Annotated in this window: 49 protein-coding genes and 1 pseudogene (2 of these 50 running past the window's edge); 24 read left to right on the forward strand and 26 right to left on the reverse strand. The window is 44.2% G+C overall.

Annotation, left to right across the window (positions count from 1 at the left end):
- The 3 genes from ACYX4W_RS18120 to ACYX4W_RS18130 form a co-directional block, all read right to left on the reverse strand.
- Nucleotides 1-143, reverse strand: the 5' portion of a protein-coding gene (locus ACYX4W_RS18120) for a hypothetical protein (RefSeq protein WP_476075497.1). It extends 328 nt beyond the left edge of the window; the window shows 143 of its 471 coding nt (coding positions 1-143); the start codon lies at nucleotides 141-143; its stop codon lies off the left edge, out of view.
- A 188-nt stretch (nucleotides 144-331) separates the two neighbouring features.
- The gene (locus ACYX4W_RS18125; RefSeq protein ID WP_476074122.1) at nucleotides 332-1,420 is read right to left on the reverse strand and encodes an alpha/beta hydrolase; all 1,089 of its coding nucleotides are present in this window, start codon (nucleotides 1,418-1,420) and stop codon (nucleotides 332-334) included.
- 84 nt (nucleotides 1,421-1,504) lie between these two features.
- Nucleotides 1,505-2,245, reverse strand: a complete 741-nt coding sequence (locus ACYX4W_RS18130) for a glutathione peroxidase (RefSeq protein ID WP_474805338.1) — start codon at nucleotides 2,243-2,245, stop codon at nucleotides 1,505-1,507.
- 236 nt (nucleotides 2,246-2,481) lie between these two features.
- Here ACYX4W_RS18130 and ACYX4W_RS18135 point away from each other — a divergent pair, with 236 nt between their 5' ends.
- The 4 genes from ACYX4W_RS18135 (at nucleotide 2,482) to ACYX4W_RS18150 (ending at nucleotide 6,058) form a co-directional block, all read left to right on the forward strand.
- Nucleotides 2,482-3,177 carry an AAA family ATPase gene (locus tag ACYX4W_RS18135; RefSeq protein WP_476074123.1) on the forward strand — a complete coding sequence of 232 codons (696 nt, stop codon included), beginning with the start codon at nucleotides 2,482-2,484 and terminating at the stop codon, nucleotides 3,175-3,177.
- Nucleotides 3,137-3,460: a replication protein RepA gene (locus ACYX4W_RS18140; RefSeq protein ID WP_476074124.1), complete on the forward strand. Its 324-nt coding sequence runs from the start codon at nucleotides 3,137-3,139 to the stop codon at nucleotides 3,458-3,460. Before ACYX4W_RS18135 ends, ACYX4W_RS18140 begins: the two co-directional genes overlap by 41 nt.
- Nucleotides 3,461-3,589: 129 nt before the next feature.
- A complete protein-coding gene (locus tag ACYX4W_RS18145) occupies nucleotides 3,590-5,722 on the forward strand; it encodes a tetratricopeptide repeat-containing diguanylate cyclase (RefSeq protein WP_476074125.1) in 2,133 nt (710 codons plus the stop codon).
- 18 nt (nucleotides 5,723-5,740) lie between these two features.
- Entirely contained in the window at nucleotides 5,741-6,058 is a 318-nt protein-coding gene (locus ACYX4W_RS18150) for a GFA family protein (RefSeq protein ID WP_476074126.1), read from the forward strand.
- A gap of 157 nt (nucleotides 6,059-6,215) precedes the next feature.
- Here the strand turns inward: ACYX4W_RS18150 and prsR are convergent, their stop codons facing one another.
- From prsR to ACYX4W_RS18165, 3 genes are all read right to left on the reverse strand, one after another.
- Nucleotides 6,216-7,577, reverse strand: coding sequence for a PEP-CTERM-box response regulator transcription factor (gene prsR, locus ACYX4W_RS18155; RefSeq protein ID WP_474805335.1), 1,362 nt, complete (start codon nucleotides 7,575-7,577; stop codon nucleotides 6,216-6,218).
- Nucleotides 7,578-7,658: 81 nt separating this feature from the next.
- Nucleotides 7,659-9,704 (reverse strand): XrtA/PEP-CTERM system histidine kinase PrsK, encoded by a 2,046-nt coding sequence (gene prsK, locus ACYX4W_RS18160; RefSeq protein ID WP_476074127.1) that lies wholly within the window; start codon nucleotides 9,702-9,704, stop codon nucleotides 7,659-7,661.
- A 297-nt stretch (nucleotides 9,705-10,001) separates the two neighbouring features.
- Nucleotides 10,002-11,126, reverse strand: a complete 1,125-nt coding sequence (locus ACYX4W_RS18165) for a beta-ketoacyl-ACP synthase III (RefSeq protein ID WP_476074128.1) — start codon at nucleotides 11,124-11,126, stop codon at nucleotides 10,002-10,004.
- Between the two features lie 625 nt (nucleotides 11,127-11,751).
- On the opposite strand from ACYX4W_RS18165, the gene ACYX4W_RS18170 reads away from it, so the two are divergent.
- The 4 genes from ACYX4W_RS18170 to ACYX4W_RS18185 all read left to right on the forward strand — a co-directional run bounded on the left by ACYX4W_RS18170 (nucleotide 11,752) and on the right by ACYX4W_RS18185 (nucleotide 20,178).
- A complete protein-coding gene (locus ACYX4W_RS18170) occupies nucleotides 11,752-12,630 on the forward strand; it encodes an NAD(P)-dependent oxidoreductase (RefSeq protein ID WP_476055997.1) in 879 nt (292 codons plus the stop codon).
- A gap of 51 nt (nucleotides 12,631-12,681) precedes the next feature.
- Nucleotides 12,682-13,995, forward strand: coding sequence for an MFS transporter (locus ACYX4W_RS18175; protein ID WP_179984293.1), 1,314 nt, complete (start codon nucleotides 12,682-12,684; stop codon nucleotides 13,993-13,995).
- A 357-nt stretch (nucleotides 13,996-14,352) separates the two neighbouring features.
- On the forward strand, nucleotides 14,353-17,067 hold the full coding sequence (locus tag ACYX4W_RS18180) for a poly(beta-D-mannuronate) lyase (protein ID WP_476074129.1): 2,715 nt from the start codon (nucleotides 14,353-14,355) through the stop codon (nucleotides 17,065-17,067).
- 84 nt (nucleotides 17,068-17,151) lie between these two features.
- Nucleotides 17,152-20,178: a TonB-dependent receptor gene (locus ACYX4W_RS18185; protein WP_476074130.1), complete on the forward strand. Its 3,027-nt coding sequence runs from the start codon at nucleotides 17,152-17,154 to the stop codon at nucleotides 20,176-20,178.
- A gap of 147 nt (nucleotides 20,179-20,325) precedes the next feature.
- On the opposite strand, the gene ACYX4W_RS18190 is transcribed toward ACYX4W_RS18185, so the two are convergent.
- On the reverse strand, nucleotides 20,326-22,128 hold the full coding sequence (locus tag ACYX4W_RS18190; RefSeq protein WP_474805328.1) for a choice-of-anchor I family protein: 1,803 nt from the start codon (nucleotides 22,126-22,128) through the stop codon (nucleotides 20,326-20,328).
- A 408-nt stretch (nucleotides 22,129-22,536) separates the two neighbouring features.
- Between ACYX4W_RS18190 and ACYX4W_RS18195 the strand changes: the two genes are divergently transcribed.
- Nucleotides 22,537-23,334 (forward strand): M48 family metallopeptidase, encoded by a 798-nt coding sequence (locus tag ACYX4W_RS18195; RefSeq protein WP_476074131.1) that lies wholly within the window; start codon nucleotides 22,537-22,539, stop codon nucleotides 23,332-23,334.
- A gap of 82 nt (nucleotides 23,335-23,416) precedes the next feature.
- Here ACYX4W_RS18195 and ACYX4W_RS18200 read toward each other — a convergent pair whose 3' ends face one another.
- Nucleotides 23,417-24,259, reverse strand: coding sequence for a mechanosensitive ion channel family protein (locus ACYX4W_RS18200; RefSeq protein WP_476074132.1), 843 nt, complete (start codon nucleotides 24,257-24,259; stop codon nucleotides 23,417-23,419).
- Between the two features lie 791 nt (nucleotides 24,260-25,050).
- Between ACYX4W_RS18200 and ACYX4W_RS18205 the strand changes: the two genes are divergently transcribed.
- The 4 genes from ACYX4W_RS18205 (at nucleotide 25,051) to ruvX (ending at nucleotide 28,001) form a co-directional block, all read left to right on the forward strand.
- Nucleotides 25,051-25,779 carry a 16S rRNA (uracil(1498)-N(3))-methyltransferase gene (locus tag ACYX4W_RS18205; RefSeq protein WP_474854958.1) on the forward strand — a complete coding sequence of 243 codons (729 nt, stop codon included), beginning with the start codon at nucleotides 25,051-25,053 and terminating at the stop codon, nucleotides 25,777-25,779.
- Between the two features lie 138 nt (nucleotides 25,780-25,917).
- Nucleotides 25,918-26,871 (forward strand): glutathione synthase, encoded by a 954-nt coding sequence (gene gshB / locus ACYX4W_RS18210; protein WP_476075498.1) that lies wholly within the window; start codon nucleotides 25,918-25,920, stop codon nucleotides 26,869-26,871.
- 139 nt (nucleotides 26,872-27,010) lie between these two features.
- The gene (locus ACYX4W_RS18215) at nucleotides 27,011-27,577 is read left to right on the forward strand and encodes a YqgE/AlgH family protein (protein ID WP_476074133.1); all 567 of its coding nucleotides are present in this window, start codon (nucleotides 27,011-27,013) and stop codon (nucleotides 27,575-27,577) included.
- On the forward strand, nucleotides 27,570-28,001 hold the full coding sequence (ruvX, locus tag ACYX4W_RS18220) for a Holliday junction resolvase RuvX (protein WP_476074134.1): 432 nt from the start codon (nucleotides 27,570-27,572) through the stop codon (nucleotides 27,999-28,001). The genes ACYX4W_RS18215 and ruvX overlap by 8 nt, the downstream gene beginning before the upstream one ends.
- 46 nt (nucleotides 28,002-28,047) lie before the next feature.
- Here the strand turns inward: ruvX and ACYX4W_RS18225 are convergent, their stop codons facing one another.
- From ACYX4W_RS18225 to ACYX4W_RS18235, 3 genes are all read right to left on the reverse strand, one after another.
- The gene (locus ACYX4W_RS18225; RefSeq protein ID WP_476074135.1) at nucleotides 28,048-28,365 is read right to left on the reverse strand and encodes a putative signal transducing protein; all 318 of its coding nucleotides are present in this window, start codon (nucleotides 28,363-28,365) and stop codon (nucleotides 28,048-28,050) included.
- A 159-nt stretch (nucleotides 28,366-28,524) separates the two neighbouring features.
- Entirely contained in the window at nucleotides 28,525-29,637 is a 1,113-nt protein-coding gene (locus ACYX4W_RS18230; RefSeq protein WP_474805322.1) for a PilT/PilU family type 4a pilus ATPase, read from the reverse strand.
- A gap of 8 nt (nucleotides 29,638-29,645) precedes the next feature.
- Nucleotides 29,646-30,689: a type IV pilus twitching motility protein PilT gene (locus ACYX4W_RS18235; RefSeq protein ID WP_179984303.1), complete on the reverse strand. Its 1,044-nt coding sequence runs from the start codon at nucleotides 30,687-30,689 to the stop codon at nucleotides 29,646-29,648.
- Between the two features lie 27 nt (nucleotides 30,690-30,716).
- On the opposite strand from ACYX4W_RS18235, the gene ACYX4W_RS18240 reads away from it, so the two are divergent.
- From ACYX4W_RS18240 to ACYX4W_RS18260, 5 genes are all read left to right on the forward strand, one after another.
- The gene (locus tag ACYX4W_RS18240; RefSeq protein WP_476074136.1) at nucleotides 30,717-31,403 is read left to right on the forward strand and encodes a YggS family pyridoxal phosphate-dependent enzyme; all 687 of its coding nucleotides are present in this window, start codon (nucleotides 30,717-30,719) and stop codon (nucleotides 31,401-31,403) included.
- A gap of 76 nt (nucleotides 31,404-31,479) precedes the next feature.
- Nucleotides 31,480-32,301 carry a pyrroline-5-carboxylate reductase gene (gene proC, locus ACYX4W_RS18245; RefSeq protein WP_476074137.1) on the forward strand — a complete coding sequence of 274 codons (822 nt, stop codon included), beginning with the start codon at nucleotides 31,480-31,482 and terminating at the stop codon, nucleotides 32,299-32,301.
- A gap of 20 nt (nucleotides 32,302-32,321) precedes the next feature.
- On the forward strand, nucleotides 32,322-32,858 hold the full coding sequence (locus ACYX4W_RS18250) for a YggT family protein (protein ID WP_474854951.1): 537 nt from the start codon (nucleotides 32,322-32,324) through the stop codon (nucleotides 32,856-32,858).
- Between the two features lie 111 nt (nucleotides 32,859-32,969).
- On the forward strand, nucleotides 32,970-33,419 hold the full coding sequence (locus ACYX4W_RS18255) for a DUF4426 domain-containing protein (protein ID WP_474854949.1): 450 nt from the start codon (nucleotides 32,970-32,972) through the stop codon (nucleotides 33,417-33,419).
- 343 nt (nucleotides 33,420-33,762) lie between these two features.
- A complete protein-coding gene (locus tag ACYX4W_RS18260) occupies nucleotides 33,763-35,853 on the forward strand; it encodes an oxidoreductase (RefSeq protein WP_474854947.1) in 2,091 nt (696 codons plus the stop codon).
- A 42-nt stretch (nucleotides 35,854-35,895) separates the two neighbouring features.
- Here ACYX4W_RS18260 and ACYX4W_RS18265 read toward each other — a convergent pair whose 3' ends face one another.
- From ACYX4W_RS18265 to ACYX4W_RS18280, 4 genes are all read right to left on the reverse strand, one after another.
- The gene (locus ACYX4W_RS18265; protein ID WP_474854945.1) at nucleotides 35,896-37,053 is read right to left on the reverse strand and encodes a tetratricopeptide repeat protein; all 1,158 of its coding nucleotides are present in this window, start codon (nucleotides 37,051-37,053) and stop codon (nucleotides 35,896-35,898) included.
- A 91-nt stretch (nucleotides 37,054-37,144) separates the two neighbouring features.
- Nucleotides 37,145-37,480 (reverse strand): VOC family protein, encoded by a 336-nt coding sequence (locus tag ACYX4W_RS18270; protein WP_474854943.1) that lies wholly within the window; start codon nucleotides 37,478-37,480, stop codon nucleotides 37,145-37,147.
- 161 nt (nucleotides 37,481-37,641) lie between these two features.
- Complete coding sequence (locus tag ACYX4W_RS18275; protein ID WP_476074138.1) at nucleotides 37,642-39,486, reverse strand: DUF885 domain-containing protein; 1,845 nt, start codon at nucleotides 39,484-39,486, stop codon at nucleotides 37,642-37,644.
- An 88-nt stretch (nucleotides 39,487-39,574) separates the two neighbouring features.
- Nucleotides 39,575-40,216, reverse strand: coding sequence for a glutathione S-transferase family protein (locus tag ACYX4W_RS18280; protein WP_476074139.1), 642 nt, complete (start codon nucleotides 40,214-40,216; stop codon nucleotides 39,575-39,577).
- Between the two features lie 354 nt (nucleotides 40,217-40,570).
- Between ACYX4W_RS18280 and sodC the strand changes: the two genes are divergently transcribed.
- Nucleotides 40,571-41,113 carry a superoxide dismutase [Cu-Zn] SodC gene (sodC, locus tag ACYX4W_RS18285; RefSeq protein WP_476074140.1) on the forward strand — a complete coding sequence of 181 codons (543 nt, stop codon included), beginning with the start codon at nucleotides 40,571-40,573 and terminating at the stop codon, nucleotides 41,111-41,113.
- A 118-nt stretch (nucleotides 41,114-41,231) separates the two neighbouring features.
- On the opposite strand, the gene ACYX4W_RS18290 is transcribed toward sodC, so the two are convergent.
- Nucleotides 41,232-41,666, reverse strand: a complete 435-nt coding sequence (locus ACYX4W_RS18290; RefSeq protein WP_118492719.1) for an OsmC family protein — start codon at nucleotides 41,664-41,666, stop codon at nucleotides 41,232-41,234.
- 572 nt (nucleotides 41,667-42,238) lie between these two features.
- Between ACYX4W_RS18290 and msrA the strand changes: the two genes are divergently transcribed.
- Nucleotides 42,239-42,841, forward strand: a complete 603-nt coding sequence (gene msrA, locus ACYX4W_RS18295) for a peptide-methionine (S)-S-oxide reductase MsrA (protein ID WP_476074141.1) — start codon at nucleotides 42,239-42,241, stop codon at nucleotides 42,839-42,841.
- Nucleotides 42,842-42,877: 36 nt separating this feature from the next.
- On the opposite strand, the gene ACYX4W_RS18300 is transcribed toward msrA, so the two are convergent.
- The 3 genes from ACYX4W_RS18300 to ACYX4W_RS18310 are packed head-to-tail and all read right to left on the reverse strand — an operon-like array spanning nucleotide 42,878 to nucleotide 44,461.
- Nucleotides 42,878-43,225 carry an AzlD domain-containing protein gene (locus tag ACYX4W_RS18300; RefSeq protein WP_476074142.1) on the reverse strand — a complete coding sequence of 116 codons (348 nt, stop codon included), beginning with the start codon at nucleotides 43,223-43,225 and terminating at the stop codon, nucleotides 42,878-42,880.
- On the reverse strand, nucleotides 43,215-43,937 hold the full coding sequence (locus ACYX4W_RS18305) for an AzlC family ABC transporter permease (RefSeq protein ID WP_476055978.1): 723 nt from the start codon (nucleotides 43,935-43,937) through the stop codon (nucleotides 43,215-43,217). Before ACYX4W_RS18305 ends, ACYX4W_RS18300 begins: the two co-directional genes overlap by 11 nt.
- Nucleotides 43,934-44,461: a helix-turn-helix domain-containing protein gene (locus ACYX4W_RS18310; RefSeq protein WP_476055977.1), complete on the reverse strand. Its 528-nt coding sequence runs from the start codon at nucleotides 44,459-44,461 to the stop codon at nucleotides 43,934-43,936. Before ACYX4W_RS18310 ends, ACYX4W_RS18305 begins: the two co-directional genes overlap by 4 nt.
- Nucleotides 44,462-45,001: 540 nt before the next feature.
- Here ACYX4W_RS18310 and ACYX4W_RS18315 point away from each other — a divergent pair.
- The gene (locus ACYX4W_RS18315; RefSeq protein WP_476074143.1) at nucleotides 45,002-46,261 is read left to right on the forward strand and encodes an MFS transporter; all 1,260 of its coding nucleotides are present in this window, start codon (nucleotides 45,002-45,004) and stop codon (nucleotides 46,259-46,261) included.
- Between the two features lie 103 nt (nucleotides 46,262-46,364).
- Here the strand turns inward: ACYX4W_RS18315 and ACYX4W_RS18320 are convergent, their stop codons facing one another.
- Entirely contained in the window at nucleotides 46,365-46,715 is a 351-nt protein-coding gene (locus ACYX4W_RS18320; protein ID WP_474805305.1) for an RNA recognition motif domain-containing protein, read from the reverse strand.
- Nucleotides 46,716-46,993: 278 nt separating this feature from the next.
- Complete coding sequence (gene yaaA, locus ACYX4W_RS18325; protein ID WP_474805304.1) at nucleotides 46,994-47,770, reverse strand: peroxide stress protein YaaA; 777 nt, start codon at nucleotides 47,768-47,770, stop codon at nucleotides 46,994-46,996.
- A 386-nt stretch (nucleotides 47,771-48,156) separates the two neighbouring features.
- On the opposite strand from yaaA, the gene tal reads away from it, so the two are divergent.
- From tal to ACYX4W_RS18340, 3 genes are all read left to right on the forward strand, one after another.
- Nucleotides 48,157-49,116 (forward strand): transaldolase, encoded by a 960-nt coding sequence (gene tal / locus ACYX4W_RS18330; protein WP_179984321.1) that lies wholly within the window; start codon nucleotides 48,157-48,159, stop codon nucleotides 49,114-49,116.
- A gap of 15 nt (nucleotides 49,117-49,131) precedes the next feature.
- Entirely contained in the window at nucleotides 49,132-50,781 is a 1,650-nt protein-coding gene (gene pgi, locus ACYX4W_RS18335) for a glucose-6-phosphate isomerase (protein WP_474805303.1), read from the forward strand.
- Nucleotides 50,782-51,143: 362 nt separating this feature from the next.
- Nucleotides 51,144-51,320, forward strand: a complete 177-nt coding sequence (locus ACYX4W_RS18340) for a DUF3545 family protein (RefSeq protein ID WP_081765847.1) — start codon at nucleotides 51,144-51,146, stop codon at nucleotides 51,318-51,320.
- A gap of 76 nt (nucleotides 51,321-51,396) precedes the next feature.
- Here the strand turns inward: ACYX4W_RS18340 and ung are convergent, their stop codons facing one another.
- From ung to ACYX4W_RS18365, 5 genes and pseudogenes are all read right to left on the reverse strand, one after another.
- Nucleotides 51,397-52,068 carry a uracil-DNA glycosylase gene (gene ung, locus ACYX4W_RS18345; protein WP_474805302.1) on the reverse strand — a complete coding sequence of 224 codons (672 nt, stop codon included), beginning with the start codon at nucleotides 52,066-52,068 and terminating at the stop codon, nucleotides 51,397-51,399.
- Nucleotides 52,068-53,352: pseudogene (gene thrC, locus ACYX4W_RS18350) on the reverse strand (threonine synthase). The gene ung and the pseudogene thrC overlap by 1 nt, the downstream one beginning before the upstream one ends.
- Nucleotides 53,353-53,473: 121 nt before the next feature.
- Nucleotides 53,474-54,418, reverse strand: coding sequence for a homoserine kinase (gene thrB, locus ACYX4W_RS18355; protein WP_474805300.1), 945 nt, complete (start codon nucleotides 54,416-54,418; stop codon nucleotides 53,474-53,476).
- A gap of 121 nt (nucleotides 54,419-54,539) precedes the next feature.
- Nucleotides 54,540-57,005: a bifunctional aspartate kinase/homoserine dehydrogenase I gene (gene thrA / locus ACYX4W_RS18360; protein WP_474805299.1), complete on the reverse strand. Its 2,466-nt coding sequence runs from the start codon at nucleotides 57,003-57,005 to the stop codon at nucleotides 54,540-54,542.
- A gap of 378 nt (nucleotides 57,006-57,383) precedes the next feature.
- Nucleotides 57,384-57,671, reverse strand: partial view of an excinuclease ABC subunit UvrA gene (locus ACYX4W_RS18365; RefSeq protein ID WP_476074144.1) — the end only. 2,292 nt of this gene lie beyond the right edge of the window; 288 of the gene's 2,580 nt are visible here — the last part of the coding sequence; its start codon lies off the right edge, out of view; it ends in the stop codon at nucleotides 57,384-57,386.

Genomic DNA, 57,671 nt, shown 5'->3' on the forward strand with positions numbered 1-57,671 from the left:
CAGTGTGTATTAGCAGACTCAGGTGATTGAACTTGATGCTTAGCATGAGGTGAATCAAATTGCGGCGTCATCGCCGACTCTGAATGGGCATGTTCATATGAATGTTCAATAGATACAGCGCTACCTGAAGACACAAGGGCCATCATTAAAAACAGTATAATAAACCACGAACTTGCATTCGCCGATTTATACCGATTAAGCGTTAAACCAATCCGAAACGTTTTCAAATACTGTACTCAGAACACTGCTGTATCGACTTAAAATTCACTCAAATAATAGCGTGATGTCACTGACCAGTAAAGGCAAGGGAGTGTTTCATCACGCTTCAAATTTACTTAAATTGCGACAAATAATCTTTCAACATCAAGCCCATTGTCGAGAACAGTGGGTTTGCTTTAGGTACCGCACATTCTTCCTGCTGATTCACCATGTTTGCGTTGAAATTCATTTTATTGAGCAAGCTTGTATTCACGACTAAATCGGCGTGGCACAACCCGTAGGATTCATCGATAACGAAAAAAGTGTTCGGACCTTTACTTGCTTCCATTAACTGCTCTATGCCGTGAATTGGCGTAGTGACATCCGCTTGAGAATGAGCGGCAAATAATGGCACTTCAATTTGCTGCCCTTCCTCGACTTTGTCGCGAATGGTGTTGATTAAGTCCATCAATTCCAACCCAGCTAAACCCGCCACGTTAGGATATTTGTAAGGGTTAGGCCCATGGGTTTGATAACTACCATCAATCACTCGCGCTAAAAGCTTAATTCCCCATATTCGAGACATGCTTTCCGCGTTATCAGACAGGGCTAGCGCACCAGAAAACAACATTAAACCGTCGATGTCGTTTACATCATTACTAGCTTCATCAAGATAGTGCTCAACCGCTAATGCCCCACCTGTAGAAAAGCCACCAACAAGCAAGGTATCGCCCATATTATCGGCCAAACTGACAACTTCATCTACATGTGACTGCCAGCGTTCAGCTAAATCCCAATCAGACATGTCATCTTCGGCGTCGCGTTTACCATGCCCAGGTAGAAGCGGCACGACTACGGTAAAACCCTGTTCAAATAATAGATTGGCAATTTCACGCATGAAGAAAGGCGAATCACTTAGGCCGTGGATAAGCACTGCCACCTTGCTGCTTGATTTGTTAGTCAGCATGAAAGGGGCATTGCCTTCATTACGCAATACGTTGCTGCAAACAGAAAAGCGATTGAGTGCTGTTTCTCTACACGGCTGGGTTTGACCCCACTCTTTTTCATAAAATGCTTTGAACTGATTTTGCAGATCTGAAAAACCTCTGCTTTTCATTTCGCTAGTATCGGGTATAGACACATTTGCAGCTATGGCCAGATTCGCGCCTAAAAGCGCAACAATACCTACAAGCATTTTTACAAAAAACTTCGATGACACCATTATTCTCCGCTACGGATAATTAATAAAAAACGGGAGCAGTTTACCATGCTCCCGTTTTTTGTACCGATTAAAACCTACAAGGTATTAACTAAAGTACGCTTCTAAATCGTCAGAACCACCGATGTGCTTACCGCCAATGAAAACTTGCGGCACGGTTTCGCGACCACTAATCGCCGTTAAGCTTGTTAAAGAGGCATCTTTGCCCAACACAACTTCTTCGTATTCATAACCCTTTTCATCTAGCAACTGTTTAGCTTTAGCGCAGAAAGGGCAGCCTGGTTTTGTGATAATAGACACAGGAGCATTAGTTTGCTCTTCTGGCGCAATGTAAGCCAACATAGTATCTGCATCTGACACTTCAAAGGGGTCTCCAGGAACATCTGGCTCAATAAACATCTTGTCCACAACGCCATCTTTCACAAGCATAGAGTAACGCCAGCTTCTTTTTCCAAAGCCTAGCTCCGCTTTATCTACTAACATGCCCATGCCGTGAGTAAATTCACCATTGCCATCTGGGATCACCGTTATGTTTGCGGCTTCTTGGTCAGCTGCCCATGCATTCATAACGAAAGTGTCGTTTACTGAGATACACACTATGTTGTCGATACCGTGCTTCGCAAACTTCTTTGCTAATGCGTTATAACGAGGTAGATGCGTGGACGAGCAAGTTGGTGTAAAAGCACCTGGAAGTGAGAACACCACGACATTTTTGCCAGAAAATAATTCATCGGTCGTTTTTGTTACCCATGCATCCCCTTCTCGACATGGAAACGACACGCTTGGTACTTTTTGGCCTTCTTTGGAAGTGAAGCGACTTTCTGACATAACAACCTCTTATCGGTAATTTCTACTGTAAATATTCATTTAAGAGTAGAAGACTAGAATGAGTCCAGTCACAAATCAATAGGTATTATCTTACATTCGTTAATATCGATTTTGATGCTGAAGCTCGCTTCTAGCCTGCCTATGCTTTTAGTCGAGGTTGGGGAGAGTCATGTTATCTATGAAGGTTCCCGCAACGCTCAACATTTTAACGTAAGCGATATTCGAGGGTTATCACCATGATTATTTTAGTTGGTGGAGAAAAAGGCGGTAGCGGAAAAAGCTGCTTGGCACAGAACATTGCAGTGTATCTTCGCACTGAAAAAGGTGCCAAGGTATTGATGGTGGATTGTGACCCGCAGCGAACGACCTCAGACTGGATCCAAGAGCGTAAAGCAAACCCTCGTTTGGCTGAAATTAACTGTGTTCAATTATATGGCAAAATACGTAACGAATTGCTCAGTCTGCGACAGTATTACGATTACGTAGTGATCGACTGTGGTGGACAAGACAATCTAGCCTTGCGCTCATCAATGGCGGTGGCTGACCATATACTGATTCCACTTAGACCTAAGCGTCGTGACCTCAAAACCGTGCCTCACATGGAAGATATTTTGTCGACTTGTAAAATGGTCAACCCGAAAATGAACGCAGCTTTTGTGATTACACAATGTCCTTCGCTTCCTAGTCTCGCTAACCGCATTTTAGAGGCAAAAGAAGTGTGTCGTTCATTCGGCATCCCTGTTTTAAACTCTGTCACCTTTAGTAGAAATATGTATGACGATTCTGAAGAATCAGGGCAATCGGTGATTGAGAGTGAGCCTGAGGGCAAAGCCGCTACGGAAATAAGAGCGCTGTTTGAAGAGCTATTAGCTGGCAAATTGGAGGATGCTTATGAGTTTGCTCAACCTCAAAAAGTCGAAGCCGTTAGCTAAGCCCAATCTTCGTTCGATAGAAGATTTTATTGATGATGCGTTGCTTTATGCGCAAGGCAAACTTAATAAACAAGAAGAACAAGGAAGAAAAGGTTGCGTTAAAACCGTAAACAGCCAGAGCGTTGCACCAATAAGAAAACCGGCCAAGACGGAAGGTATGCGTCACGCTACCTTTACCTTAACGCCGCAGTGTATTGAAAAGCTTGCAGATATTGCTCATAGAACAGGAAAAGCAAAGTCAGCGCTTATTCGCGAGTGGATTGAAGAAAATAGCAAAATTTAAACTAAAGTATAAATCCAAATACGTATAAGATTCGTTTTATCCTTCAAAATAATAAAGTTGCTAGGCCGAAGGCCTATTGAGATACTTAGTATTTAGCGTATTCTGACAGCGTATAGGAGATACAATAGAATGGGCCGTGGAGGATTAAGCACAGCGCGCGTGCTGGTTTGTGCCCTGATGATTGCTGTATATCTAACATCAAGCAAGTCAGTAAAAGCGTTCGAACTGTTTCATACAGAAGTCAGGCAGATTGAAAACCTGCTTAACACTAAAAAATATGCCGAAGCGGACAGCACAGCGCTCTTGCTATTAGAACAAGCGTTGCAACAACAGGAAATGCCCGCAGATACCTTTTCATCACTGGGTCAGCTACTGCAAAATGCTTCTCGCTTTGAAGTAGCAAAAGCCATTTTTAATGCTGCGTTAGAGCGTTATACCCTCGAAGGTCGCCTCAATCAAATGGGAGCAACGCTCCTACAACTCGCCACCTCCGAGCGACACCTGTCTAATTATACGAATGCCGTAACCTATGTCAGGCGCGCAATGTCTATCGCTCAAATTGAGCGCGATGATCTTTTAAAAGCCCGTTTAAATCTCGAGCTAGGTATAATCCAACAAGAACAAGGCGAAATAGAAGCGGCGTTAGAGCCACTGAAAAACGCGCTACGTTACTTTCGGGAAAATAACATGGCTAACGAAATGAGCCTTTCCCTTCTTCGCATTGGCGAAATTTATAGTTTACTTAATCAGTCCACGTTAGCCCACACCTACTACCAAGATGCATTCGATAGCATTCAAAGCACAGGGACGCCTAAACTTCTCGGTTCAATTAAAACACGAATGGGCGAGCTGTCATTAAAGTCTGGCGCCATCAAGCAAGCTATACAAACCATAAATGAGGGCCTCACTCTTCTGCTCTCTACTAACGACGTTGGTGCCATCGCACAAGCAAAGATGCTAATGGGTAAAGCGTTCGTTGAAGGTGGCGAGGTTGCTAAAGGTAGAACACTTCTGCAAGAAGCTATGCAGTTTGCAAGTTCATCGGGGCAGACAAAATTAATGAAAGAGGGACGACTCGCTCTTGCTCAAGCCTATATGAAAGAACAAAATTTCGAACTGGCACTTACAGAAGCGAGAACAGGTACTATCGATGCGCGTACAAACAGAGATATTCGTGGGCAGTTGAGCTTCCTTTCATTGCAGCTTAGTGCTTTTGTATCTTTAGGTGAATTTAAGAAAGCCTTGGATGTTCAATCTGTCATTCAACAATTACGCGAAGTTTTGCTCGACTCAGAAAACAAGTCAGCCATTGAGGGGCTTCAGGCTGAAATTGAGCTTGTGCGTCAGTCCCGTACACTAGAAAAACTGGAAGAGTCGAAGCAACTTGTACTTGCCCAAGCTGAGCGTGAAAACTTACAAACCACCTTGTTTTGGAGTGTATCGTTAGCTGCACTTCTGCTCACATTTTTAGTTTGGAGTCGTTACAAACAGCGTCAACAAACTATTATTCTACGTCGCGAAGTTAGACAGCAAACGCTAACGCTACAAGAGAAAAACCAAGAACTAGAACGCGCTTACAAAACCCTAGAGGAAGTAAGCTTACGCGACCCTTTAACCGGCTTGTACAACAGGCATTATCTGGAGTCACAGCTTCCGGGCGAAATTAGACGCAGTCAATTTTCAGCAAGACAAAACCCAAATGCCAATAAGTCTAAACAAGACTTACTCTGCCTTCTTATTGACATTGATCACTTCAAGCGGATCAACGACGACTATGGGCATATAGCAGGAGACAAGGTGTTGTCAGCATTTGCCGGCGTCCTAAAAGAGGTATTCCGGCAAACCGATCTCATTATTCGATGGGGCGGCGAAGAATTCTTAGTAGTGTGTCGACAATCAAACAGAGAAGAATTGCCAGAGCTGGCTGAACGTTGTCGGGAAATGGTGGCTCGTACCTCTTTTGATATCGGTTTAGAAGAGCCTATCTACATTACCTGTAGCATTGGCTTCTCTCTTCTTCCTCCAGATAAAGAAGATGACTTTGATACCGCATGGAAGCGCACGTTTGCCGTTGTAGATTATGCGCTGTACGCAACTAAGCTGTCCGGTAGAAACGGCTGGGTGGGTGTTATAGAAACTCTTGAAACACCGAGAGCGCACCCAACTTTGTTAGATACTAAGTTCAACTTTCCTGGTTCTAGAATTGCCACGTCTTTTAATAACGTAGCCAGTATTCAATGGCCAGATACCCTCGATAAATAGCAGTAGAGGAAATGAGATATGTATAGAGGAAGTTGCAGTTGCCAAGCCATTCAATATGAAATTGAACATATTGATGAGTTCGAAGCCGACGATGAAACACTCATTCAGACAGATATCAGTAAACTGCGTATGGCCGTTGAAAAAGAAAGGCTTGTGATTGACTGCGCGCCTTCCGCGCTAGCCGAACTACATCAAGCAAACGGTGAAACGCACCATGTATGTAACGTGTGTGGAAGTGTAATATGCATAGAGGTGAGCCCAAATAAAGTGCTAATTGACGTCGCGTTTAGCGGTCACGACGCTTTAGCTGAGCCTCACCGCCAATTTATCTTATAAAGCAGTTCTAGTCGGTTTAGCTCAGTTCAGTTCAGCTCAGTTAAATAAGAACAAGCGATATACAACAAAGCCTATTGACTGTTTAATAACGCGGATGAAAAGGGTGGGATGCACTCACCCTTTTCCCGTTAGCACCTAAAGCTATGATGACAAACGCTTAGTCACTGCTTTTAATGTCTTCCATGTGATACTTATCAATTAACGAATAAAGTGTAGGTCGGGTAACGCCAAGCAGCTCGGCAGTTTTCGACATGTTTTTGTCCGCTTTTTGATATGCCCTTCGTATGGCGCGACTTTCAGCTATTTCTCTCACTTCACGCAAGTTTAATGTTTCAGGCTCATCGTGGGCGTCAACTGGCATTAGCCCTAGGTCATCAGGCTGTATTACCGTCCCTTCAGCCATGATCACTGCTGACTTAAGCTTGTTTTGCATCTCACGAATGTTGCCCGGCCATTTATGGGCTAACATGGCATTGACTGCCGTTTCTGAAAAACTCTTGGCTTTGGCTTTAAACTCTTCGCGGTAAATGTTCAAGAAGGTACGAGCAAGCAGAATAATGTCTTGATCCCTCTCCCGTAGCGGCGGGATCATAATGGGCATTTCGCCCACTCGATAATATAAATCTTCTCTAAAGGTTTCTTGCGCGACCATGGCTTGCAAATCTCGGTGAGTCGCACAAATCACGCGTATATCAACGGGAATTTCATTGCGCCCACCAACCCGTTCGATCACTCTCTCTTGCAAGAAACGCAGCATCTTAGCTTGTAAACCAATAGGCATATCGCCAATTTCATCTAAAAATAGCGTACCGCCCTGTGCCGTTTCAATCTTACCTACTGTGGTTTTATTAGCGCCTGTAAATGCCCCTTTTTCATACCCAAACAACTCACTTTCAAGCAGGTTTTCGGGTATTGATGCACAGTTTATCGCCACAAAAGGTTTATCTTTTCTTGGGCTATGTTCATGAATGCTGCGTGCAAACACTTCTTTACCGGTACCACTTTCACCAAGTAGAAGCGTGCTGATATCGGTGTTGGCAATTTTCTCGGCGCGGCGAACCACTTTTTGAATAGCTTCACTATTGCCAACTATCCTCGACATACCTGAACGAGTCCGCGCTAAAATGCTGTTCTCATGTTCTAATTTCGACAGGTTTAACGCGCGATTGACCAATAATTTAATAGTGTCTGAGTCGATAGGCTTTTGATAAAAATCGTACGCCCCGAAATCAATGGCTTTAAGCGCATTTTGCTTATCGCTGTTACCTGTGACCACTATGACTTTTGTTCTTGGCGCCAGCTTAATGATGTCGTGAAGGATTCGTAAGCCCTCAGAAGCGTTGGCAGGGTCTGGTGGAAGCCCTAAATCTAGCGTAACCACTTTAGGTTCAAAACGACGCAGCTGCGCAATAGCAGAAGTATGATCGTCAGCAAAAACAACATTGTAATCCGTAAGGCTCCATTTAAGCTGTTTTTGAATGCCTAAATCATCATCTACTACCAAAATGGTATCGGTCATTTCATCATCCTATTAATCTACTTCATCCATCCGAGGAATGTGGATTTTTGTCGCGTACGGATCCACTTTCTAATTATTTGTCTATCCTATCGGAAAATGCAGCGTAAAACAGCTACCGCGTCCGGGTTCACTTTGGACCGTTAGTTTACCACCGATAGACTCGATATAGGTTTTCGCATCGTAAGCGCCTATTCCCATACCTGCATTCCCTTTTGTGGTATCAAAGGGTTTAAATAAACGTTCTTCAATAAAGCTTTTTTCCATCCCCACGCCAGTATCTTCTATCATGACAAGCTGGATATTGCTGTCGGAATTGGCAGTTATCACTACATCAACTTCACCGTCATCACCTGTTGCTTGTTGCGCGTTACTGATTAAATGGTAAAAGACATTGGCTACTTTTTCTTTATCAACCATAACAGCCGTTTCTTTAAGCACATGCACTTTCGGTATAGGGTTTAAACCTGAGCAACGACTACTTACCACATCCTTGGCAACTTCCGAGAGTAAAAGCTCAGCGTCAACCCCTTCCTGTACCGCCTTTTTGTCAGTGAGTTGCTTTAACATTTTCTCCATTCTAGCTTTAGTATGCTCTAAGGTTTCGAATGTATCGTCGATAAACTCGGGATTGTGCTTATGTTGTTGCGCGTTTGCCAAAATAAGGTCAACTTGAGCAAGCACGTTTTTTAGATCGTGTAGTACAAAGGCAGACATTCTGTTAAACGCAGCAAACTGTGCATTTTCAGCAACTACTTGTGCCGCCTCATGATGCTGCATATAGGTACCTACCTGCTCAGAGACCGCAGTAAGATAGTCTTTAACTTCCCAATTGAGACTAATTTTTTCTTTGTCTCCAGGCGCAAGTAAGGCAAATCCCCATAACCCTCCGTCTTTCAAGAAAGGTACAAAAAGCTGGTAGCCCCACTCTTTTAAAGCATTGCGGTCTAGTTTTAACCCTTCGTAATCAAAAGGCTTCACCAGATAAGCATCTGTATCAATAATCCAACCATTTTTATCACTATATTGCGCTAACGTTTCTAACATAGTGTAGGTGGCACTGCCTTTCGTTTCACTGGCTATATCTGTAATAGGCGATGCTTCGGCCACACGTTCATAACCATTTGCATTCACCCTATAGAGCAGGCCCGATTCATACTGAATAGCGTTCAGCATGCCCGTTAGCCCAGCGTGATAAACATCTGATGACGAATCACCGGCCCTAGTTAGCCACTGGGTTAACTTCACCCATTCGACGCGATAGTCGAACTGATTGGCAAAGAAATGCTTCGTTATAAAAACTTTGATTTTTGTGCGAAAGGCATTCGATAAAAATACTGTGGCTAACAACGCGAATGACATCACCACCAGGATAATTTGTACGGTAGCGCCCCAGCTCCCCCCGACATAGTTGATGGCATAGCCAACCACAGCCATGACAAATAGGTAACCACCCGCCACAAGCAATAATGAGCTATGTAAAACCACATCGCGGGATATAAATATATCTATCCCCCAGTGATGAATACGGCGAATTGATATTACGAGTAAAGGCATGAGCAAGAAGTAGATATAACCCCGTGCAGCGATATAACCAATTTCCACTTGGTTAACCATGGTCGCGTTAGCGTAGGTTACAAATTCGAACAAATTTGTTGCGCCAAGATAGATAATAAGCGGTTTGAAGGCCCACTGCTCTCTTCCTGCTTGCCGATAGACAACCTCTAAAAGTACAAGGACTTCTAAAGAAAGTACGATTAAAACGAGAAAGCTCCACGCAGGGTTAATTGCCAATAAATAGGGTGCAAGAAGCGCGATAAGCGCTGGGGCGACAATAATCAGCGTAATGGGGCGTTTTAATACAGCAGCTATATTACTGAAGTTAGTTTGAATACAAGCAGACAAAAACAGAAGCCAAGCCAATTGCTTTACAACGTCAACGCTTAACAGCCAGCTAAGGGAAATGGGGCCGAACAGCGAGGTAATTAAACTTGTCGACCATAAAAAAGTGGCAGCGGTCGCAACGACAAGCAGGTGCTTGGCAACGCCTGGCTTTCTTACTGTTAGCAATAACAATAAAAGGGCTAGGTGCGCGAGACTATTTAGCCCGTAGCCTACATCTGAAATCATCCTTTTATCTCACCTTTATTATCATTATTAGGAGGCATAGATCTGCGTGCTAGCAGATCATTACATTGGTAACACTCGATATATACCGACCATGTTAGATGCTGCAAAACTCCATCTCGTTTTTTGTATAACTCCTAAGTAGCAGCAAGAACTGCACTTATGCTGTGCATCTTGTCCTATTGCCGTATTAGATAGAGCAACGAGTTGGTAAAACGGGCTCACAAAATAAATAGTTAACTTACGTCCTTCGTGATGCGCAGGCCAAGCCTGCGCTCTGAGCTTTTACCGATTAAACCTTTACCGTTTTTGAATTACCAAGGAACCAATTGAATAGCCCGCGCCAAAAGAGCAAAGCACTCCGATATCGCCAGAGACTAAGTCTTCATGATTCAAACCAAAAGCAATAACAGAACCCGCAGAAGCAGTGTTTGCGTATTCATCGAGTACGATGGGCGCTTCTGTTCTGTCTGCATCGCGCCCCAATAAGCGCTTACAAATTAAGGTATTCATATTAATATTAGCTTGGTGCAGCCACCAACGCTTCACGCCTTCTGGTGTGATGTCATGGCTTGCTAGGTGCGCTTCAATATGAGCCGCAGCCATCGGGCAAACCTCTTTAAATACTTTGCGCCCAGCCTGGTGGAAAAGCTTGTCAGGACCGTAAGGATCGACATCTTCAGCACGGGTCATATAACCAAAATTCGAACGAATATTATTTGAATACTTCGTCAGTGCCTTAGTGCTAAGCACGTCGTAGACGTGTTCACTTTTAGCCGTTTCAGCGAGTTCTAACACAGTCGCTGTTGCTACGTCACCAAAGATAAAGTGGCTGTCTCGGTCTGCGTAGTTAATTTGAGGAGAAACTAACTCAGGGTTGATAACAAGTACGCGAGTAGCATTTCTAGCGCTTAGCATCTCATAAGCGCGATGCATGCCGAAGGTTGCTGCTGAGCAGGCGACTAGCATATCAAAGCCAAAGCCCTCAATGTTCAGTGCTTCTTGCACTTCAATAGCGATAGCGGGATAGGCACGTTGTGTGTAGGCACACGATACAATAACGGCATCAATCTCATCCGAACTCACATTCGCTGAAGCCATAGCTAACTTAGCGGCTTCAACGGCAATTTCCGCCTGATGAGAAAGTTCATCATCTGCTCGCGGCGCAATTTTTGGTTTCATGCGAGTGATGTCTAGCGCGCCCTCTTTTTGATAAATATAGCGACTTTTAATTCCCGACGCCTTTTCAATAAACTCTGCACTTGAGTAAGGCACGGCGGCTAGCTCACCTGCTTCAATTTTAGTTTTGTTTTCAGCGTTAAACGCGTCGGCGTATGCGTTATAACTTTCTACTAGTTCTTCATTGGTAATACTGTCTTTTGGGTGCCAAACACCCACACCGCTAATCACTATTTGTTGAGACATAAGCATTCTCTATTATCTGTTAACACTTCTGGCTTTTAAAACGTCGCGTTACTTCGTGTCCTTCACGCTACGGTGCCAGTGCAATTAAGCCTAATCGTACCTTTTGTTAGCAATACGACTGCGTTTTATGAGCTATAGCTTACCTTAATCCGTGGTCACTGTAACTATGGTGAAAGCCACCGTTCCCACTCAAACACCTAAATCGCTGCTGAAATAGAATTGACTTGACCAATAAAACAGCATCCATTGAGCCACTCCAAAAAGAATTGTTTATTCAAAGAAACAAAATCAACTTCTTTCCCTTTCACATCCACAGCTTAAGTAAGCAAACAAAAACCTCAAAATATTAGAGAGTTAGAGATTTAAAACGAACGTAAATTAAAGTGACTAGCAAATAGACGCCCTCGCACCTCTACAATTTATTTACAAAATAATGACCTTCAACGCGATATTGGTTGACAAATTGGCAAGATAGAAATAGGGTTTAAACATTAAATTGGTAATAACAATAGTCTCTCGATTATTCAGTGCCGTCTTTTCGGCAATAATCTGTTTAAGACTAGGTGATACCAAAGGTGACGAGGTTGTATCTAACCTTCGAAATTTTACTTATGAGGAAAAGATAATGTCTAAACCATCAATTGGTTTCATCGGACTTGGTCTAATGGGCGGCAACATGGTTGAAAACCTTTTAAACAAAGGTTTTCCAACCACAGTTATGGACTTAAACCCTGATGCAGTGGCTAAGTGCACCGAACGCGGCGCAAAGGTTGCAAAAACAGGTAAGGAATTAGCTGAAACCGCGGATATCGTCATGCTTTGCTTAACGACATCGAATATTGTCGAATCAGTAATGTATGCTGAAGACGGCATTATGGCGGGGCTAAAAGAAGGTGCCGTGGTTATTGATTTTGGAACTTCTATTCCTTCTTCAACAAGAAAAATTGGCGCAGACTTAGCAGCCAAAGGCGTAGGTATGGTAGATGCACCACTAGGTCGAACTCCTGCACATGCGAAAGATGGCCTACTTAATATTATGGCGTCTGGCGACAAAGAAACGTTTGAAAAAGTGAAACCAGTTCTTGATGAACAAGGTGAAAATGTCTTTTACCTCGGTCAGCTTGGTGCAGGTCACACTACAAAACTGATTAATAACTTCATGGGTATGACCACCGTATGTGCAATGTCACAAGCTTTTGCTGTAGCAGAGCGCGCTGGCGTTGACCGCCAACAGCTTTTCGACATCATGTCTGCAGGTCCATCTAACTCGCCATTTATGCAATTCTGCAAAAACTATGCAGTGGATAATAATAGTGACTTAGGCTTTTCTATTGCTAATGCCAACAAGGATTTAGGCTATTTCTTGAAGATGGTAGAAGACTTAGGTACTGAGTCGAAAATTGCTGAAGGTTCATCAGCTAATTTACAAGCAGCCTTTGACGCCGGCTTGGGTAACGGCAACGTTCCTGAAATCTACGACTATTTTGTCAAATTAGATAAGTAGTAAACGAACGCTCTGGCGAAACTATACACAACCTAAAAGAGAAGTGATGCCGTGAAAATTCAAGGTCTACGTTGGTGGGTAATTACACTTATTGCTCTCGCAACAATTATAAATTACATCGATAGACAAGCTTTAAGCGTATTATGGCCTGCTATTGTAGAAGACTTGTTTCCAGATGAATCAGCGTTAGAAAGGAAACAGATTTACGCTAATATCTCCATCGTGTTTGTTTTCTCTTACGCGTTTGGTCAGGCGATTTTCGGTAAGATTTTCGACTGGATTGGAACGCGAATTGGCTTCGTTCTTTCTATCGGTGTTTGGTCACTCGCCACTATTGCTCATGCATTTGCGCAAGGCATGTTGAGCTTCAGTATCTTTAGATCGATTTTAGGTATTGCCGAAGCTGGTAACTGGCCTGGTGCAACCAAAGGTAACGCCGAATGGTTTCCTACGAAAGAGCGTGCGCTAGCCCAAGGCATCTTTAACTCTGGTGCGGCTATTGGTGGCATCATAGCCTTTCCAATTATTGGCTTTTTAACTCTGCATTTTAGCTGGCAGGCGGTATTTATTATCGTAGGTGCCATCGGTCTTTTATGGCTATTGCCTTGGGTTATTATAGTTAAAGCTCCACCAGCGATGCACGCTTGGATTACCGAGGAAGAAAAGCACTATATTCTTTCTGGTCAGCGCACCATGAGCGAAGATAAAGATGAAAATGGTAATGCCAAGGAAATGGAGGAATACAGCCCTTCAACAGGTGAACTGCTTTCTCGCAAAGAAAGCTGGGGCGTAATTATCGCTTCGGCGGCAATCGACCCTATTTGGTGGTTATTTGTATTCTGGATCCCTATCTACCTTAACGAAGTGTATGGCATGAACGTTACCGAGATAGGTATATACGGCTGGGTGCCCTATGTGGGCGCAATGCTTGGCGCATGGTTTGGCGGTTTGTTGGCGCAAAATCGTATAGCGGCTGGCTGGACGCCGAACAAGACAAGGAAGCTAGTTATCACCTTGGGTTGTCTAATAATGCTTCCTGCTCTTATCGCAATGTCAGATCCTGGCGCGCCAACGGTAGCGGTGCTTATTATGGCGGTTATCCTGTTCGGCTTCCAAACAGCAATAGGTAACGTTCAAACCCTTCCGAGTGATTTGTTTGGTAAAAAAGCCGTGGGTACGCTATCTGGTTTTTCAGGTATGGCGGCGAAGCTGGGTGCGGTGGGCTTAACATCGTTGGTTCCATGGCTTACTGCAGATGGTAATTATACGCCAGCCTTCGTCATAGGAGCGTCGTTAGCTATCATTGCAATTGCAGCCATTTGGCTTCTTATCCCAAAAATAGAAATGCTTAAGCCTAAGCGTTAGTAAATTGATGCGCTATCAGAATTATTAGGTGTCTGGTAGCGCATTTTTTACCCATAACGTAAACCCAACTAACAGGTGTCTATAACCTGCCCCCTAACCTAAAACTTATCTTGCTGTCACAGTGAAAAGTACTCTGACCCCAGACCTATCTGACCAATTCCGCTAATCCCTTTTATCAAGCTCATTTTAAACGTCTTAATTTTTAAGAAATTTAGTAAATTTGCTAGCAAATGTTAATAAATTGTGTTTTTATTAGCCTTATTACCAATTTGGTAAAAACAAATACACATATTGGTAACACCAAAACACAATAAAAACTTTACCACCCTATACTTTAACTTGGAGCACGATGCCATCATGAAGATTAAAGCATTTGCACTTTGCGCCATAGCCGCAGCCATTACGGGATGTGATGTAGATTCTGATAACAACCCTAATACCCTAGGTAGTATCACGCTATCTGGTACGCCAACTTCTGGCGAAACGCTAACTGCCTCAGTCAGCGACCCAGATGGTATTTCATCAGACGTAAACTACTTTTGGTACGCTGACAATCAACTTATTGCTGACGCAAGCGGTGCAAGTTTTACTCTTACTGACGATCAAATTGGTTCGGCTATTACGGTGCAAGGCTCTTATACTGACGATGGTGGTATTAACGAATCTCACGTGAGTGAACCAACAAGTGATGTAATGGCAATAGCGTTTGAGTCAAGTATTGCCATCTCTGGCGATGTTGTAGTAGGCGGTATGCTTACTGCCACAGTTTCAGATGAAAACGGTGTAGAACCAGAAAGCATTGTTTATACGTGGTATGCAGATGATGTTGCTATTGAGAATGAAGTTACATCTACAATCACGCTTACAGAAAATGAGTTTGGTAAGGTTATTACCGTATCAGCGGCTTTTACTGATAACCGCGGCTTCGATGAAGCCCCTATGTCTGAACCAACAGACCCTGTAGGTCGCGTAAATTCAGAAGGTGCAATCGTTATTGTAGGCACGCCTACTGTTGGCAACACCCTTTCTACAGAAATTAGCGATGAAGATGGCGCTACCGGTGAAGTGACATACCAATGGTATGGCGATGACGTTGCCATCTCAGGTGCTACTCAAAGCAGTTACGTCGTTGACGCAAGCCTTGTAGGCCAGGTCATTACGGTAGAAGCGTCTTATACTGATGATAATGGTTTTGAAGAAGTTATTACCTCAGAACCTACCATTCCTGTTAATGAGCAAGCTGTTGACGAGGCTGGCTCAATTGAAATAACGGGAACCGTCCCTTATTTGGTAGACGGTGTATTAACGGCAACACTGACAGACAATAATGGGTTTGACGAAGCAAGCGTTGAATACACATGGTTTGCTGATGGCGTAGCGATTGCTGATAGCAACAGCAGCACTTTCACACCAAGTGCTAACGCTGGCGCAATCATTTCTGTAGAAGCCTCTTACACCGATAATGACGGTTTTGAAGGTTCAGCATCAGATGCTGTTGATACCATTGTTTATACTACTGTAGTTAACGATAAAGCCGGTCTTGAAAGTGCACTTAATAGCGGCCTTGCCGACGGCGATGTCTTAGGTCTAAACACCAACGTTTATGCTGACCTAGCACCAATTTTATTAACCAGTGCTGTAACCATGACTGCAGTAGAAGGCGAAACGCCGGTCATATCTGGTGAAGCATGTATAAATGTTGCTAGTACTGTAGACGGTGCAGCAATAAAGGGCATGCGTTTTGAAAGCATTGATACGGCATTAGATTCTTACTGTGAAAGCGAAGCAGCCGCAGTTATTTATTCAGAAGGCGATAACTTCACTTTTGCTGAAAATACAATGGACGGCGACCAGACCACATTGAATGAAGAAACTCATCATTGGCTTGTTGTTAATGGTGAAGGCGCCATGATTGAGCGTAATACCTTCCGCAATAGAAACAACGCGGTTAAAGGCTCGGTAATCAAGCTCTCTTCTTCGGGCCTAAACCATACAATCCAGTACAATTTGTTTGAAAATGCGGTTAACCCGAACTTCAACCAATCAAGCCTACTGCTTCTTAACATCGGAAGCACTACGGGTGCAGATGCGGCAGAAGACGCTAACTTTGTTGTTCAGTACAACCGTATTGATAACTTCACTTCAGGCCGTCGCCTAATGCGTGTTCAAACGTCTGGCGCTACTATTCAAGGTAACACGATTATTGACCCGAAAGGCGGTATTTCCTTAGAAGACGGTGGGTTTAACACCGTTGCTGACAATATCATTATTCGGACCACTGATATTTCTGGTTCAGACGAACGCCCAAGTGGTGTATTGATGACACCGCTCGGTCATACGGTAACGAATAACTACATTGCAGGTATTCGTTCAGGCAATAAAGAAGCTGGCGGCTTAGTGTTCACGGCTAACCCATTTTCTCAAGCTGACGGCGGTGTACCTAACGCAGGTAACCAAGCTGTGCTTGACGGCAGCGGTGACCTAACGCTAACTGTTACCAAGAATACCGTACTAAACTCACTTCAACCCATTGTGTTCAGCACCGAGATTGGCAGCAGAGCACCTGTGGGTGACTGTGACGAACTAACTGCAGATAACGCGCCAGTTCTTTATGGTCTTACCAAAAACTTCTTTGTAATCGACTTCGATGCTAATGCAATTGCAAATGGCTTTAACGAAGCAGATAAAGAAAGCACGCTTGGGCTTGCATTTGATTCTGAAGCGATTAGTAGTGACCACGCTTTTGAATACGACTGTGATCTAATTAACCACGAAGAATCACTACTTTCTAACAACTTCGGCTTTACCGATAGCTATGCATCGGGCGATGTTGAAGATGAGTCTTGGGTAGACATTCGCAACCTTAACGGCAACGGCGAATTTGATACCGACGGCGCTATCGACCAAAACCCCGCAGACAATGGCAAGGAAGTGCCAGAGTTTGTTACCGCTCCCAACGGTCTAATTGAAACCGACCCGAACGGTGCACAAGCAGTCGCTGGAGCTAAAGGGCTTTACTACATTCAGTCTACTGATGTAGGTGCTGGCTCTACATGGACGGCAGATAATTAATACATAAAACACAAATACCCTACACATTAAGTCACTGCGCCCTTCGGGGCGTTAGTGCATCGATAACACAACGGAGAAATTGTAATGTCGTTGAAAAGAAGCACACCCTTTACCCTAAACCCAACTGCGCGTTGGGTAAGAGCCGCATTCATTGCTGGTGTAGCCAGCACTGCCGCTTTTTCGGTACAAGCGCAAGAAACGCAAGAGCAGACCGCAGCGGAGGACGTAGAAGTTATCGACGTTGTTGGCTCACGTCGTACTATACAAGACCAAATTTCAATCAAGCGCGAATCTACTACTGTTGTTGACGGCTTATCGGCCGAAGACATTGGTGATCTACCTGCGCTTTCTATTGGTGAAGCACTAGAATCAATTACGGGCGCAGCGTCACACCGTGAAAATGGTGGTGCTACAGAAATTACTATTCGTGGTCTAGGTCCGTTCTTAAGTGCGACGCACATTAACGGCCGTGAAGCGACTAATGGTAGCGGTGACCGTTCGGTTAACTTCTCACAGTTCCCAAGCGAACTGGTTAAGAAAATTGCTATCTATAAAACCCAAGACGCCTCTATGATTGAAGGTGGTGTGGCTGGTGTTATCGCCTTAGAAACTGTTGCACCTCTTGATTACGGCAAACAGCGTATTCAGGGTGAAGTTAAAGGCAACTATAACCCTGACGAAGGCAATGTAGATAACTCACTGCATAGTGACTTAGGCTATCGTGGAACGATAAGCTATGTTGACCAGTTTGAGTTCAATAACGGCTCTGCGTTAGGTATCTCTATCGGTGCCCAGCGCCAGGATATAACTCAACCTGAGGCCGAGTACAGAAGCTCTAGCCCAACGGGCTCTTCACTATGGGCGTGTTTGAACGATCCTACCAACACTAATGAAGGTTTTTTCCGCAGCAGCGCTGGCGACTGTGAAGACCAGGTTAGCGGTAGCTCAAACCAAGGCTACAACACAGAAATCGACCCAGAAACTGGTGAGGCAATCAGTGCAGGTTCACCTTATGCGTGGACAGGTAGTTCTCGTAGCTATCGTCAAAACGAAACATCTGATGAGCGAGATGCATTCTTCTTAGCACTACAGTTTCAGCCTAATGACGCCTGGGATATTAACACTGACTTCCAGTACTCGAATCGCTTGCAACAAGAAGCAAGACACGACTTAATCTTCCTACAAAAGCGTGCGATACCTGGTTTGACTGGCCCTACGTTGGTGACCAATGATGTGGGCGGCATTCTACACTGGGAAGGCCAAGATCGTATCGAAAGCTCTGGTGAACAGTTCTCGCGTGACGAGACTTACCACGGTTTTGGTATCAATGTTGAGCACTTCGCTACTGATGCATTAACGTTAAGTTTCGACCTTTCCTACTCAAAAACCGAGCGTGAAGAGCTACAAATTTCAAACCGTGCCCGCACCGAAGACAGACAATTCTTCTCGTGGGATATGGGTGATGATATTCCTCATTTCACGGTACAGAACTTTGACGTGACTGATATCACTAACTTCTACGATAGCTTACGTACCCGTGCAGACAGAGAAAATACGCGCGAAAACGAAGTTAAGTCGGCTAGAGTAGATTTTAGCTATATTCTTGACCACAACGTTTTTGTAAGCATCGAAGGTGGCTTACGTGCCTCTGAAATGACATTCGTTCAGCTAGGCGGTTCTCAAGGTAACGGTTCTAGAACTGAATGGACCTTCTCTCCGACTGAAGGCTCATCTGACGAAGAAGAGATCGCCCAAGCAATTGCACTTATGCAAGGCTGTCAAATTGACTTCCCAGAAAGTGACTTCTTATCTTCTGTTTCAGACGGTGACATTATTACTCACGTTGATGGAGACGGAAATACCGTAGATAGCGGCACTGGTTCTTCGTGGGCAACCTATGACAACAACTGCTTCGCCCGTGCCGTAGCTGCATCTAACGGCGATGATTTCGCTTACCCTGAGTTGGAATATGAGAACTCGGGAACAATAGATGTCACTGAGCGCACTTATGCCGGTTATTTGATGGCGAACTACGACACAGAAATGTGGGGTAAATTCATTCGCGGTAACTTTGGTGTTCGTGTTGTAAACACTGAAGTTACTTCAATTGGCTTCAGAAATTCATTTGAAGTTATTGAAGGTGAACTGGGTACACTGACACTTGTTGAAGATGACTCAGTGGTTGAGCGTATCGAAGGTGGTGGTAGCTACACTGAAGTGCTGCCTAGCGCTAACTTCGTAATGGATTATAGCGACGATATTTTGCTACGTGCTGGTATTTATCGCGGTATGTCTCGCGCAGACCCATCAGACCTAGGCTTTAGCCGTACGTTCCAAACTGATGATGAAGTGGCTCCTACGACTATTTCAGACTTAATTGTTGGCGTAAACGGTTCTGGTAACCCGAGTACTAAGCCACTTATGTCTTGGAACTATGACGTTGCCATTGAATGGTATCCGAATGAAGACTCAATTTTTGCTTTCGGTGTTTACTACAAGCAGTTTAACGGTGGCTTCCAACAGCAAACGGTGCTAGAAACGTTTGAAATTGAAGGTGACGATTATGACTTGCCTATTACTAACTCTGTAACAACAGACGAAAGCAGCAGCATCATTGGTATCGAAACCTCAATCGCTTATCGTTGGGATAGTGGTATTGGTGTTAAGTTTGGTTATAACTATGCTGACACAGATTACGAGTTTGAGGATAGTAATTACGGTGATACATTTATTACCGACCTTGACGGTAATACTACTCAGTTAACCCAAGGTATCATTCCTCCGGGCGCTGTACCTGGATTCTCTGAGCATGTGTTTAGCGGTCAGGTTTATTACCAGATTGGAGACCTAGATACAGCGCTTATCTATAAGTACAGAAGCGAATATTTCCAACCTTACACCAGCAACGGGACGCGCTTGCGTTACGTAGACGAGGTAGGTGTGTGGGAAGCACGCGCATCGTACAAGGTTAATGACCACGTACGTGTTAAGGTTGAAGCAATTAACCTATTCAGCGCACCTAAGTCTCAAGACTACTACGTTCAAGGTAACCTTGGCGAAGTTAACGACTATGGTCCTCGCTTGTTTGCAGGTGTTACGGTTAAGTACTAAGCACTTCCAATCGCAACAGATAATGCCTTAGCAAACGCAAGGGATTACGCGACTCTGAAAGGCCCAAGTTCAAGCTCGGGCTTTTTTATTAGATAATAAAAAACCCGCTTAATTAAGCGGGTTTTTGTTTAACTATTTAGTGTTAAATTACAGCTGGTTAATTTGCCATACCGATACTGTACCGCTAACTTCATTGCCTACAACAAGAAGAGGCACACCACTTGGGCTGTCGTCAGCGCTAACAAATACCAAACTTTCTGGCGCAAGGTCACCAATAACATCATCGCTGGTTAAACCTTCGGTAAGATTGCGGTTGATCACATACTCAGCAAATTGAACATCGTAAGGGTTCGTTACATCGTAAACAAAAATACCACCCATGCGCTCTGTACCGATAAATGCATAAGTACGGTCGCCAACTTGACCCACGGTCAATGCCTCTGGCTCTGGTCCTTTGTTCTCAGAACGTGAATCGCTAGCGTTTTCGTCGTCACCGTTATTGAACTGTGCGCCGTGAACTGAAGCGGTAATGCGTTCAAAATCGTCGCCAGAGTCATAAACCACTAAGCCGTTTTGATCCCAAATGGTAAATGAGCGCGCACCGTAAGCGTATGCTGCCTCGTACTCACCGTCTCCATCAGCATCACCCATAGCTGAAGTTACACGTAAATCATCAGCCTCACCTGTTGCTTGTAGCATGGCCAATTCAGAGTTTGCAGCAGCCGTTAGGTCTTCTACTTTCACTTCATCTGTGTAGGCAAGGCAACCATCATCTTCGTCGAAATCAACACCACCAGCGGCAGTACATGCAGCTTCATCAGCAGCTTCAAAGAAGTACTCACGGGCGTCACCTTCGTTCGCAGTCACGATGAAAGTTGCGTCTTTCCACGTAAAATTAGCGATAGTATCTGGCTGATATACACCATACAGGCCAGTATATTGGCCAAAGCTAACCGCATCATCCTCTTGGATATCTATGTTAAGGCCAGCCCAAGACTTAGTCCCTAAACCAACAACATCCACGGTTAACTCTTCTAAATCTAATATCGCCAGGCCATTGTTTTCCTGAAGACTTACATAGGCAACATCGTTAGTCGCCGTAATATATTCAGGCTCTAGGTCTTTCGCTACAGTCGAGGTGATAGCTGTTCCATTAATTGTGCGTCCTGCTGGATTTGGGAACATCATTCCTTGTGCTATAAGCTCAGCTTCACTGCCGTTAAATGCGCTAAAGCCTACGGTAGTGCCTGTTTCTTCAGGCTCACCACTGGCAAGAATGTTGATAACCGTGATAGAACCTTCAGGATCAACAGTATAGTCATCAGACGGTTCGCCTTCGTTGGCTACTAACACTTTACCGCCATCAGGGGTGAAAGTGACCATATCAGGTAGTGCGCCTACCTCTACCGAGTCTAAAAATGCGGGAGCAGAGCTATCAAGTCCGTTGTAAAACAACACGTAACCATTATCAGTTTTAACATCCGCAGGTACTGCAACGGCCATAAGGTCACCGCTTATTGCAATGCTTGTTAAACTGCCTAGTGCGACACCGTTAATGTCAGCAGGTAATGCTATCGTAGTCGGTGTTAGCGTGGTCGTATTGATTGGATCTGACATTGTTGCCGTACTAACGCCTGAGGCATCAATAACTGCAATTGTATTTGTTTCGCCGTTAGTGGCGTAAATAGTGCTGGAATCAGAATGATATTGAACGATTTCAGCTGCCGTTTGATTGCCTAAGAAGGCACGACCAACGATATCCATTGCAATACCGATAGAAGCATCGGTGCCGTCGCTGCCATCAGTACCTGGATCACCCTGTTCGCCCTGTGGCCCTTGTGCTCCTGTTTCACCCTGAGCACCATCGTCACCATCAAGGCCGCATCCTGTGAGCGCAGCTGAAACTAAAAATGCAATTAATCCGTATTTAAACTTGTTACGCACTGCCATTTGATTTCCTTTTTAATTGTTTTTTGTCGTACGTTGCGAGGTCCGAGAAATCTGGGATTTCTGCTCCTAGTACACCAGAAAATTTATTCAACTTCTATGTATAAATTAAAATCAGTTTATGACACAAATATTAAGAAGGCAAAAGCGTGTCATTTTTCTATAAAAAGTACACACCTAGCCGACTTTGCGCCAATTGTAAGTGCATATTTCAACATCTTTTATTACTTATTGAATCCAATAGAAACGCCCGTGAGCACAAAGCAGTATCTTTAGCGCGAATGTCTAGTTTTATTTACTCTCGCTATCTGATACTAATACGGTCAAACAGATGTATAAACTGAATGGAATATCATTTTTTGTGACAGCGTCACTAAAAATGAGTGTATTCAGCAATCAAAAGGATTAACTATGAAATTGAAATTCACTGCCTCAGCGGTTATTGCTGCTGCGCTCACATTAACCGCATGTGCAACATCTCCTACCGGCAGAAATCAAGTATTACTTTATTCAGAAGCCCAGCTCGCACAAATGGGCGATCAAGCTTTTTCAGGTATGAAAGAAGAGCTAAAAATATCGAGTAAAGCAGTACAAAATACCTATGTGGAATGCGTTGCAAACGCCATTACTGCCCAAGTTCCGACAAGCGTTTTTAGTGGTCAATGGGAAGTAGTAGTGTTTGACGATGAACAGGTTAATGCGTTCGCACTGCCCGGCGGAAAAATAGGTGTTTATACAGGCTTGTTAAATGTAGCGGAAAACCAGCACCAGCTTGCTGCGGTAATTGGTCACGAAGTAGGACACGTTATAGCAGAGCATGGTAACGAGCGTATGTCTCAGTCAACGTTGATTAATGTAGGTAGTCAAGCAGTAGGTCAAATATTGGCAGCGAACGAAGTCCCTCAATCAGGTCCGATTATGGCGGCTATTGGTTTAGGCGTGCAAGTAGGTGTTCAGTTACCTTTTAGCAGAACCCATGAATCGGAAGCCGATGTTATCGGTCTTCAATTGATGGCAAAATCCGGGTTTGATCCAAGGCAGTCTGTAAACTTATGGCAAAATATGGATGCGGCGAGCGGCGGAGAACGCCCAATGGAACTATTATCAACTCACCCTGCACCTCAAACAAGAATTGATAACCTACAGGCAAATATGCCCGCTGCCTATGCTGACTACCAGGCCACGGCGTATCGACCTAACTGTAAATAAAAGCACAGCCTTATAGGGCTATACTTTTTTTAGGCAAAAAAAACGCTGCATCAAGCAGCGTTTTTCGTTTTCAAGATAACGATTACTCGCCGTTTTGTTTGTGTAGGTGCACATCCATTTGTGGGAATGGAATTGATATACCTTCTTTATCAAAGCGAAGTTTAACTTGCTCTGTAAAATCGAACTTAACTGCCCAGAAATCTGCAGCATTTACCCAAGGGCGTACTACAAAGTTAACGCTGCTATCAGCAAGTTCAGAAACCGCTACAGTTGGAGCAGGTTCAGCTAAAATTCTGTCGTCTGCTGCAACCATTTCTTGCAATACTTGCTTAGCTTTCAGTAAATCGGCGTCATAACCAATACCAACAACCATATCTACACGGCGAGTATCTTTAGCAGAGTAGTTAGTGATGTTACCGCTATAGATATTACCGTTTGGAACGATAATTTCTTTGTTATCAGGCGTATTCATTGTAGTTGTGAAAATACCAATCTTTTTGATTGATCCAGCAGTACCCGCAGCTTCAACAAAATCACCTGCTTTGAACGGCTTAAATACTAATAGCATTACGCCTGCTGCAAAGTTTTTAAGTGAGTCTTGAAGTGACAGACCAATGGCTAAACCAGCCGCACCTAAAATAGCAACAAGAGAAGTAGTATCCACACCTAGTTGATTCAGTGACGCTACTATAACGAATAACATCAAAATAGCGCTGATTATCGCCTCTAGGAAATCTACTAACATGTCATCATATTTAGACTTAGCCATCAGGCGTCTAAATAAAGACAAAATAAATCCAACTACGATTTTACCGACTACATAAATCGCTATTGCCATTAAAATGTTGATACCCCACGGAATGGCGTAGTCGTTTATGTACCTTTCAACATCACTTGCTGAAAAAAGTGAGAGTTTTTCTTCCATAATATGGTCCTTGTCATGGTTAGTTGTAATTAGCACGTATACGGTAGCAGCTATTCGTATTATCACCAATACACAATAGGTCCAAACAGCATAAATTCGCCCTAAAGTCTAAGCCCTATAGGCCTTTGATAGTGTTAGCATTATCCAAAAGTAGCGATACATAACGCTAATCTTGGGTACAACGTATACCAAAGTTTAAGTATTTTTTTGAATAATTGTCACACACATGTCACTCAACAAATGCACTATTTTACACCGAAGCTTGAATGCGCTTTGTTGTCTTTTTAACTTTGTCGGAAGTTACCGAGTTTTAAGACTTTTTTTTTGATGATTTTTTAGCCTTAAAGTTTTAGACTAAAGTCTCATAAGAACTAAACCAAATTATCGTTTTCGATGTGTTTGTTTTAGTTCTCATGAACGAGCTTTAGCAAACTATGTCACTTAAAGGATTAACGCATGTTGCTTCTCATAACCCTATTTTCGGTTGTTTTGTGTTTATTTTTGTATTCACTTCGCACCGATAAAGGAAAACACACTAAGTATGCAAGAGCGGAATACCGCCCAGCACAAAAATCGAAGCCATCTTCCACAGTGTTGGAAAACTCTTCGAGCAACTCTTCGCCCTCTGCGGCATAGAGTAAACCTACGAGTCAGGTGATTATTAAAGATAGGTCGCGTGTTGCCGTTTGTGTAAGTTTTTCTCCAATTATTTACATGATGCCGTCGACAGCATTGCAACCTGCATATACTGACACGTATCATACGCATCAAAACCAAACACCTGATTCCTTATGCGTATACCAAGAGTTTATTACCCCAACCCCATTCCTTTAGAACAAGAATTTGAATTAACCGAAGATGCGGGTCATCACATCGCTACTGTGCTGCGCATAAAACCCAATCGCCCTATCGTGCTATTTAATGGCGATGGCAACGAATACAGTGCACAAGTCATAAGTGTTCAAAGGAAGAAAGTAACGGTTGAAGCCGATGCATGCCTTTCCTTAGCAAAAGAGTCCCCCCTCCACCTTCACTTAGGTCAAGGTGTTTCTAAGGGCGATAGAATGGACACTGTGTTACAAAAAAGTGTAGAGCTTGGCGTAACAGAAATAACGCCTGTTATTACTGAACGATGCACAGTAAAGCTTGACGAGTCGCGTTGGGAAAAGAAAATTCAGCAGTGGCAGAAAATTATCATTGGAGCCTGTGAACAAAGTGGTCGCAATATTATTCCTGTGCTTAACGCCCCGGTAAATTTAAGTCAGTGGCTGTCCTCATCGACCAATACTACGCGGTTGGTATTAGCACCCGGTGCAGAACAAAGCTTAGTGAGGCAACCCTATAATACGCAAGGCTTTCGACTACTAATAGGTCCAGAAGGCGGGTTATCAGACACAGAAATTCACCAAGCTAACGAAAACGGTTATCAATCGGTAAGTTTAGGCCCACGTATTTTACGTACCGAAACGGCGGCAATTACCAGTTTAAGTATTCTCCAGGCACAACACGGCGACTTTTGAGGATATAGTCTAAACCCTTTTTTTTACAGGCCTATGCTATACCCATAACTTGAAGTATTAGGGTGTGACCCAATATACAAAGATTATCAGCAGGGCTATATGAGCCGGCATTTTATAAACATTCAAGGTGAGAACATTATGCAATATACCGTTGGCGTAATTATGGACCCCATCGCAAGCGTTAAGCCACATAAAGACACAAGCTTTGCGATGATGCTTGAAGCTCAGCGCCGCGGTGCAAAGGTTGTTTATTTCGAACTAAAAGACCTGTATTTAGACAATGGTAAGCCTATGGGGTTGGGCAAAACCGTGTCGGTTAAAGACCAAGCGACAGATTTCTATGCGATTGAAGACGAAGCGACCCTGCATTTAGGGGATATTGATGTTTTACTTATGCGTAAAGACCCGCCTTTTGACAGCGAATTTCTGTACGCTACCCAGATATTGTCGCTAGCGCAAGACGCTGGAGCACTGGTTGTAAATAATCCTCAGGCCCTACGTGACTACAACGAAAAATTGTTTACGTCGTATTTCCCAGAGCATATCCCGAATACTCTAGTTTCGAACAATCAGGCGCTTATTCGTGAGTTTCATGCCAAGCATCAGGATATTATTTGTAAGCCTCTGGATGGCATGGGTGGGGCCTCTATATTTAGAGTAAAACCTGACGGTAATAATTTAGGTGTAATTATTGAAACGCTGACTCATCTAGGCACCCGCTATATGATGGTACAAGAGTACCTTCCAGAGATTAAAGACGGTGACAAGCGTGTATTAATAGTAGATGGTGAAGTGATGCCATACTGCTTAGCGCGACTGCCAACCAAAGGGGAAACAAGAGGCAACTTGGCCGCCGGTGGCACTGGCCGCCCTCAGCCTATTTCTGATTCAGACCGCGCATTGGCTGAAGCCATTGCCCCGACGCTTAAAGAAAATAATATTTTGTTTGTAGGGCTTGATGTCATTGGCAATAAAATTACAGAAATAAACATTACTAGCCCAACGTGCGTAAGAGAAATAGAAGCCGCGTACGACGTAGACATTATGGGCGCACTGTTTGACGCAATTGAAAAGCGCTTAGCCAACAGATAAAACGTGCTTTGCACTAGTCGCTGGCGCGAGAAGCTCAGATAAAGCTCAACATGGGTGAATGCAGGGCCTTTTATACTTAATATTAAAAGGCCCTCTAAAGTAAAAGACGTTAGTAAAATATAGTAGTAAAAAGCAAACTATGACGGAATTAAAAAGCCTACAAAATCACTTTTTGGTCGCAATGCCTAGCTTAGACGATCCCTACTTTTCACGTTCACTCATTTATGTTTGTGAGCACAATGCTGAGGGTGCTATGGGTATTGTGGTAAATCAGCCCTCTACTATGAACGTCAAACAACTTCTTGAACAAACTGATAAAGAGTTAACAGTTTCTGAAGACAAGGCAGAACAAATCGTACTTGCGGGCGGACCGGTCAACCAAGAACGTGGCTTTGTGTTGCATTCGTCGCAAAAGTCTTGGGCTTCGAGTCTTAAACTCGCGCCAGGAATCATGGTTACTACATCAAAGGACATTTTGACAGCTATCGCCAATGATGAGGGCCCAGAAGACGTGCTCATTGCTTTAGGTTACGCCGGGTGGACACCCGGTCAGCTTGAAAAGGAAATGCAGGAAAATGCCTGGCTAACCATAGAAGCGGACGAAGAAATTTTGTTTAACACACCTATGCATAAAAAATGGCAAGCAACCGTAAATAAACTCGGTGTTGATGTATGGCAGCTAGCGCCAGGAGTTGGGCATGCCTGATATAGGAAATCGCACTGTACTGGCGTTCGATTTTGGTACCAAGAGTATTGGTGTAGCGGTAGGTCAAGAAATTACGGGCACTGCCTCACCGCTTGCGGCGGTTAAGGCACGAGACGGCATTCCAGATTGGACATTGATAGAAAAGCTTTATGAAGAATGGCAACCCCATGTTGTCGTTGTGGGTTTACCGCTAAATATGGACGGCACAGAGCAGGAAATGACCCAACGAGCTCGCAAGTTCGCCAATCGACTCCACGGACGTTTTCGTGTTGCAGTGGAAACCTGTGACGAACGTCTTACTACTACAGACGCTAAATCTATGCTGTTTGAGTTAGGTGGCTACAAAAAGCTTACTAAGGATAAAGTGGATAGCGTATCAGCATGCGTGATCTTCACCAGCTGGAGCGAAAGCCAATACGAGTAGCCGCTTTTGCGCTACTCTTTGCTTTTAATTTTTAGTTCCTGTACTTCTATTTTTCCGCGCCGCACTGCCAGCATACATCGAATGCGCTGCCGTTTTCCTCTCCACACGCGTCACATCGCCAGTCTTCACTGCTGTTATTCGTATTACGTGATTTGTGAACGAAGGCCTCGATAACTTTCGACGCTCGCGCATACCAGCTATCGTCGACGAGCCATACTTCCTGCTGAGAATCCTGCCAAGGTAGCTCTCCTATAGCACCACCAGCAAATTCGTTTTTTACCATGTAGGGAATAGACAGCGCATCGAGTTCGCTGCGAACCGCTTGCATTTCAAAAGCGTCTTGTGAGGTGAAAAGTTTTTTCAATGGCTATCCTATTGCAAAAAATAATGCACATCGCGTAAAGCTTATACGAAAAAGCAGCCCTTTAGCTGCTTTTTAAGTAAGAAAACCGAATTACTCAATGACGTAATTATCTAGGTGCCGCTTTTTCAAAGTGTAACTGCAGCACTGAAGAAGCTGCGTCTAGTCATCCATATCAATAGATACATTAGACAAGGTGCCTAAGCTTGAGCCGTCACTGGTATCAAGCTTGATCATTAAGCGCAAATCGTTAGGCGAGTCAGCATGGTGAAGTGCCTGGTCCATATCAATCTTGCCCGCTTTATAAAGGTCATAAAGAGCCATATCAAAGCTTTGCATGCCCTGCTCTTTACCCTTTTTCATAGCTTCTTTTAATGCGCCTATTTCGTTGCGCTGAATAAGATCGCGCACTAACGGCGAGTTAAGCAGTATTTCTATTGCCGCTACCCTGCCCTTACCGTCAGGAGTAGGCACAAGTTGCTGTGCCACAATAGCGCGTATGTTTAAGCTTAAATCGAAACGCAGCTTATCGTGCTGATCTTTAGGTGCTAAATGCATGATACGCTCAATGGCCTGGTTCGCGTTGTTGGCATGCAGTGTGGCTACACATAAATGCCCCGTATCGGCAAACGACATGGCATATTCCATGGTTTCCATTGAGCGAATTTCACCAATAAGAATCACGTCCGGCGCCTGACGCAACGAGCTTTTAAGAGCATCGTCGAAAGACTGGGTATCAATGCCCACTTCACGCTGTGTGATAACACAGTTTTTGTGCTCGTGCACAAACTCAATAGGGTCTTCAATGGTTAATATATGCCCATGAGTGTTTTCATTTCTATGCCCAATAAGTGCCGCGAGCGAGGTTGACTTACCGGTACCTGTCCCACCTACAAATAGAACAAGGCCGCGCTTAGACATAATAATTTCTTTTAATACCCGAGGAAGACCTAAATCATCCGCTTTCGGGATTTGAGTAACAATACGACGGATAACCATACCCGCTTGGTCTCGTTGCCAAAACGCAGAACAACGGAAACGGCCAATGCCATCGCGCACAATAGCAAAATTGCACTCCTTCGACGTATGAAATTCGTCTCGCTGCTTTTCAGTCATCGCTTCGTGAACCAGCGCGAGCGATTCTTCTACCGACGTGGCATTTTCTGTTACTGGGGTAAGTTTGCCGTTGATTTTGGCACTTACCGGAAACTCTGCCGTTATAAACAAATCAGAGGCATTGGTATCAACCATTTTTTGTAATAGTGAATCTAGCATGATGCCCTCTAGAAGTTGTTCATAGACTGTTTATCTACCGACTTTGCCGCCGCATCTTCTTTGCTAATGACCCCCATAGCAACCAATCGCTGTAAGCATTGATCCATGGTTTGCATACCGTGCGCTTGCCCGGTTTGAATAACCGAGTACATCTGCGGCACTTTATCTTCACGAATAAGGTTTCTAATAGCTGGGATGCCCACCATGATCTCGTGAGCAGCAACACGGCCCCCACCTACTTTCTTAAGTAACGTTTGCGATATAACCGCGCGAAGCGACTCCGATAACATTGAGCGCACCATGGCTTTTTCCTCTGCAGGGAACACATCAATGATACGGTCAATGGTTTTCGGTGCTGAATTAGTGTGCAGGGTACCAAATACCAAGTGGCCTGTTTCTGCAGCTGAAATTGCAAGGCGAATGGTTTCTAAGTCACGAAGCTCACCCACCAGAATAACATCTGGATCTTCACGAAGGGCTGAGCGCAGGGCGTTATTAAACGAGTGCGTATCGCGGTGTACTTCACGCTGGTTTACCAAACTAAGTTTATTGTCGTGAACAAATTCAATCGGGTCTTCAATGGTAAGAATATGCTCACGTTTATGCGTATTAATATGATCAACCATGGCTGCTAGGGTGGTACTTTTACCCGAACCTGTAGCGCCAGTGACTAGCACAATTCCGGTAGGCTGATTGATGATGTCTTTAAAAATTTCGGGCGCGCCAAGGTCGTCTAAGGTTAACACCTTGCTAGGAATGGTACGCAGCACCGCCGCGGCACCGCGATTTTGAACAAAGGCATTAACACGAAAACGAGACAAGCCATTTACTTCGAATGAAAAATCGGTTTCTAAGTTTTCTTCGTACTCTTTGCGCTGCATGTCATTCATAATCTCATAAACAAGACCATGAACTTGCTTGTGATCGAGGGCAGGCACGTTAAGTTTACGCATCTCTCCATCTACACGAATAATTGGTGGTAGGCCCGCTGATAAGTGTAAATCTGAGGCGTTATTCTTAACACTGAAAGCCAAAAGTTCGGTAATATCCACAACCACTTCTCCAAAACAAGGTGAATAATGCAAACAATAGCAGAAAGACTAGATTCCGCACGAAAAGGAATAGACCAAGCCGCTACCAGTGCACATCGTCCACCAAAAACCGTTAAATTGCTAGCGGTTAGCAAAACAAAACCCGTATCAGATATCATTGAAGCGTATGAAGCGGGACAACGAATGTTTGGCGAAAACTACGTGCAGGAAGGTGTTGAAAAGGTTCAGGAACTTTCAAGACTCGAAGATATTGAGTGGCATATGATTGGCCCTATTCAGTCAAATAAAACTAAAGTAGTAGCCGAACATTTCGACTGGGTTCAGTCAGTAGACAGAGAGAAAATAGCCCGCCGCCTTAATGAGCAACGCCCAGCCTCAATGCCGCCATTAAACGTATGTATTCAGGTGAACATTGATGATGAAGGCAGTAAGTCTGGCGTAGCGCTCGACGAATTAGCGTCTTTAGTTGAGTTCGTAACGTCACAGGAGCGCCTTTGCTTACGCGGTTTGATGGCTATTCCCAAGGCCAATCCTAGTGAAGAACAACAGCGCGCTACGCTAACTAAGCTAAAAGAATTATTTGACCACTACCATACATCACTGAGCAATTTTGATACCCTATCCGTAGGAATGAGTAGTGATATGGCAGAAGCAATTCAATATGGCTCTACCATGGTTCGAATAGGTACTGCTATTTTTGGTAAACGTACTTAGTGATACCTATCGTGCTGAGCTTTTAGTGAACAGCCATGCTACACAGACTTAAATGCAATCAACAAATAGGATTTACATGCAACAGAAAAAATTAGCATTTATTGGCGCGGGTAACATGAGCCGCAGCATCATCAGTGGTCTTATCAAATCTGGGTATGCGAAAGAAAATATTCTTGCGGCAAACCCGTCCACTCCAAAGTTAGACGGCCTTAAAGCCGAGTTTGGTATTCACACCACTCAATCTAACGATGAAGCTTGCCAATTCGCTGACGCCATTGTGCTTGCGGTAAAACCACAAATTATGGGTGATATGTGCGGCGAACTGCAAAAAAATAACGACCTATCAGGTAAGTTGTTTATGAGCATCGCAGCCGGTCTACCCGTTGCCAGATTACAAGAGATGTTAGGCGGCGAATACCCTGTGGTTCGTATTATGCCAAATACACCAAGCTTGTTAGGCAAAGGCATGTCGGGTATGTACGCCGACGATACAGTGTCTGAGTCTGACAGACAGTACGTAGACGATGTGATGAACAGCGTGGGCGAAACTGTTTGGGTAGATAAAGAAGATGGTATTAACGGTGTTATTGCGGCAGCAGGAAGCAGTCCAGCCTATTTCTTCTTGTTCCTACAAAACATGCAAGAAGAAGCCATGAATATGGGTTTTGACCAAGCCCAGTCACGCCTTATGGTGCAGCAGGCTATGTTGGGTGCAGCTGAAATGGTTTGTAACAACCCAGACCTTGAATTAAGTGAGCTTCGTGCCCAAGTTACGTCAAAGGGCGGCACCACAGCCGAGGCCGTAAATACCTTCATTGATGAAGGCTTAAAAGATATTGTCAGCAGGTCGATGCGGGCAGCCGTAGCGCGCGCTGAAGAAATGGCAAAACAGCTATAACGTTTTAGGAAAAACACAACATGAATGCAACGGTATTTTTGGTTGATACCTTATTTAGCCTTTATTTGATGGTGGTTATTCTGCGCCTTTGGTTACAAATGGTTCAAGCAGACTTTTATAACCCAATGAGTCAATTTGTAGTAAAAGCAACCCACCCTATCGTGGGGCCGTTGCGCCGTGTTATCCCGTCAATCGGCAGGTTCGACACCGCTACCTTTGTATTGGCGATAGCGGTATGCGCGCTTAAACTCGTTACTCTTGGACTTATGTTTGGCGGTACGCTAAACCCCGTAGGCATAGCCGTTTTATCGGTAATTGGCGTGGTAAAAGAAACCCTATCGCTAATGTTCTGGGTATTGCTGTTACGTGCAATTTTAAGTTGGGTATCGCAAGGTCAATCTCCGGTAGACTATGTGCTGTATCAACTAACTGAACCCTTTTTAGCGCCTATTCGCAAAGTCATTCCTCCGCTAGGTGGCCTTGACTTGTCGGTACTGATTGCCATCATCGCATTACAGTTTTTACAGCTTCTGATCCAAGACACTTTCCCTATGTAAACAATGTTTACTACAGGCATCAAAGGTGAAACCTTAGGTCATACAGTATTAGGCAGCGGGTACGCCCGCTGTTTTGTAAAAGAAAAATATGAAGGCAAAGTAAGGTCTATCATGAGTAAAATAAAACAAATTAAGAAAGGGTACGCAGCTCTTCTTGCAATAGCTATAGCTTGCTTAAGCTTCTCTGCATTTGCCGAACAGAAGAAAACGCTCGGCGAATGGGATGTACACTACATGGTCGTAAGTACGCCTTTTTTAACGCCTGAAGTTGCGGCTAATTACGGTATTGTAAGAAGCAAGTTTAACGCGCTGGTCAACATTTCCGTACTCGACAAAGTTTCAGGTGAAGCGCAGCGTGCAGACGTGACAGGTACGGCAAAGAACCTTTTGGGTAACTCGCGAAAGCTAACCTTTAAGAAAGTAGAAGATGGCGATGCTATTTATTACCTCGCAGTACTACCATTTCGCGACCAGGAAACGTTCAGGTTTGAAATAGACGTACAAAAGGGTTCAAGTAAACAGACGCTGAAATTCCAACAAAAAATGTATGTGGATGAATAGGCAACTACAGGTTACTTTCTTAGGCAATATTGTTTACGCATCAAACCTTGCCGACGCTAGTAAATTGTAACCTCTTCTTACTAAACTTAATTTTAAAACTGTTAAAGCGAGATTGCCGATAATCGGTATCTCGCTTTTTTATTGTGTTAAAAAATTGATAACTTCCCTTTACCAAACTGATGCAGTAGTAAATAATCAAAGCAACTGGTCGGGCAAGTTGGATTGTAAAGATTAAAGCATTAGTTACTGAAGCCTGCTGAAGCGCGATTAAAATCAGTTTCTACTTACTTTAATAACTAAACAACATGCTAGATGCCTTCATAGTAAAAAATAGAGAATAAATATGAATACGCCCTCGTCACAGTCTGCACCTCAGACCGCCGCAGCCCATTCTGTAAATACGTCAGAACAGCAGTCACCTTTTTATCCTAACCTATTAGCCCCATTAGATTTGGGTTTTACTACACTTCGTAACCGTACCCTGATGGGCTCGATGCATTTAGGTTTAGAGGAGGAAAAAGGCGGCTTTGATAAACTGGCAGCTTTCTATGCCGAGCGGGCAAAAGGCGGTGCCGGGCTTATTGTGACTGGCGGCATTAGTCCTAACATTTCAGGTTGGGTTGCGCCCTTCGCCGGCAGAATGACGCGCTCTCGTCATGCCAAGAAGCACCGTGTTATTACCGATGCTGTACATAAAGAAGAGGGTAAAATTTGCATGCAAATACTGCATTCGGGTCGCTATGGTTATCACCCGCTTGCTGTTTCCGCTTCACCTATGAAGTCGCCCATTACTCCGTTTAAGCCTCGCGAGCTTTCCTCGCGCGGCGTGAGAAGCACCATTAAAGACTATGTTAAATGTGCTGCCCTTGCCCAACAAGCAGGTTACGACGGTGTGGAAATAATGGGTTCAGAAGGTTACCTCATTAATCAATTCTTTTGTGAACGCACTAACCACAGAAATGATGAATGGGGTGGCAGTTTAGAAAACCGAGCCCGCTTAGCAGTTGAGATCGTTAAAGGTGTGCGAGAGAAAGTAGGTACTAACTTCATTATTATCTATCGGCTGTCTATGCTGGACTTAGTAGAAGGCGGCGCGAAGTGGGATGAAGTCGTGTACTTGGCTAAAGAAATTGAAAAAGCAGGTGCTACGCTTATTAATACCGGTATCGGATGGCACGAGGCCCGCGTTCCCACAATCTCTACATCTGTACCACGTGCAGCGTTTACCTGGATAACCGAACGCATGAAAAAAGAGGTGTCTATCCCTCTTATCACTACTAACCGTATCAACACACCAGAAGTAGCGGAATCGGTATTGGCGCAAGGGCATGCTGACATGGTATCGATGGCCCGCCCTTTCTTGGCTGACGCACACTTTGTGACCAAGGCCATGCGCAATGAATCTAAACTTATCAATACCTGTATTGCCTGCAATCAGGCCTGCCTTGACCATGCCTTTGAGCAAAAGCGGGCAAGCTGTTTGGTAAACCCGCAAGCATGCTATGAAACCGAACTTATCTTTACACCTACGGAAAACAAGAAAAAGCTAGCGGTTGTGGGTGCCGGTCCAGCTGGATTGGCATTTTCAATGTATGCCGCAGAGCGTGGCCACGACGTGCATTTGTTTGATAAAGCCAGTGAAATTGGCGGTCAATTTAATTACGCCAAGCAAGTGCCGGGTAAAGAAGAGTTTTATGAAACCCTGCGTTATTTTGACAATCAGCTAGCGCGGGTTGGCGTATCCATTCACCTTAACACCGAAGTTAATGCAGAAAGCTTGTCAAATGAGGGGTTCGATGAAGTGGTGTTAGCAACAGGCATCAATCCACGTAAACTTGCTATTGAAGGTCACGACCACCCTAAAGTGATGAGTTATTTAGACGTATTGCGTGACCACAAACCGGTGGGCAAAAAAGTGGCAATTGTTGGTGCTGGCGGTATTGGCTTTGACGTAGCAGAGTTCTTAGTTGAGCACGAACACTTAGCTAAGGATAAAGAAAAATGGCTAGCTCACTGGGGTATCGACAAAAATTACTCAGCACCAGGGGCACTTAAAGAAAAGGCGATAGAGCCTTCTGAACGCGAGGTGTATTTGCTACAACGCAAGACCTCGAAGGTGGGCAAAGGCCTAGGTAAAACAACGGGCTGGATCCACAGGCAATCATTGAAACACCACAATGTTCAAATGATAAATGGTGTTAGCTACGAGAAAGTGGACGATGAAGGCCTTCACGTGCTGATTAACGACACACCCAAAGTATTGCCTGTCGATAACATTATTGTATGTGCAGGCCAAGAGCCCTTTAAACCTCTGCAGCAACCTCTAGAAGAGGCAGGATTTAGCGTACACATTATCGGTGGTGCTGACGTCGCGGCAGAACTTGATGCCAAGCGTGCTATTCGTCAGGGCGCTGAACTGGCAGCGCGAATTTAAGCGCGCAGCCAGCTCATAGAAACTCATTCGTTACTGGCTATGTTATTGGCTATTTTGAATAGCCTGTAGCTTGGCGGTGTAAAGCGCTCTGTTCTGCGAAGGCAGTGAAAGAGAGAGCGCTTTTTCCATCATACTTTCAGCTTTGATCACCTCGCCCTGTAAAAAGTAAGTTTTAGCCATAGCCGAGTAACTCTCCCCCAAATAAGGTCCTGTAGCGATGGCTTTATTGAAAAACATTTCTGCCTCTGAAAGCTTACCCTTTGCTAAAAATGCATTACCTAAATCTATCCATCGATAAGGGTTGTCGTCGTCTGTTTTTAAATACATGTCCCCAATCCGCGATAGGGTTTCTACATCGCCTACTTTTTTAAGCAACACTGCGAAATTTGATAGCGTATGTACCGACTGGATATGGTTTTCGATAGCGAACTCATACAACTTCCGAGCTTCTTTTTCGTAGCCATTCGAGCGGTAGAGTACAGCGAGAGAATTTAGCGTAGATGCATTCGCTGTGTTTAACTGCATTGCGCGATACAAATAACTGTAGGCTAAATCAGGGTTGTCACTCATCACTTCAGCAGACATATTTTGGTAGTACATAGAGATAAAATCGGCCTCTGAGATATAAACTCCTCGGTCGTTACGGCTTGATGGAAAATAATCAATGATCGCTCTTCCCCTAAAAACTATGCTATCGCCTGTTTTTTCGGGTTCCGGCCCTAAAATTATGCTTCTAACATGTGTAGACGTAGTGAGTGTCTTTCCAAACCTTCGGTACAGTGGTGGGGTATGGACTTGTTGATAAACTACATCTAGGTTAACGAGCCTGGCAAGAGCTGTAGTTAGCAACGCAAGCGACATACAGTTCCCGTAACGGTTGTTTAAAACATCTTGTGCTTTCAGGGTATCGCCGGCGTAACTAAAATTTGAGACCAGATCGTTTAAGTAGTAAGCGAGGCGAAAATTGGGTGATATATGTGCTTTAGTCGGCGAGTTATAGTAAGAAAGAAAGTGTTGCTTTTGCTGCTCAGACAACGCAAATAATGACTCAGGCTCTTCCACATCAACCCTTACGAACTCCTTAACCTGCCAATCGAATGGTTTTAATTCACTATTGCCCTGAATGTTAGTACTTTTGGTGCTCTGACACGCTACTGTTGTCATCAACGCTATAGCTAGAAATAACGATTTTGTTTTCAACCTGCCCTCCCTCCTCACTTCCTTTTGATTAAGAGTAATAGCTCAAAAAACTTGGCTAGTAAGGTTACAATGGCAATTAAAAGAATTCTTCTTAAAACTGATCGAACATAATAGTGTTGCCGTCGGGGTCTTTTACAATAAAATGACCAGGGCCACTATCGCCTTTCACAGGTACATCCAATGCAATGTCTTGTTCAACTAAGCTAGCTTGAAGTGCTCGAACATCGCTGGGGTTAAAGGTCATAATGTTGTCTTCAAACATACCTTCAAATAAACCAACCATGGTGTTGCCGTTTTTCATCATTAACCATTTGTCTTCTACAGAACCACATGAAGGCATAGCTTCAAAGCCTAATGCTTCGTAGAAGGCTTTCGATTTATTAATATCCTTAACCGTTAAACTTAATGAAAATAACCCTAACTCCACCTTGCGCTCCTTTAAACCTTTAGAAAATTGTACAATTACTACTCTAGTGAAGCTATTCGTCAATATCACTGCTATTGGTCGCAAAAACGAAAAAAGCCAGTAAGGTCTGAAACTTACTGGCTTTATAGTGTTTTAAGCTCTACTTAATTTGCCGCTTTTCACTAACTTTGTTGGCTAGCAATCCAGCGGTCAATTTTCTGTTCAAGAATAGCAAGTGGAATTCCGCCCGTATTCAACACTTGTGCGTGGAACTCTCGAATGTCGAAATCGTTGCCTAATGCTTTTTCCGCGCGAGCGCGCAGCTCTTGAATTTTAAGCGCGCCAACTTTGTAAGACAGCGCTTGTGATGGTATAGCAATATAACGCTCTACTTCTGCCACGACTTCCGTGCGAGTCATGCCTGAGTTTTCGAGCATAAAATCGATAGCTTGTTCACGGCTCCAACCTTTGGCGTGAATCCCCGTATCTACTACCAAACGCATAGCGCGCAGCTGTTCATCCTGAAGCGTGCCGTAACGGTTCCACGGGTCATCAAAAAAGCCCATTTCATAGCCCAAGGTTTCTGAATATAGCGCCCACCCTTCACCGAAGGCTGGTAGGAAGCTAAAGCGCATGAAAGACGGCAGCGCTTCGTTTTCCTGGGCAAGGCTCACTTGGAAATGATGGCCCGGAGCACCTTCATGAAGGTACAAGGTAACGTTGCCTGTAGTTAAACGACTAGGCAAGTCGTAGGCGTTAAAGTAAAAAGTACCAGGGCGAGAGCCATCTGGCGTGCCCGGTTGATAGGATCCACCCGCACTGAATTGCTCAATAGCGGGGTCGTAAGGTTTTATTTCTAACTCAGATTTTGGCAGTAGAGAAAAGTATTGGTCAATTTTTTCATCCACTTCACGACCAATATCATAATAGCTCTGGGTTAGTGCCTCACGGCTTTCAGGTTTGAATTTAGGATCGGTGCGTACATAGTCGAAGAACTCGTTTAATGTTCCTTCAAACTTTACTTCGTCTTTAATTTCAAGCATATCATTTTTGATACGCTTAACTTCTTTTAAACCAAGATTATGCAGCTCATCAGGGGTCATTGGCAGTGTCGTTGACCCTTCCACCATCAATTGATATAGCTTTGCACCACCTTTCATATCGCTAAGGCCGATACTTTCACGGGCAACAGGCAAATACTCGTCGCGAAGGAAATCGCGCATACGCGTGGTTGCATCGTAAATTTCTTGCGTCGCCTTTTCATATTCAGCAGTTAAACGGGCTTTTTCTTCGTCAGAGAAGCTTTCTGGGAACATGGTAATTGGCCCCCAAAATTGTGACTCTTTGATAGGGATAGCCAGCTGAGTATCAAACTGCTTTATCACACGGTCGATAGTTAGCTTAGTTTCAAGCACACCACTTTCCATGCCCTCGCGGAACTTTCCGATAGCGCGGTCAGAAATAGCAATGTAATCCTTATGGCGAGATAAATTATTTTCGTAATCTTCTACTGTTTTAAATGGCGCAGCGCCTTTTCCGCTAGCAAAGGTCGGGTAAAAAGTGTGAAATCCGCTAAAGTGGTTTATAGGGCGCACAGCTGTCAGTGCTTCAATTTCATCGCTCGACATTTTTAGCGAGCGCTCTTGATTGTATTTGAATACATCGTAGGCAAGTTTGTCAGTATCGCTTAGCTTACTGCGGTCAATCTGTTTAAGTTCTGACAAGTTGAGTAATGTGGCCGTTTTTCCCGCTAAAGCGTGAGAGTCTGTAAAGAAATCGCCCATTCTGTCTGCGTAACGCATATCGCCGCGAAAAATGGCCATAATTGGGTTTAGCTCAATATTGCGCTGGTCAGCGGCTGCAAATAACGCAAAAAGCTTCTCGTGCTCAGACGCTTCTTTTGTCACTGATTCACTTGTTGATGGACTCTGCATATCTGCGTGATTGTGTGCATGAGCCACAGCTGAGCTAAGGCCCAGAGCCATAGTTACAGCACTACTTACGAGCAGTGTTTTAAATGCTTTCATTTTTATTCCCTTGTTATTTCGTCGCTGTTTTTGCTTATATTTCGCAAAAAAAGCGCTGTCGTTATGTGTTTTCTAATCTCAGCACGGTTTACTCAGGCAAATGGGCCATCTCTTTTCGCCATGCTTTCTCGTATGCCTCTCGGCCTAATATACGCTCGGCATAAGCGGCTATGTTGTCAGTTTTACCGTTTAGCGTGATATCTAGCTTACTGCCTTTTGCCCACGCCAAAATATGACCTGCTATCACGTCGGCCATGGTAAACATGGTGCCGCATACAAATTCTTTATCGCCCAGCATAGAAGAAAACACCGGCAGTACGCGCTTAAACTCCCATACCGCCACTTCACGCATTTGTTCAAGTCTTTGCTCTTTAGGCAGTGCGAAAGTGTGTTTTGCTAAATTCCAAATGGGCTGCTCTAATTCACTGGTAAGAAACAGCATCATCTCTTCATATTTTGCACGCTCAAAACTGCCTGGCTCTGGGATAAATTCATGCATGCCGTGTCTTTCAGCTAAAAAGGTGACAATAGCAGCAGACTCAGTCAAAGTGCCTTCGGGTGTCGCTAGCGCTGGAATTTTTGCAGCCGGGCTTATAGCTTTGTATTCCTCTGACAGGTGCTGTCCTTGTTTTAGGTCAACCAACTTGTAATCAAAAGGCAAGCCGAGCTCTTCCAATGCCCATGCCACGCGAACCGAGCGGGTTTTCGGATAACCATAAAGTGTATACATGCCTATGTCCTTTGATAGCCTAATTGGTGCTAACTGTAAGTCGAATAGGAGAAAAGTGCCACTACCATATTGTTACTGAGTTTTACCGCGCTACTACAAACTTACCCGCCTTCATTTCATAAAACGCATAAAAAATATAGAAATGCATTCGGTAACTTTTTCATAGGGACGCTATAAGTCTTGCAGCCAACGTAGGGGATTTTTTCAAAATCTGAGAGCTATGTATGGCCTAAAGTTCACAGTGATAAGGCCTTCAGCACCTTTTCTTTTAATTCGCTCGAACTGGTTTATTTTATGCTGTTTAACTTTGTAGTTGCTCGAAAACGAATCATTAATTTAGTGAAGGAGAATACTATGAAGAAACGTTTACTTACTACGTTAGCAGGCTCAATTTCTTTAGTGCTAAGTGCTGGGAGTTTTGCCGGTCATCACGAAGAAGGAAAAGAAGTGATGATGAAAAATTTAGAAACTGGCAATGCTATTGGTACAGTTATGGTGAGTAGTCACGATGATGACGGCGTGGTATTCACACCTAAGCTGTCAGGGTTAACGCCGGGAGTCCATGGCTTCCACGTTCATCAAAATGGAGATTGCTCCTCAGCAATGAAGGATGGAAAAAAGGTGCTAGGTGGCGCAGCTGGCGGTCACTTTGACCCAGAAAATACCGATAAACATAGAGCTCCATGGTCTGAGCGCGGTCATGAAGGCGATCTTCCTGTGCTTTATGTGAACGAAGAAGGCGAGGCTACTCAGCCGATTTTCGCGCCAGAACTTGAACTGGAAGATATTGAAGGTCGTGCGCTGATGGTTCATGCGGGCGGAGATAATTACTCTGATTCACCTAAAAAGCTTGGCGGCGGGGGCGAACGTGTGGCTTGTGGTGTAATTGGAAAATAAATCACTTCTACTCGTGTAGATAGAGGAAAGCGGCTTTGATAAGCCGCTTTTTTTTCACTATTTTTTAAAATGTAAAAGAATAGCCCACTATTCAAGCAGGCGATTTCGGTTAAAACAGTTAGCCCTTATTTAGTCGGTACTCTAACGTAATATTGGCATTCAGTAGTTGAGAAACGGGGCAATTCTCCTTCGCTTCTTGAGCTATTTTTTCAAATTCGTCTTCGGTGATACCGTCAACTTCAGCATCTAACGTCAATGCCGACTGAGTAATTTCAAACCCGTCATCGCTTTTGTCTAGGCTAATTTTGGCTGTTGTATTTAATTCGCCGTCTTCATACCCTGCATCGGATAATGCAAAAGAAAGTGCCATAGTGAAGCAGCTCGCATGGGCTGCGCCAATTAACTCTTCAGGGTTTGTCCCTTTTTCATCTTCAAACCGTGTGTTAAAACCATAAGGCTGATTAGACAAAGCGCCTGTTTCCGTAGAAATGCTGCCCTTCCCTTTTTTACCTAACGGCTTGTAAGCTGCACTACCTGATTTGACTATAGACATATTACCTTCCTTACTTTCGACTTAATTTAATCTGAGCCAAGCTCTTTTAGAGAGCCGAATAACCGACAACCGGCTGCATGAAGTAAAGCAGTGTTTGATCAGCGCTAAACAAAGCTGAACTACCTCACTAAGTGAAATCACAAGTTGTCGCGTATTTTTACTCACACGTACTTGCTGAGATGCAAGTGCTCTGCCGACCGACAGCCTCTTATTCTAAGGCCCTGTCATGGAAGGGATACAGAGCAGTTTGGGGAAATGAAATTGCAGTGACTTTGCTATCAGTGAACGCAGACTACAGAGTCTGATGAAAATTTTACTTACCCTCTTTTGGCATTAATTGTTTTTGATTTTAGTGCGATGCTATTAATCGCTAGCTAAGCTCTTTCTTTTGTAAGCGAGGAAAAGGTGATGCTTCAAACTGCAGTGAAATAAATTGCAGCCTAAACCGTTCTTTATCTAATACTCGTATATGTTCACTAACATAGCCTCACTTTATAAGTCGAAAAGCTTAAAAGGAAAACTTAGCCATAGCGCATAGCTCTATGGCTCTGTCAAAACGTAAAAGGTACAAGATGAAATCTACAATCGCCGCAGTATTGTTCGGCGCAACTTTGAGTGCCGCGGTATTTACACCATCGACAAAAGCCGATGAAGCTATTTTAGCGGGAGGCTGCTTTTGGTGTATGGAATCTGACTTTGAAAAATTAGAAGGCGTAACCGACGTAGTTTCTGGGTTTACTGGTGGAAGTGCACCAAACCCTACCTATAACGGCAATCACAAAGGGCATTATGAAGCGGTCAAAATCACTTATGACGGTGAAGTGCTTTCTTATAAAGATATACTCGATCATTTTTGGGTAAATATTGACCCTTTTGATGACCGAGGCCAGTTTTGTGATAAAGGCACCAGCTACTTGAGCGCTATTTTTGTTGCGAACGATAAAGAACGCGCTATCGCCGAAAAAACAAAAGCTGACGTAATCTCCCAGTTTCCGAATAAAGACGTGGTAACACCAATACTCGATGCTTCCACCTTTTATCCAATTAAGGGTGATGAAATAGGGCACCAAGATTTTTATAAGAAAAGCCCTGTTCGCTACAAATTTTACCGTTGGAACTGTGGTCGCGACCAGCGCTTAAAAGAAGTCTGGGGTGACAAAGCCATGGGAGGCTAACTATCAATTAACTTTTCCATTTAGCCTGCGTTATATCTATAGAAAATGTAAAGCGCACCAATAAATTACGCCAAAAACGGCGACACCCGAAAAGACAGGTAGGCCCAATGTTTTGGTTTTTCTCCAAACGAGTATTGTTATGGCTGTTGCCACAACTGTTGCTATCCAACTAGACGTTGACGGAACCTTAGGAACAAGGGAAGCCCCTAACATAGCAGCTATCATTAATGGTCCTAGCACACTCAACCATGTAGGCAGGCGCGCTTCTGAATTGTTGGCTTTGTGTTTATTGAAGTGACGCTGTGTCCATAACAATGGTGCAACGCGCAATGCATAGGTGCCTATAGCCGCTACGATAATTGCTACCCAAATATCAGTTTGCATGAGACGGTTTCCTTCCGACATGGGAGGTAAGAACATAAAATGTAAGCGCACCAAACAGTGCAGCTAAAGGAATAGCCGCATTTTTGAAACTACTAAGTGCAATGAAAAGGGCGATGGAGATAGTGACCAATAAGGTAACAACCCATTGTTTACTAGAAAACTTTGGCGCTAGCAGAACGAGAAATAAGGCTGGTAAGGCAAACGGCATTACACTATCTAAGACAGGCCATTTCTGTGTAAGCGAATCTCCAGCTAACCCGCCAAGCGCAGTACCTAAAATCCAACTAAACCACGCCACCATTGAAACACCTTTAAACCAATCAACTTTCTTTGCGTCTTCCATAGAGGGTAAACGTGTATGGGCTAGCGCAAAAATTTGATCGGTAAGCCCATGCATTAAATAGGGCCACGCCTTACTCTGTGGTAAGTAAGGCACTAAATTGGGCGCGTAAACCACATGGCGTACATTAACTAATAACGTCATACACACCGCTAGCCAAAGGGGTGCACCTGAAGCCACCATGGCAACTAGAAGAAACTGCGACGCGCCAGCATAAATGAACACAGAGATCAGCGTTGCTTCTAATGTTGAAAAGCCAGCTTGAATAGCGATAACGCCGAATGAAATAGCAACCGGGATATACCCTCCTAGCAAGGGTAACCCATCTATAATCCCCTGCTTAAGCCCACTTTTTGAAGAAATTTGGCTCATTCCGTTGCCTCTTTGTGATAAACGATAGTGATAAGGCAGGTTGCCCAGTCATCTTGAGTTTTGTAGACGTGAGGTAAATCAGCCCTAAAGTCGGTAATTTGGCCGGGTAGCAGTAGCTGAGTACTGCCCATATTCCCGGCTTCTAAGGAACCGCTTATTACCGTAATGGTTTCTTTTGTTCCGGCCGCGTGAGCTTCGGCTTCTCGCAATGTATTAGGTGCGACCGACATCCAGTAAGCATCAACATTAGGTACACCCTGCCCTTGTTCAATAAGACGCACTTCCACCCCATTCTCTCCTACGCTTGTGCTAAGGGGCTGAACAAGCTGACCAAAGGGCACGTCTAGTTGTTTGGCCAATCGCCAAATCGTATCTAACGTCGGATTGCCGTTGCCCTGCTCTAGCCTAGAGAGGTTAGATTTTGCAATACCTGCACCTGCGGCTAATTGAGACAGAGAGACACCTTTATCTTGCCTAAGTTTCTGCAGATGCCTACCTAAAATATTGAGGGTAGATTGATTCACTCGTTGCCAAACCAGTTTGTTCCATTTAAAGAACGTTCTATATATAGAACGCAGTAAAGTCAAGAAGTTTATTTTTTATACGAATAATCATTAAAAGATAAAACCAGCTATGACAGCTAGCCCTGCATAAAATGTTAATAGTTAGCTGAGTAAAAACAAAAGATGTCGAGGGCTTTTACGCACAGAAAACAACCACTTTAGTATTGAGTTAGCTCTCATGTGTATTACTGAAAAAATGACGTGAATCAAATCATTAACAAACACACTACATTTAAAGCGCTGAAATGATTAAGAAATCTTATCAGCTACCGTTACTAAATAGTCATTCGCTGCTAAGATCTCAGCTTATTAATGAATGAACAAAGCACAAGCTTGGGGCTTTTGGCCTTTTTTGAATAACCAAAGCAATAGCTTTTAAAAATAGAAAGCCGGCAAACATACCATTTGCCGGTTTTTGTATTTTAACCTTGTGCAAGTGCGCCATGCTCAAGCAGCAAGCAAGCGACTGAATGGTACGATATGAAGGAAAAAAGATAGTTTATGGCGAATCAAACTGACAATATCACTTCTACTCAGGCAGCGTATAAGGGAGCCCGTTCGGAAGAGCAATCAGCGGCAGAAGAATATTCACTGGCGACAATTACATTCTGGCTAGCTTTCGGTACTTTCGTAATAGGTTGCAGCGAATTTGCGGCAATGGGTTTACTGCCTTACTTTGCTGAAGATTTTGGTATCACGGAAAACGTTGCGGGCCATGCGATTAGTGCCTATGCCATTGGCGTTGTAGTAGGCGCGCCGCTTATCACTATTTTCTTTTCTCGCCTCGCCAGGCGCACCATGCTTATTTCAATGATGGTCTTTTATGCTGCCGGAAACTTGCTAACAGCACTAGCATGGTCAGAATGGACAATGAATATAGCTCGCTTTATTGCTGGTCTTCCACACGGCGCTTATTTCGGTATTGCCATGCTTTTTGCCGCTGACATTGCTGGTAAGAACAAGCGTGCACAAGCAGTCAGTAACATCATTTTGGGCTTAGCCATCGCTAATATAATAGGTGTTCCATCAATTAGTGGCATCGGGCAAATGTTCGGGTGGAGAACCGGTTTCTTTATGATTTCAGCCTTTGCCTTAGTCACCGCATTAATGGTGTGGAAAACTGCACCATACCGCGGACCAAACCCGGATGCCAACCCGTTGACTGAGCTTAAAGCGCTAAAAAACAAAGATGTGCTGCTGGTTCTACTTATGGGCGCAATTGGCTTTGGGGGCATGTTCTCTGTGTATTCTTACTTCAGTGCCTCATACTTAAACACGACCTCAGCACCTGAATGGGGAATCTCTGCAACCTTGCTTATCTATGGCATTGGCGTAACCCTCGGCAACATTATTGCGGGTAGATATTCTGAAGGCAGATTACTGACATCAGCTATCGTTTTTCAGGTTCTATTGGGCTTATCTGCAGCCGCATACGCCGCGTCTATGGGCAACCCTTACCTGATGGCAGCCTCACTGTTTTTTATTGGCATCGGCGGCGGTATGGTCGTGCCATTGCAAACACGCTTGATGGACGTAGCTGGCGAAGCGCAAACTTTGGCAGGCGCCATGAACCATGCAGCATTTAATACCGCTAATGCGCTTGGGCCTTGGTTGGCTGGAATGACGCTGTCAGCGGGTTACGGCTATACATCAACGGGTTGGGTAGGCCTAGCGCTTGCCGGTGGTGGCGTGTTGATATGGCTAGCCATTGTTATGACTGCTCGCAATACCCGAGAGCGAGCAACAGCATTATCTAGCTGAGTTACCTGTTAGTGCTGACAACAATGGTTGTCAGCACTGCTCTAATTCTCAAAACAAAAGTTTAAAAATAAGACAAAGTTTTGCTATTTAGTTAACTCAACTATTAACGGTCGTCGTTTTCGAGTTCGGAATTATTGCGAGAAACACTTCCCCATACATCTTCTGGGATGTCTCTTTTATGCGCGGGAGCATCGTCTATTGCTGCTTGCTTCTTCTCTTGATTTGACCATTTAACTCGAATCTTTTTACCTTCGATAACTTTGGCGTTAAGCGTTTTAATCGCTTTATCGGTTTCTTCTTGGGTACTCATTTCAACGAAGCCGAAGCCTTTAGATAAACCCGAGGCCTCATCCATCACTAGGTCGCATGACTCTATAGTGCCAAACTCAAAAAACAAATCTTCAAGATTTTCATGAGTAAATGATTTGGGTAAATTACGAACTAATATGCTCAAGTTTGTGCCTTACTTTGTGGCTGAAAAGTACTATGCGTATTGTAGCATGCAGCAGTTAGTATGATAGCTAATCTTATCGTAGTACGGCGATTCGCTTTTATTACAAAGAAGGGAAAAGATTTGACTTCAGCTATTGTAAGCGTGTGATTGGGCCTCGATATAGAATAGCCATCGCGCAAATGCGATGGCTATGTATCGAAGGCGAAGTTTCTTTAGCTAATCCAGAGCGAAGCTGCTGAGCCCGGCTCACTATCAGTCATTATTACTCAAAAAAGCTATTAACTTTCTTGGTTACGCAGAAATACCAATTCTGTTGATGAGCTTTGCTCTTCGCTAAATTGATAGCCGTCTACGTCGAAGTTTTTCAAGCCTTCTACATCTTCAACACGGTTTTCAAGAATGTAGCGCGCCATTAGGCCGCGGGCTTTCTTCGCGAAAAAGCTGATAATTTTATACTGACCGTTTTTGTAATCTTTGAAGGTGGGCGTAATGATCATGCCGTCTAAGGACTTTTTCTTTACTGCTTTAAAGTATTCATTCGACGCAAGATTAATTAACACATTATCACCCTGCGCCTTTAACGCCTTGTTTAAGACGTAGGTAATGCGGTCATCCCAAAACGCATACAGGTCTTTACCTTCAGGATTCGCGAGTTTAGTGCCCATTTCTAGACGATAGGCCTGCATTAAATCTAGCGGTCTTAGCAGCCCATACAGACCAGACAAAATACGAAGATGTTTTTGTGCGTATTCTACACTGTCGCTGTCTAGCGAGTAAGCATCAAGCCCAGTATAAACATCACCGTTAAATGCATACATTGCCTGACGCGCATTCTCTGGTGTGAACGGTGTAGAAAACTCAGCAAAACGGTTAGCATTTAAGGTTGCCAATTTATCGCTTATTTTCATTAGCGATGATAAGTCAGCCGGAGACAAAGTGCGGCACACTTCCATCAAACGTTCAGTGTCTTCAAGCATGTCAGGTTGTGTAAACTGACTTACAGGAACTTCGCTTTCAAAATCTAAATTTTTTGCTGGGGATACTACAACTAACATTTCGACTCCTTAAATTTTTACGCACTTATTGTACCACCTGATACGCAGTAAAAAGCAAAATGGCATAAGAAAGACACAAATTGGCTTAACAGAGAAATCCGATTAGCGAATTTGTCATTATTCAATGTATGAATTGTCACACGGGTTTGATATAAATAGCATTACAAAAAATATTCAAACAATAACCTTGATGCACTGCTTATGAGTGCTTCTTGAAAACCAAAGCGCTATTTTCGACTTAGCTTAGTTTGTTTTTTAAAAGCTAAGTAAACAAAGAGAAAACGCAAGCGCAATATCCTACAAAAACGCGCAAGCGTATCGTTTTATTCAACTGGCTATTCTAGCGAGTTGTCCAAGTTTATTATTGATAAAGTACAGAGAGAATTATGAGCAATCAGTTAGCTTCATTACGTGATATCACTACCGTAGTTGCCGATACCGGCGACATCGATGCCATCAAAAAATATCAGCCGGTTGACGCTACTACCAACCCGTCGCTACTGCTAAAAGCAGCAGGTCTTCCTCAGTATGCAAGCTTAATTGATGACGCTGTAGCGTGGGCAAAACTTCAGTCAAACGATGCTGACCAGCAATTAACTGATGCCTCTGACAAGTTAGCAGTAGCCATTGGTAAAGAAATTTCTGCAACCATCCCTGGCCGTATTTCTACAGAAGTAGACGCCCGCCTATCATTTGATACTGCCGCTACTATTGAAAAAGCAGAGCGCTTGGTACAGTTGTACGAAGATGCAGGTATCGATAAGTCACGCATTCTTATTAAAATTGCGTCTACGTGGGAAGGTATTCAAGCTGCTGAAGCACTTGAGAAAAAAGGTATTCAGTGCAACCTAACCCTGCTATTCAGCTTCGCCCAAGCACAAGCATGTGCAGAAGCAGGCGTTTACCTTATCTCTCCATTTGTAGGCCGTATTCTAGACTGGTACAAAAAGGCGACTGGCACTGAATCTTACGCAGCAGATGAAGATCCTGGCGTAGTGTCAGTGACCAAAATTTATAACTACTACAAAGAGCACGGCTACAACACGGTTGTAATGGGCGCAAGCTTCCGCAACATTGGCGAAATTCAGGCACTAGCTGGCTGTGACCGTCTAACTATCAGCCCTGCACTACTTGAAGAACTAGCCAACGAGCCAGGTGAACTAGAAGTTAAGCTTAAAGACAATGGTGCGACAAAAACGCCAGGCGACCGTTTAACAGAAAGTGAGTTCCGCTGGGCAATGAACGAAGATGCGATGGCAACGGAAAAACTATCTGAAGGCATTCGCAACTTCGCAGCTGACCAAGAAAAGCTTGAAACCATGCTTCGCGAAAAACTAAGTGCATAAGGAACCGACGAGACAATGAGTGTTTTAACTTCTCTTCCCGAATGGAAAAAGCTGTCTGAACTTGCATCAGCGGTGAAAGATGCCCATATGCGCGACTGGTTTGCACAAGATGCAAATCGCGCAGAAAAGATGCAGCTTGAAGCCTGCGGTATTTTTCTTGATTACTCAAAAAACCGTGTAAATGACGACGCGCTTAAAGGGCTTTTCGATCTTGCTCGAGCGTGCAAACTAGAAACCCTGCGCGACGCAATGTTTTCTGGTGAGCAGATTAACTCAACAGAAGGTCGCGCAGTGCTGCATACCGCGCTTCGTAACTTCTCTGACCGCAAAGTATTGGTAGACGGTGAAGACGTCATGCCTGAGGTGCACGCCACCCTTGAAAAAATTGAAGCCTTTACTGCCTCAATCCACAGTGGTGAACACAAGGGCTATACTGGCAAACCTATTAAGCACATTGTAGCGATTGGTATTGGTGGTTCGTTCCTTGGCCCTAAAATCATGACCGAGGCGTTAAAACCTCATACGGTTGAGGCGGTTAAGGTTCACTTCGTGGCCAACGTTGACGGTTGCCACATTCACGACGTGCTATCTAGCGTTGATTTTGAAGAAACCCTTGTGGTTATGTCATCAAAGTCTTTCTCTACCCAAGAGACGCTGCAGAACACGCTAACGGCTAAAGACTGGTTCTTAAAGTCTGGCGGTACACAAGAAGATATCGCTAAGCACTTTGTCGCGGTATCTTCAAACGTTAAAGCAGCGACCGAATTTGGTATCAGCGCTGATAACATTTTCCCTATGTGGGACTGGGTAGGCGGTCGTTATTCGCTTTGGTCTGCTATAGGCCTACCTATTTCATTAGCTCTCGGCTTTGAAAACTTTAAAGGCTTACTTGAAGGTGCGTTTGAGATGGATAACCATTTCACTACTGCACCACTTGAAGAAAACATGCCTGTATTGCTTGCGTTGTTAGGCGTATGGTACAGAAACTTTTTCGATGCACAGTCTCATGTATTGCTGCCTTATTACCACTATCTTCGCGGTTTACCTGCCTACGTACAGCAGTTGGATATGGAAAGTAATGGCAAGGAAGTAACGCAAGAAGGTGAAAGCGTAGACTACCCTACTGGCCCAATTATTTGGGGTAGCGAAGGTACAAACGGGCAGCACAGTTTCCATCAGCTTATTCACCAAGGCTCTGGGGTTATACCAGCAGACTTTATGCTGCCGCTTAACGTTCCTAACCAAGACGACACGCATCACGCTATGCTTGCGTCTAATTGTTTTGGTCAAACCCAAGCGCTGATGCAGGGTAAAACCTTTGAAGAGTGTTATGCAGACCTTGACGGTAAAGGCCTAGACGACGCTGAACGCAAACGCTTGGCGGCTCATAAAACCATGCCTGGCAACAAGCCTAGCAATACTTTCTTGTTTGATAGCCTTACGCCTAAAACACTTGGCGCGCTGGTTGCAATGTATGAGCATAAGGTATTCGTTCAGGGTGTTATCTGGAACCTTAACTCATTCGACCAATGGGGCGTAGAGTTAGGTAAAGTACTAGGAAACCAAGTACTTGCTGGCATTCAAGGCGAAGCAGACAAAGATAATTTCGACGCTTCAACACAACAATTGATTGCTAAATTCAGAGCAGCGAATGCACCAAAATAAGGAATGCGAGGTGATTTAAAATCACCCACTTGGTGCAAATAACAAACTGAACGGCTAGCTTTTTCGGAAGCTAGCCGTTTTTTGTTGCGGTATTTATCAAGCACACGACAGACATTTTTGATGCCCGTAACACTGTACAGTTGATTACTAAGAAACCAAATAGGATCAATTACATACAGTTATTGTTCACGCTTTAAACACACTGGACATTTCCTAACCCTTGTCATCATATCGTCACAATTTGTTAATAAAAGGTAAATTAAACTATTTTATTTTAGTGGCGGCTGTGATACAAAATCGTACAGAGGGAATTAAAAACAAAAACTCTGTATTAGTTGTAGTGGTATAAAAAGGAGATCCCAGTGGATAAATCAGATCTATTTGCCATGTTAGACATCGAAGCAAGCCCAGCAAAAACCAAAAGCAAAAAAAGGAAGTGGAGAGAAATCGAGGCACTACGCGATAGGTACGCTTTAGAAAAAGAACTCGCCGAACTCGATTGTGGTTTCGAGTACGAGCTAGAGACACTGGAAAGATAAATAAAAAGGCCGCCTGTAATACAGGCGGCCTTTTTACTTTCTAGCATGGTGTAAATACTTAGCGTAAAAGCTAACGCTATACCTGCCAGGTGATCGGCGTTTTACCTTTGTCGACCAAATATTGGTTGGTTTGGCTGAAGTGTTTACAACCTAAAAAGCCTCTGTGCGCTGAAAGCGGAGATGGATGAGGTGCATGTAAGACGTGGTGTTTTTCACGGTCTATGTGCTTACCTTTTTTTTGCGCGTGACTTCCCCACAAAAGGAATACAACGTTGTGGCCGTGCGTATTGACCACATCGATTACCTTATTGGTGAAGGTTTCCCATCCCCATTTCGCATGGCTGTGGGCTTTCCCCTGCTCTACCGTTAGCACGGTATTGAGTAAAAGTACGCCTTGTTCTGCCCAAGACGTAAGCGTGCCATGATTAGGCTCGCTAAAACCGTCTATATCGGCTGACAATTCTTTGTACATGTTTTTCAGAGATGGAGGTGTCTTAACGCCCGCTTTTACTGAAAAACATAGCCCGTGTGCTTGATTAGGTCCGTGATAGGGATCTTGCCCTAAGATCACGACTTTAACCTTATCAAGCGGGGTGTATTTAAGTGCATTAAATACGTCAGACTGAGGCGGGTAAATAACGCTACCCGCTTCACGAGCGTTTTTCACCCGTTCAAGCAATTCAACAAAATAGTCTTTTTGTTTTTCATCACCTAACGTGCTTTGCCAAGTCAACTCCGATGATGACATTACTTAAGCAAATCCATCATGTGCTGTTTAAGTGCATCGTAGGACGCGGGTAAGTCCACCGCTAAGCTGTCTTCTCCCGCTACATCGGCCAAGGCTTTCGGTAAACTGATTGGGTTACCTAACACGTTTTCAACTGTTTCTCTGAACTTAGCCGGGTGCGCTGTTCCTAAGAACAAACCAATTTCACCGTCTTCTAAGTCGTGACTTACCGCGCGATAGGCAATAGCGGCGTGCGGCTCACTGGTATAGCCCTGCTGCGCTAGTTGACGCATTGCAAGCTGAGTATACTCTTCGTCTACCATCTCACCTTTCAGGCACGCTTTGTCGATATAACCACGCTCTATAAGCGCCTCAATACGAGGCCAGTTGTTTGGCTGACTAACATCCATCGCGTTAGACATAGTTGCAACCGTCGCTTTAGGGTCCCACTCGCCAGTTTTAAGGTAGCGAGGTACCGTATCATTTAGGTTAGTTGCCGCGATAAAACGCTTAATAGGTAGACCCAAAGATTTAGCAATCATGCCTGCGGTCAGGTTACCAAAGTTACCGCTAGGAACTGATATAACAAGCTGATCGCGCTTCTCTTTAGGCAGCTTGACTTACCGCTTCAAAGTAATAGCAAACCTGCGCCAACAAACGGCTAATATTGATTGAGTTTGCTGAGTTTAAGTGAAGACCTTCACGCACATCAGGGTCGTCAAACGCGGTTTTCACTAGCGATTGGCATGCATCGAAGTCTGACTCTACAGCAACGGTATGAATGTTACCGCCTAGCGTAGTGAATAACTTTTCTTGCAGCGCGCTAATCTTTCCTTTCGGGAACAAGATAACCACGTTGATGTTATCAATACCATGGAACGCGTGAGCAACTGCGGCACCTGTATCACCTGATGTTGCGGTTAAAATAGTCACTGGCTTGCCCTCGCTGATGCGCGAAAGGGTTTGCGCCATGAAACGGCCGCCGAAATCTTTAAATGCCAGCGTTGGACCGTGGAAAAGCTCTAGGCTGTAGACATTATCATTAACCTGCTCAACCGGCGCACCAAAAGCAAATGCGGTTTTAACAATTTCTTCTAGTTCGCCATTGTTCAGTTCGTCACCGATGAGCGCGCGAAGCACGTCAATGCTGCGCTCGACAAACGGTTTTTCCAACAGTTCATCGATATTATCTAGTGTTGGTATATGCTCTGGAAAATAAAGCCCTTGGTTTTTACCTAAGCCGCGCTTAACGGCTTCAGCAAAATTTGCTGTGTCCGATGAATCTTTTAAATTTACCAATTCCACTTGCTGTTACCTTTTTATGTGGGCAAATACTTCGCCCTTTCAATCTTTTAAATAATCTTTTTGCTTTTAAAAGTTACTATGACTTTAAGAAATCATGTGCTTTTAACAAATACATGTGCTTTTAACAAATAGTAGTACCTTGGCTTGGTATTTGGCACACATGGCTAAAGCCATCTTCGTTTTGGATGTAGTTCGCGGTTAAATATGCCGCGACTTCTTCCGCTTGCGCCTTGCTTGGGCATACAGCGAACACCGTAGGCCCCGAGCCCGAAATGCCAAAAGCTAGTGCCCCGGCTTGCTCGCTAAACGCGCGAGCTTCATCAAAACCTGGCAATAGCGATTTTCTGTAAGGCTCGGCAATAACATCTTTCATTACCGACGCCGCCAAGTCAAAGTTACCCGCATGCAGTGCGTGTACGAACACGCCAAGTTGTCGACCAAAGGTAAGCGCCGTCGCCATATCCACCTGCTTAGGCAAGATGTCACGCGCTGCGGCTGTGGATACGCTAATACCCGAATAGCAAACTGCATAGTACCAGTCATCGTTAAGAGGTAGAGACAGAGTGACCGGCGCATCGCTACCTGTCATCAAAGTCATGCCACCTAAATAACATGGCGCAACATTGTCAAAGTGAATACTACCGCTTATTTGACCTTCTAACTCACCCATCATAATAAGTAGCGTATCTTCATCAAATGGCGTATCGAAGTAAGCATTAAGTGCCGCAAACGCTGCCACAATAGAACTTGCGCTTGAACCTAAACCACTACCAATAGGTAGATTTTTATGTAGCGTTAGTGCAACAGGAGAGGTTGGCTTTCCAGCCTTTTCCATTTGCTCACAAAAATAGTGATAGCACTTAGTAACTATATTGCTATCCGCATCGCCCGGAAGCTTGTGAGCAAAGCGCCCCACCGTTTCTAATGAAAATGACTCAGCCGCTTTTATTTCAACTTCATCACCGAGCTTAGTACCGTCAACCGGCGCAAGCGCTGCGCCCAGTACGTCAAAGCCTAGGCTTACATTTCCAATTGATGCCGGCGCAAAGGCCTTGAATGCTTTCATATAATTTCTCTTACTTCGCTTGCGACTTAACGCGATAAATCACTGGCCTAAGTCACACCTTCGAATTTCTTACTTTAGCCACTTACCCATTACGCAAAGCATGCTTTGCGTTATTTAGCGGTTAATGCGCCATTTGTTTCCACGGCATAGTGCGTAAAATGTCGGCAAATACCCCTGCCGCCGTTACCGTACCACCTGCACCATATCCTCTAATTACATAAGGGATTGGACTGTAGTAGTCACTATTAATCGCCAGTGCATTCTCGCCGTCTTTCACCTGAGAAAGCGGATTGCTAGCAGGGACGGCCTGTACACTAACTTTGCACTTTCCATCTTCAATGCTGCCAATATAGCGAAGCACTTTGCCTTCCGCTTTAGCCGCCTCAACTTTATCATTCATCGCAGCATCTAACTCGGGTAGCTGCTGCATAAATTCGTCGATAGAACAGTTTTCTGCAAATCCCGAAGGCAGTACCGACTCAATCTCTATATCAGAAAGCTCAAGCTCTAAATCGGCTTCACGGGCCATAATAAGCAACTTACGAGCAACGTCCATACCGCTTAAATCGTCGCGAGGATCTGGCTCGGTAAAACCGTTGTCTTTGGCCGTTTGTGTCGCTTGCGACAGGCTCATGCCCTCTTCAAGCTTACCGAATACGTAAGACAAGCTGCCTGAAAGAATACCTTCAAAACGATGCAGCACATCACCTGCACTGAATAGTTTTTGCAGGTTGTCGATAACAGGAAGGCCCGCGCCCACTGTTGTCTCATACAAATATTGGCGATTCGTATTAAGTGCAGTCTTACGTAACTTGCGGTAATAAGACATAGCGCTGGTATTCGCCTTTTTGTTAGGCGTTACTACGTGGAAGCCGCTTTCCATCATATCAACGTACTGATTAGCGATGGCTTCATGGCTTGTACAATCAACAATGACTGGGTTGACCAAGCTGGTATCGTTTGCGAACTGATGCAAGCGCTCTACACTCAAGCCTTCACTTGCAGAGTCCAGGGCCGCTTTCCAATCGCTGCTTAAATCAATACCTTGGCTGTTCAACAGCAATTTACGGCTATTTGCTATACCGTAAACGCGCAGCTGAATATTACGTTTTAAAAGTGCTGGCTGTTGTTTTTCAATCTGACCTAGCAGTTCAGTGCCTACATTGCCACACCCTACTAGGAATACGTCTATGGTATGGCGGTCAGAGAAAAAATTCTGATGAATAACCTTAACCGCTTTCTTAGCACGCTTACTTTCGATTACTGTGGAAATTGAGCGTTCTGAAGAGCCCTGTGCGATAGCAACGTTATTTACTCGTGCTTGGGCTAGTGAGTTAAAGAATCGCGCTGCCAAACCTTTGGTTTGACGCATACCATCGCCTACCAAAGTAACAATGGCCAGATCGTGACGTACTTCGATAGGATCTAGCAATTGATTTTGCAGCTCTAGCGCGAAAGCATCTTCAAGTAGCGTTAATGCACGGCTGGCGTCTTTGCTTTGAATACAAAAACTAATTGAGTATTCCGAAGATGACTGCGTAATAAGGCTAATTGAAATATTAGCGTTCGACATAACCTCAAACACACGGCTCGCCATACCCACCATGCCTTTAAGGCCTGGCCCTGCAACGTTGAACATGGTGACGTTATCAAGCTGTGAAATACCTTTCACCGACGTCCACACTTCGCTTTTCTCATTACTGATTAACGTACCAGGCGCTGCCGGGTTCAACGTATTTCTGATCAAACAAGGTATGTGATGCTGGGCGATAGGCCCGATAGTTTTAGGGTGAAGCACCTTGGCACCGAAGTAAGACAACTCCATCGCCTCTTGATAAGTAAGCTTGTCTAGCAGCACCGCGCCTTCCACTTGATTGGGGTCAGCGTTATACACACCGTCTACGTCTGTCCAAATTTCACAGCAGCTAGCGTCTATACACGCCGCTAAAATAGCCGCTGAATAGTCAGAGCCATTACGTCCTAGCGTTACTTTTTCGCCTGCTTCGTTAACAGCTACAAAGCCAGGCATAACCAAAAACTCACTGCCATCGGTAGGCACATCTGAAAAACGCGCTTTACTTAGCGATACGTCGGCAATACTGTCTAAGTAATCGCCCTCAGCAAGCACATATTTAACTGGGTCGATAACGCGGTTTGCAATGCCTTTAGCCGATAACATAGCGCTAAAGAGCGTAACCGAGATGTATTCGCCAATACTAAGAATACCAGCAGCAACATTATCTGGCGCAACGCCGAGCAGTTTAATGCCTTCAAGGTGCTGTTTTAATACTGATAAGTGACTATTGATAAATTCCACCACGCTTGCGTGTTCAAATCCGTCGAGTTCATCGTTCAGGTCGTTGGCAATGCCTGTGACCGTGTCATTCAACTTATCGAATAATGGCTGGAAATCTTCACCCGCGGCTGCTTGTTCACAAAGTAGTGAAAGCGCGTTCGTTACCCCCTTTGGGGCAGAGAGTACAACCGCAGCACCGTCGGTTTGGTGGGTTGCCGTGCTAATTTCCATAACGCGCATGTATCGCGGTGCATCGGCTAGAGAAGAACCCCCAAACTTTAAGACTTTCATATGCTGCTCCTTAAGGTTACGCATGCTAAAACGTGTGTAAAAAAAAGCCCGCTCTGTGTTAGGCGGGCTTTCGTTGTCTTTTGCTTACTTGCACTAGTCAGCGACCGCCCTTTTTAAGGTGGTAATTAACATAATGGTGGTGCGAGTAAGTAGAATCTTTTTCATACAAGCAATTTGCCGTATAGACGTCTATAAGTCAACCGCAGTTTTCACCACACTGTATTGCAAAATATGAAACACTCTTTAATTAATATTTCTTTTTGAGGTACAAATACAGTTTAAGCAGTTTCTAAATTGGCTTACTTGTACTTAAGTAGCTTTAAACAAGTACTTATTTCTACGATCATTTAAACCGAACTCATTCAGTGAAAGCCTTTGTTAGAGCAAGCTCGCCTTCAAAAATGGGGCTGTTGCACTTTGTTTAACCTTAGCAACCTCCTCTGGGCTACCTTCAGCAACGATTTCTCCCCCCTCATCACCAGCGCCCGGCCCCATATCTATAATGTGGTCACAAGCCACAGCCACCTGCATATTGTGCTCAACCATCACCACCGTATTCCCCGCTTCAACTAGCGTGGTTAAATGCTGCATAAGTAGCGAGGTGTCTGAAAGGTGTAAACCTGTTGTAGGTTCATCCAGCACGTAAAGAGTATTAGCATTTTGAGC

The sequence above is a fragment of the Alteromonas sp. ABH4_454 genome (assembly GCF_056311775.1).

Bases quoted from the DNA above. Each gene is read 5' to 3' on its own strand.
- ACYX4W_RS18240 (WP_476074136.1), top strand. From the start codon at position 30,717: ATGCAAACAATAGCAGAAAGACTAGATTCCGCACGAAAAGGAATAGAC.
- ACYX4W_RS18305 (WP_476055978.1), bottom strand. From the start codon at position 43,937: ATGAGCCAAATTTCTTCAAAAAGTGGGCTTAAGCAGGGGATTATAGAT.
- sodC (WP_476074140.1), top strand. From the start codon at position 40,571: ATGAAGAAACGTTTACTTACTACGTTAGCAGGCTCAATTTCTTTAGTG.
- thrA (WP_474805299.1), bottom strand. From the start codon at position 57,005: ATGAAAGTCTTAAAGTTTGGGGGTTCTTCTCTAGCCGATGCACCGCGA.
- pgi (WP_474805303.1), top strand. From the start codon at position 49,132: ATGAGTGTTTTAACTTCTCTTCCCGAATGGAAAAAGCTGTCTGAACTT.
- ACYX4W_RS18135 (WP_476074123.1), top strand. From the start codon at position 2,482: ATGATTATTTTAGTTGGTGGAGAAAAAGGCGGTAGCGGAAAAAGCTGC.
- ACYX4W_RS18185 (WP_476074130.1), top strand. From the start codon at position 17,152: ATGTCGTTGAAAAGAAGCACACCCTTTACCCTAAACCCAACTGCGCGT.
- yaaA (WP_474805304.1), bottom strand. From the start codon at position 47,770: ATGTTAGTTGTAGTATCCCCAGCAAAAAATTTAGATTTTGAAAGCGAA.
- ung (WP_474805302.1), bottom strand. From the start codon at position 52,068: ATGTCATCATCGGAGTTGACTTGGCAAAGCACGTTAGGTGATGAAAAA.
- ACYX4W_RS18145 (WP_476074125.1), top strand. From the start codon at position 3,590: ATGGGCCGTGGAGGATTAAGCACAGCGCGCGTGCTGGTTTGTGCCCTG.
- ACYX4W_RS18250 (WP_474854951.1), top strand. From the start codon at position 32,322: ATGAATGCAACGGTATTTTTGGTTGATACCTTATTTAGCCTTTATTTG.
- ACYX4W_RS18315 (WP_476074143.1), top strand. From the start codon at position 45,002: ATGGCGAATCAAACTGACAATATCACTTCTACTCAGGCAGCGTATAAG.
- thrB (WP_474805300.1), bottom strand. From the start codon at position 54,418: ATGAAAGCATTCAAGGCCTTTGCGCCGGCATCAATTGGAAATGTAAGC.
- tal (WP_179984321.1), top strand. From the start codon at position 48,157: ATGAGCAATCAGTTAGCTTCATTACGTGATATCACTACCGTAGTTGCC.
- ACYX4W_RS18300 (WP_476074142.1), bottom strand. From the start codon at position 43,225: ATGCAAACTGATATTTGGGTAGCAATTATCGTAGCGGCTATAGGCACC.
- ruvX (WP_476074134.1), top strand. From the start codon at position 27,570: ATGCCTGATATAGGAAATCGCACTGTACTGGCGTTCGATTTTGGTACC.
- ACYX4W_RS18260 (WP_474854947.1), top strand. From the start codon at position 33,763: ATGAATACGCCCTCGTCACAGTCTGCACCTCAGACCGCCGCAGCCCAT.
- prsR (WP_474805335.1), bottom strand. From the start codon at position 7,577: ATGACCGATACCATTTTGGTAGTAGATGATGATTTAGGCATTCAAAAA.
- ACYX4W_RS18255 (WP_474854949.1), top strand. From the start codon at position 32,970: ATGAGTAAAATAAAACAAATTAAGAAAGGGTACGCAGCTCTTCTTGCA.
- ACYX4W_RS18280 (WP_476074139.1), bottom strand. From the start codon at position 40,216: ATGTATACACTTTATGGTTATCCGAAAACCCGCTCGGTTCGCGTGGCA.
- ACYX4W_RS18200 (WP_476074132.1), bottom strand. From the start codon at position 24,259: ATGGAAGAAAAACTCTCACTTTTTTCAGCAAGTGATGTTGAAAGGTAC.
- prsK (WP_476074127.1), bottom strand. From the start codon at position 9,704: ATGATTTCAGATGTAGGCTACGGGCTAAATAGTCTCGCGCACCTAGCC.
- ACYX4W_RS18180 (WP_476074129.1), top strand. From the start codon at position 14,353: ATGAAGATTAAAGCATTTGCACTTTGCGCCATAGCCGCAGCCATTACG.
- ACYX4W_RS18205 (WP_474854958.1), top strand. From the start codon at position 25,051: ATGCGTATACCAAGAGTTTATTACCCCAACCCCATTCCTTTAGAACAA.
- ACYX4W_RS18130 (WP_474805338.1), bottom strand. From the start codon at position 2,245: ATGTCAGAAAGTCGCTTCACTTCCAAAGAAGGCCAAAAAGTACCAAGC.
- ACYX4W_RS18170 (WP_476055997.1), top strand. From the start codon at position 11,752: ATGTCTAAACCATCAATTGGTTTCATCGGACTTGGTCTAATGGGCGGC.
- gshB (WP_476075498.1), top strand. From the start codon at position 25,918: ATGCAATATACCGTTGGCGTAATTATGGACCCCATCGCAAGCGTTAAG.
- ACYX4W_RS18140 (WP_476074124.1), top strand. From the start codon at position 3,137: ATGAGTTTGCTCAACCTCAAAAAGTCGAAGCCGTTAGCTAAGCCCAAT.
- ACYX4W_RS18290 (WP_118492719.1), bottom strand. From the start codon at position 41,666: ATGTCTATAGTCAAATCAGGTAGTGCAGCTTACAAGCCGTTAGGTAAA.
- ACYX4W_RS18125 (WP_476074122.1), bottom strand. From the start codon at position 1,420: ATGGTGTCATCGAAGTTTTTTGTAAAAATGCTTGTAGGTATTGTTGCG.
- ACYX4W_RS18195 (WP_476074131.1), top strand. From the start codon at position 22,537: ATGAAATTGAAATTCACTGCCTCAGCGGTTATTGCTGCTGCGCTCACA.
- msrA (WP_476074141.1), top strand. From the start codon at position 42,239: ATGAAATCTACAATCGCCGCAGTATTGTTCGGCGCAACTTTGAGTGCC.
- ACYX4W_RS18150 (WP_476074126.1), top strand. From the start codon at position 5,741: ATGTATAGAGGAAGTTGCAGTTGCCAAGCCATTCAATATGAAATTGAA.
- ACYX4W_RS18165 (WP_476074128.1), bottom strand. From the start codon at position 11,126: ATGTCTCAACAAATAGTGATTAGCGGTGTGGGTGTTTGGCACCCAAAA.
- ACYX4W_RS18215 (WP_476074133.1), top strand. From the start codon at position 27,011: ATGACGGAATTAAAAAGCCTACAAAATCACTTTTTGGTCGCAATGCCT.
- ACYX4W_RS18190 (WP_474805328.1), bottom strand. From the start codon at position 22,128: ATGGCAGTGCGTAACAAGTTTAAATACGGATTAATTGCATTTTTAGTT.
- proC (WP_476074137.1), top strand. From the start codon at position 31,480: ATGCAACAGAAAAAATTAGCATTTATTGGCGCGGGTAACATGAGCCGC.
- ACYX4W_RS18230 (WP_474805322.1), bottom strand. From the start codon at position 29,637: ATGCTAGATTCACTATTACAAAAAATGGTTGATACCAATGCCTCTGAT.
- ACYX4W_RS18275 (WP_476074138.1), bottom strand. From the start codon at position 39,486: ATGAAAGCATTTAAAACACTGCTCGTAAGTAGTGCTGTAACTATGGCT.